This is a genomic window from Furfurilactobacillus siliginis, assembly GCF_001437435.1.
In the GTDB taxonomy this organism is placed as follows: Bacteria; Bacillota; Bacilli; order Lactobacillales; family Lactobacillaceae; genus Furfurilactobacillus; species Furfurilactobacillus siliginis.
Window position 1 is genome coordinate 8,254 of record NZ_JQCB01000007.1, and the last position, 57,671, is coordinate 65,924.

The following is a 57,671-nucleotide window of genomic DNA, read 5'->3' on the forward strand; positions in this document are numbered from 1 at the left end:
CTGGGGGACACCACACTCCTCTGTGGAAAAGTGCGCGCAAGGCTAGTTATCCTCAGGCAACTTGTCCACTTCTTCGACGAACTTTCGTGCATCTTCTTCAATCGCACGATCTTCACCAGTTAGTTGTTCATCTGGAATTGCATCTAAATCGGCATACATTTCAATATGCTGCTTGTGATCAATAAAGGTCATTGGTGCATCGCCACCATATTCACCATCAAGGTTAATCATCATCCGATCAGCGTTCAGTGGTTTGGCAATCACCTTACTTGTTTTCTTGTAAATAATATGTGGATCATTAATGTGCTTGCCACCGTTTAAGACCAACGTCATCAACCGCAGCAGTTGCGCCATGCTAGCCGTCTTCACAATCAACAAGCTAAACTTACCATCATCTAATGACGCATCAGGCACAATTTGTTCAAAACCACCGATGGAGTTTGTTAGTCCAAGCAAGAACATAGATGCCTCACCTTCAAACTTACCATCATCGTATTCAATCGACATTTGAATTGGCTTGATCTGAGGCAACAACTCGGCGCCTTTAACTAAGTAGGCCAAGTAACCGAAGATGGTCTTCATGTCGGAAGGCACGTCATAGGTCAATTCTGTCAGCAATCCACCACCAGCAATATTGATAAAGTAAGTATCGCCAGCTTGCCCGATATCCATCTTAACGGTCTGATGCTTTAATACGACCTTAGCTGCGGCCAACGGTTCGTCCCGCGGAATGCGTAATGCCCGCGCGTAATCATTGGTTGTCCCGGCCGGAATAATTGCCATCTTTGGCCGCTTCTCTAAGCCAGCGATCCCATTAACAACTTCATTAATGGTCCCGTCACCGCCTGCAGCAACGACAAGGTCAAAGCCTTCTTCAGCTGCACGACGCGCCTCATTTTTGGCAGAGTTTTCTTCTGGGGTCGTTGCATAGGCGCTCGTTTCATACCCAGCCTGTTCGAAAACGTTTAAAATGTCGATTAAATCTCGCTTAAGCGCTTCTCGACCCGATGTTGGGTTATAAATCACCCGTGCTCGTTGTCCCATTACATATCCTCCACTAGTTAACCTTTACTATGTAACACCTCGTTGGAATCCCAACGAGGCTTAATTTTACCTGCTAATTTTCTAAAGTACAACTAAACTAACGCGCATTTAACGAAGCCATTAACAATTTGTTGACGACCTTCGGGTTCGCTTGACCATGCGTTTGCTTCATGATTTGACCAACCAAGAAACCGACGGCACGATCCTTACCATTCTTAAAGTCTTCAATTGATTGTGCGTTGTTGTCCAAAATTTCATCAATGATGGGTTGCAGCTGTGCTGGATCAGATAATTGAACCAATCCGTGTTCCTTAACATAGCTAGCTGGGTCTTCACCGTCAGTAACGGCTTTAAAGACCTTCTTGGCCATCTTAGAAGAAATGGTGCCATCCATCTGTAACTTGATCATGCTGGCCAAGTTAGCGGGTGTCAACTTGGTGTCTTGTAAATCAATATGGTTATCGTTCAAATAGGCATTTACATCCCCTTGAAGATAGTTAGATGTCAATTTGGCATCGGCGCCTGCAGCGACGGCAGCTTCAAAGAAGTCGGACATTTCCTTCGTTTGCGTCAAGACCATGGCGTCATAGTCTGTTAAGCCAAGCTCGCCGACGTAACGTTCACGCCGTTGTTCTGGCATTTCTGGCATGTCGGCTTTAATCTGTTCAAGCCATTCGTCAGCAACCACAACATCTGGAATATCAGGTTCTGGGAAGTAACGATAATCATCGGCACCTTCCTTAACCCGCATCAGAATCGTCTCACCGGTTGTTTCATCAAAACGACGGGTTTCTTGTTGAATCTCGCCACCAGCTAAGAGAACTTTTTGTTGCCGTTGTTCTTCGTATTCAAGCCCTTTGCGAACATAGTTGAAGGAGTTCAAGTTCTTCAATTCTGTCTTGGTACCAAATTTATCAACACCAAATGGTCGAATGGAAATGTTGACGTCCACCCGCATGGAACCTTCTTCCATCTTGACGTCAGATACACCAGTAAACTGAATCCGTTGACGCAACGTATCCAGGTAAGCATAGGCCTCTTCAGGCGAAGCAATGTCTGGCTTTGACACAATTTCAATCAATGGTGTTCCTTGCCGGTTTAAATCGACGTAAGAATAGCCATTCGGATTATGCGTGTTCTTACCGGCATCTTCTTCGATATGCATTTCTTCGATCCCAATTTTTTTCTTGGTCCCGTTCACATCGATTTCGATCCAACCGTTTTGGGCTAATGGTGTGTCAGATTGTGACACTTGGTAAGCCTTGGGGTTATCAGGATAGAAATAGTTTTTACGGTCAAAATGCATGTGTTGGTTGATGTTTGCATGTAGCGCTAAGGCAGCACGCATCCCGTATTCCACCACACCTTTATTAGGCGTCGGTAACACACCAGGATATCCCCAGTCGATCACGTTGGTGTTGGCATTCGGATCATCCCCAAATTCAACTGGTGAGGGACTGAAAATCTTTGACTTTGTTTTTAGCTCAACGTGGACTTCGAGCCCAATTGTTGTTTGAAAATTCATTAGGCGCGACCTCCTTCATTCATGGTTGGCTTCAATGTGTGGAAGTTCGTGTGTTGTTCAAAAGCATAGGCCGTGTTCAGCACATGTTCTTCATCAAAGGCTTTCCCAATGACCTGTAATCCAACTGGCAACCCATCGACTAACCCAGCGGGTACTGAAATAGCAGGTAGACCAGCCAAGTTGGCAGGAACCGTAAGCATATCATTCATATACATGGTCATTGGATCCTTCGTTTCTTCACCAATCCCAAAAGCTGGGGTTGGGGCGGTTGGCCCTACGATAACATCGTAATCCTTGAAAACCCGGTTAAAGTCTTCGATAATCAGTGTCCGAATCTTTGCGGCTTTCATAAAGAAGGCATCGTAAGCACCGGCAGACAAGGCAAATGTACCAAGCATGATCCGACGTTTAACCTCGTCACCAAAGCCTTCTGAACGTGTCTTGATGTACAACTCGTCCAAATTTTTAGCGTTTTGTGTCCGGTAACCATAGCGAATCCCATCAAACCGTTGCAAGTTTGAGGATGCTTCCGAAGGTCCTAGAATATAGTAAGCCTGAATCCCGTGAGTACTGTGTGGCAAACTAACTTCATCGACCGTTGCACCTAAATCTTCTAACTGTTTGATAGCAGCTTTGATCTGGGCTTTCACACCGGCATCGATCCCATCACCCAAGAATTCACGAGGCACACCAATCTTCAAGCCTTTGATGTCGCCAGTTAAACCAGCAACATAATCAGGAACTGCCTTGGTCGAAGACGTTGCATCACGGTCATCACGACCAGCAATCACATTCATCATCGCTGCGGCATCCGTGACATTCGTCGTCATGGGTCCGATTTGATCCAATGATGAGGCGAATGCAATTAGACCCCAGCGACTAACACGACCGTATGTTGGCTTCAAACCAACAATTCCGTTAAAGGCTGCTGGTTGGCGAATCGAACCACCAGTATCTGAACCAAGGGAAGCTAATACATCCCTTGCTGCAACTGTGGCAGCAGAACCACCCGAAGAACCACCAGGCACTTTGGTAACATCCCAAGGGTTATGTGACGTTCCGTAATAGGAAGTTTCCGTTGAGGCACCCATGGCAAATTCATCCAGGTTGGTCTTACCAATTGTGATGGCACCGGCGTTTTGCAAACGAGTAACCACGTCTGCATCATAAATTGGCGTAAAGTTCTCCAGAATCTTGGAGGAAGCAGTCGTCAATAAGCCGTTGGTCGTCAAGTTGTCCTTGAACGCAACTGGTACCCCTGAAAATAGATTGCCAGCATCAACACCAGCTTCGTCGACTTTAGCAGCTTGTGCCAAAGCACCCTCATCATTGACCGTAACATAGGCGTTCAATGCGTCTTCATGGTCATGAATATCAGCTAACGTTGCCTTTGTGATTTCAGTGGCAGATACATCTTTGTTCACCAATGCGTGATGCAAGTCGGTAATGCTTTCGTATGACTGTGACATTAGGCATCCTCACTTTCATCAATGATGGCAGGCACTTTGATGAACCCGTCTTCTGTTTCTGGTGCTTCGTTTAACAAAGCATCCTTTTGATGTGCATTAACCGCAACATCTTCACGTAAAATAGCAGTTGCATCCGCCATATTGGTCGTTGGTTTAACGTTATCAGTATCGACTTCATCCAAACCTTCAATCATCGTAATAATTTCATCTAATTGGGTAGTAAATTTTTGTGCCTGTTCATCAGTCAAAGAAAGCTTGGCTAATGAGGCTACGTGTTCGACTTCAACACGTGAAATTGGTTCTACTGTCATGCTCATCCCTCTTTCTCAAAAAAACTTGTCACTATCCTGTTTATTATACGACAAAGCCGCCAACGTGTGGCGGCTTCTGCGAAATATCTACAACATAAAATGTCACTTTATGACGAAAAAAGTTTGTTTTCCATCACAGCTAAAAATGCCGTTAAACAAAATGTCATTTATGTCCAAATTTAATCGTTCTCGTTTACTTTTTGGGCGTCAAATCCTCATCGTCATCAACTTCCGGAATATCTTTTCGCTGACGAATACGACGCATGATTGGCCGCCGGCGCCGTCCTAAAATCAACGGCACATGTTCAACCACAACATCAGCGAAATCTAAGCCAAACCAAGAAGCCGGTGAACTTGTCCAGTTTTGCAATGTGATGCGTTGCTGAATGATAAACCAATCAAAGGGATGAATTCGCGTGTCCGGCGATAATTCTTCTTGAATCACAACGAAACTAAAATCGCCTACGTTACGACCAGTTGACATCGTGTATTTTTGTGGTTGTGCTGGCAATTCACCACTTTCAATCAACTCCTGCACAATGGCGCGTAAGTAGACGTTGACCCGCTGTTCTCGCCGAAAACCAAGGTACAGTTGCACGTTGATCACATTGTCGGTACCCAACATATCGACATCATACTTAGCCGTGTATGGATCGTCGGTGACATTGACCGTTACAAACCAATATGCCTGTGCCCGTTTTGGCCGTTTATCCAAAATCGAATAAATCATTTCACGTTTAATCAGATGCCCCGGACGCACTTTGGCCATGTAGACCAAATTGGTCGCAAAAGTTGGATAACTTTCATCACGACTCAATGCTTGCAGTTGATCTTTGTAATCATCCAAGTCCACATACACTGATCCGAATTCATCACGATCACGAATAATGTTTCCGTAATACCAAATGTACATAACTAACAAAATCAAACCGGCTAAAATCGCAGTCACGTACCCACCATGAACAAATTTGACCATCGATGAAACAAAGAACATCGTTTCCAAACTTCCGAAAAATAAGACCATTAACCAGGCCAACGCGCCGTTAACTTTGCGTAACCGTAAATATTGATACAGCAACAGCGTCGTCATCAGCATCGTGACCGTAATGGCTAGACCATAGGCTGCTTCCATATGCGCGGATGTCCGGAAATATAACACGATACCTAAACATGCAATCCATAAGATACCATTTACGACTGGCACATAAATCTGCCCATGCTTAAGTGTCGGATAATTAATCTTCAATCGTGGTAGTAATTTCAAACGTACAGCTTCGGCCACCAGCGTGTAAGAGCCGGTTATCAATGCTTGTGAGGCAATAATCGCGGCTAATGTTGCCAACACAATGCCGACAAAGCGCCAATCGCCCGGTAAAATCTCAAAGAACGGATTGAAGTCTTCTACCTTTGCCAACTGCGCATCGGTTGCATGCTGCATGACCCACACGCCTTGACCAAAGTAATTAAACATTAAACAGATAAAAACATATGGCCAACTACCATCAATATTAACTTTACCGACATGCCCAACATCGGAGTACAAGGCTTCTGCCCCAGTTGTCGCTAGGAAAACACTACCGAGAATAAAGATGCCGACCTTATTATCAGGACTCGTTAAAATACTGACAGCATAGTATGGATTTAACGCACGCAAAATACTCAGATCAGGTAACGTATTGATCAAGCCAACGACGCCAATAAACGTAAACCAGATGGTCATAATCGGTCCAAACGCACGACCAATTACCCGCGTTCCAAATCGTTGAATGACAAACAATGCCGATAAAATGACCAGCGTGATTACGATAACATCTGCCTGATTATGCACTGGTTGCCAGCCATGAAAGACGATCCCTTTTAACCCCTCAATCGATGTCGTCACCGTCACTGCCGGCGTCAACATACCATCTGCTAGCAACGCTGCACCACCGACTAACGCAGGGACAATCAGCCAACGGGCACGATGACGAACCAACGTATACAGCGCAAAAATACCGCCTTCGCCGTGGTTTGTGGCCCGTAACGCAATCAAGACATATTTCAACGTGGTCAATAGCATCACAGTCCAAAAGATCAGTGAGATACTCCCTGTGATCAACTCGCGACTCGCTGTCGTTAAGCCACCATTATCGGCTAAGATCGTTTTCATAACGTACAGTGGCGAAGTCCCAATGTCACCATACACAATTCCAAGTGTTACTAATAAACCAGCTGCACTTATTCTTGTACGTGCTTTTGGATTCATTTTTATTCTCCAACTTGTCATAGATTAATGAACAGTTCAATTTTAGCCATTCTCGTTAAGAATAACACCACTAATTTGAAAGTGAGCGTGGGACAAAAGTCAGGAAATCGTGAACAAGACCTAGAACTACCGTACGGGTTGGGTTTCAACCCGGTATCACTCGTAGTCTGCACAGCGACTTGACTTTTGTCCCACGTTTTCGTTATTTAAAGTTGTAAATTAAAAAGTGAGTTTGGGACAGATGACTTTTGTCCCAAACTCATGATTTTTGAATTAGAAGATTAAATGGTGAAACCGTGGGCCAATACAAAAATAGCACGTTTGGTTCAGTCCACTAAAACGTAAACTGAACCAACCGCGCTATTTTTTGCTTACTAAGCTCCGACGCTTTAATAAGAACCAAACACATGCGTCGTAAACTTATTTTCACCTGCATCCCGATTTAAGAATGACTGTACGCCATCCGTCGATTGCACGGTGATATCAATTGGCACACCAGATGGTAAATACTTCGGTGCCACTTGCGCCAGGTACTGTGTCAAACTGATAACTTCTGTCTGACTGTAGAACTGGGTTGTAATCGTGACATTCATGCCTGACAAACTATCATCTTGATACTGCGCCTGCGCAGTTACACCACTCAAGTTAGGGAAGAAATTTTGCACCTGTGTCTTAAAGTTTTCAAAGTTGCTTTCATCATTACTGGTACCAGAGCTAGCACTCCCACCAGCAGATGGGAACACTGCGTTGCGCTGATCGATGTTTTTCCAGGCATCAATAGACTTACCGTCATTAACACTATAGTTGAAGAATGTGCCCCCGACTAAACTGTCATCTGGCGCTTGTTTGTATAACGCAATGATAACTGGAACATCCTTACCAACACCCTTGGTACGCCGCAAACGTTGCAACACTTTAGCCGCAATTGCTTTGCCTTGTTCTTGTACCTGTTCATCAGAAATCTTGGTACTGTACTGCGCACCATACTGTTCCTTGGTGTAATAATCCACCGAGTTCAAACCTAACCCGATCGTGATACCACTTAGTTTCAAGTTATCACCATCTTGGGTCATGTAGTCTTGTTCTTCCATGGCTTGCAAGTACATCGGGTTACGCTTATCTGGATCCTTCTTACCATTATCAGCAGGATTCAGCCCATCAGGATTGTCCTTTGATTCCCGCCCAAGCCAATCTTGCACCGTTCCTGTTGAAAGATACTGGCCTTCTTGGAAGATGTACTTACTTGGCTTGAACTGTTTTTTGGAAACATTAAGCAATCCATTTTCAAAACTCTTTAAATTAAATTGATTGGCATCTTGGTCATTCGTGACGCCACGAGATTTACTGACCTGATAATGACCATTTTTAATAACACCTTGGTAATTATCACCACCGGCTTGCCCCGTCGTCTGAAGTTTCTTTTTATTAACCGTTGAAGGTGTGTTTTGGGTCGTGTTGATATTGCCACACGCTGCTAACATTAATGTCGTGAGGAACAGTGCCGCCACAATTCGAAATTTTTTCACCTGTCTGACTCCTTCTTATGTGACGGTTCCACCGTCGTCATGCCATTTATTGATCCTGTGCCATCGTATCGGCAAAGGTTGCTTCATCCCAGACTTCAATGTCCAATGATTGTGCTTTCGTTAGCTTACTACCTGCGTCAGTACCAGCAATTAGCAGATCTGTATTCTTAGAAACACTGCCTGACACCTTCGCACCATGTGCCGTTAGCCATTCCGTGGCAGTTCCACGGGTCATTTGCGTTAATTTCCCCGTCAAAACAACACGTTTGCCACCAAAGAACGGATCATCACTCCCTGCTGACAAATCAGGACCACTATACGTTAAATTAACGCCAGCAGCAGCTAGCTCATCTGCTAATTCTTGTGCAGTTGGCGTACTAAAGTACTGCGCCACTGCATCCCCAATCGTTTGGCCCAGCCCATCAATTTCAGCAATATCATCTGCTGAAGCAGCCATCACTGCTGTCAACGTGCCAAAATGTGCTGCAACCGACCGAGCTGCCTTCGCGCCTAAATGCCGAATGCCTAAACCAAACAATAACCGCTCCAAAGAATTATTGCGGCTATTGTCGATAGCTGTCAACAAGTTATCCGCTGATTTTTCACCGAATTTAGCTAAAGTTAATAATTCGTCTCGATCAAGATGGTAAAGCCCAGCAACGTCGGCAACCATGTGTTGATCATACAATTGCCCAACCAGCGCTGGCCCAATCCCATCAATATTCATCGCATTCCTAGACGCAAAGTGGGTTAGGCCTTCAGTAATTTGGGCCGGACATTGCGGATTGATACACCGCAATGCAACCTCTTCATCAACATGCACCAGTGGCTGTCCACATGATGGACAGGTCGTTGGAATCACATACGGTGCACTGTCAGCTGGACGTTTATCCAGCACAACGGCACCAACCTCTGGAATAATGTCACCTGCTTTATGCAAGGTGACGGTATCCCCAACCCGAACCCCTTTTTCATTCAGGTAATCAGGATTGTGTAATGACGCCCGTGCAACTGTTGTCCCTGCCAATAGAACAGGATCCATAACGGCTGTCGGTGTGACGATACCAGTCCGACCAACTGTCCACTCGATATCTTGAATCACCGTCTGTTGTTCATCCGGTGGAAACTTATACGCAATCTCCCAGCGAGGCACTTTCACCGTGTTGCCCAGTTCGTCTTGCTGGGCAATTGAATTGACCTTGACCACAATCCCATCGATTCCATAGCTCAATGTTTCTCGTTGATCTGTATACGTATCAATATAGGCCGCAATATCGTCCATGTTATGACAGACGCGATAATGCGGATTAATCGTGAATCCCAGTTCCTCATAACGCGCCAGCGCATCACTTTGCGACGCAACACCAAGGTCATCAAAATTCGCTGTGTAGTAAATAAATGTCGCTAACTCACGATCAGCAGTGACTTGCGGATCTAACTGTCTTAAGGAACCAGCCGCCGCATTTCGTGGATTTGCAAAGGGTGCTTTTCCATCCGCCTCTTGACGCTCATTTAACTTAGCGAATGCAGCCTTAGGCATATAACATTCACCACGTACTTCAATCGATAATGGTTCCGTCAACTGCTTGGGAATTGATTTAATTGTACGCAGGTTCGCGGTGATATCCTCACCAATATTACCATCCCCACGCGTTGACCCTTGAACAAAGATCCCGTTCTCGTAAACCAACGAGATTGCTAATCCATCAATCTTTAGCTCAACATTATAATCCAGCTCTGATTGGCCTAAATTCTGTTTGGTCCGTGCTTCAAAGGCGCTTAATTCTTCAATAGAAAAGACATCGCCCATGGATAACATCGGTACCGCATGGCTAACCTTACTGAACCCAGGCAACGTCACATCACCAACCTGTTGTGTTGGCGAATCCGATGTCACAATCGCTGGAAAGGCAGCTTCTAAATCCAGTAACCGCTGATACACCATGTCATATGTGTGATCTTCAACCGTTGGTGCATCATTTACATAGTATTCCTGGCGCCACTCATCAAGCTGTGCGCGCAACGAAGCAGCTTCACTACTTGCTGCTGATTTCGTTAGCTCCGTTACCGGTTTATCTGCCATGTTGACACTTCCTGTTCATTTTTTATGCTTTGGTGATTGGTGCAAAGGCCGCTAGTAGACGCTTAATGCCCTCATCTGGAAAGGCAATGTCTAACTCAGCATCCTCACCTGTACCATTGACTTTCACAACGGTACCCTCGCCCCACTTCTTATGTGTAACCTTATCGCCTGCTTGCCAGCTGAGCTGATCTGCACCGGTTCCTTGTGAGCGTTCCACCTTTGTTGATTTGGTTCCGATCGGCTTACGCTTATATGTGGTGGATAAAGCTGAGGCCGTTCGTTTGTCAAATGGTGTTTGTGGACCACCTGTAATACTACCGGCACTATGATTTTCACTCTGTAATAATTCAGGATTGATCTCTTCGACAAATCGTGAAGCAGGGTTATTTTGAACACGTCCATACAGCAATCTAGAAAAGGCATTTGTTAAATACAATTTCTCTTTAGCACGGGTAATCCCCACGTACGCCAGACGACGTTCTTCCTCTAACTCGTCTTCTTCCATAATTGAACGTGATAATGGGAAAATGCCTTCTTCCAAGCCCATCAAGAACACGATTGGAAATTCCAATCCTTTAGCTGCGTGTAACGTCATTAACGTCACTGCTTGACCATTTTCTTCATCAACGTTATCTAAATCTGAAACCAGCGCTAGATCAGCTAAGAAATCGACAAATTTGTCGCCGGATCCTTCAGGAATCACTTCATCAGCAGCCTCTGCATCAGTTGGTAAGGCTGTCGTTGGTTCATAGTTATCATCGAACTGCTTAGTGACAGACATGAATTCCTGTAAGTTTTCGATTCGGGTTTCGTCTTCTAATGAATGCGTTGACTGTAAAGCAACCATGTAACCTGTCTTCTTCAACAGTTGATCCGTCAAATCAGTAACCGTAATGAACTCACGCATTGCACTTAATTCAGCCATCATTTGACCAAACTCCTCAAAGGCGTTTCGAGCACGGCCACCAATGGTATTGGCCATCGCAACATTTTGAGTAGCCTCTAGCAAGCTCCAATTATTGTAGTTAGCAAAATCCCGTAATTTCTCAACTGAGCCACTTCCGAGACCGCGCTTTGGTTCGTTGATAATCCGTTCAAAGCTCATATCATCTTGCGGATTCACGATGAGTGTTAAGTAGGCTAACACATCACGAATTTCCTTACGGTCATAGAACTTGTGCCCACCAACCATATTATACGGAATATTACTTTTGACTAACGCATCTTCAATTGTACGTGATTGTGCATTTGTCCGATACAAGATCGCGAAATCACCGTAGTTACGTTTGTGCTCTTGCATCTGTGTTTCAATCTGTGCAATTACAAAATGAGCTTCGTCACGTTCACTTTGCGCACGGTAGTAAGAGATTTTTTCGCCACTACCATTGTCTGTCCACAGATCCTTTTTACGCCGTAACGTATTATTTTCAATCACGCCATTGGCGGCATTCAAAATCGTCTGCGTTGATCGGTAGTTTTGTTCCAGCATAACTGTTTGCGCGTTTGGATAATCCTTTTCAAAATCCAGGATATTATTCATGTTGGCACCTCGCCAACCGTAAATACTTTGATCGGCATCCCCAACGACACACAGGTTCTTGTATTTAGCAGCTAATAAACTGACCAGTTTATATTGCGCATCATTTGTATCTTGGTATTCATCCACATGAATGTATTCAAAACGCCGTTGATAAAATTCCAACACATCAGGCGCCTTCTCAAACAGTTCGATTGCCAGCATGATCAAATCGTCAAAATCCAAAGCTTGATTAGCCTTCAGTTCACGTTGGTACGCTTCGTAAACCGTTGCTGTGATCTGTTCAAATGGTGTATTTGCATTGGCAGAAAAATCTTTTGGCGTCTGCAATTCATTTTTAGCATTTGAAATCGCACTTAATAAAGACCGTGGATCATACTTTTTGGGATCTATATTTTGTTCACGAAGAATTCTTTTGACGAGTGTTCGTTGTTCACCTGTATCTGTGATGGTAAATGCTTTGTTATACCCAATACGGTCAATATCACGCCGTAATACACGCACACACAAGGAATGGAATGTAGAAACCCAGACATCTTGACCGCTTTCGTCTAACAGCCCGATAACTCGCTCACGCATTTCTCGAGCGGCCTTATTCGTAAACGTAATTGCCAAAATATGCCACGGCTTAACGTCTTTTTCCTCAATCAAATAAGCCACACGGTGCGTTAATACCCGAGTCTTCCCAGAACCGGCACCAGCCATAATCAATAATGGCCCCTCGGTAATCTCAACGGCCTCTTTTTGCTTATCATTTAATCCATCTAATAATGTGGTTGCACTCACGAATAAAGTCTTCCTCTCGTCAAAATTCAGTAGTTAAAGTATACCAAAATCAGCTGAGTGACACCATGTTTACGAACATATGTTTTTATGATTTTTTGACCGTGTCTGTCGTTAAAGAAAACGAGCGTGGGACAAAAGTCGGGAAGTCGTAGACAAGACTACGAATCACGGTTTCACTGTTTAAGTTCGTAAGTCAAAAAGAGAGTTTGGGACAAAATACTTATGTCCCAAACTCTTCGCTTTGAAATGTCGTTGCCCCTTATATTGCCGAAACGTGTAAAAAAGACCATGTCCCTGTGCATTGCCTGACCGCCGTCCGGTGTCGTTTCACGACGCCTACCGCCGTTCTTGCAATTGCTCGGGACATTAACGGTCTTTTTTACACTCTGTTATTTAGTCTACTAGGGGTTGGTGGCAATGGTCTTCTTGGGTCCCAGATGGTTGTCGCTGCTAGTTGGTTTAATCCATCTTGAATGGTGGGAGCCTGAATCAATACGTGCCCGGCCGTGGGTGAAATTTGACGACCACTACGGTGATAGAAAACAAACTCCCAGTTGGATTTCAAAATCCACTGTGTTCGAATCGCATCCAGCTGATCATCATCAAAGGAAGCCAACACCGCCGTCATGTACTGTTGTGGTTTCGCCAAGGGCAATCCTGCGATGGCATGTAGATGCGCTTCAAACATCGTGATATTTGTTGCCTTATCAAATACCAGTCCGGATCGATCCATCGCCGGCACTAAATCACGCAAGAAAAGCGTGCCTTCCGGTGTCAACAAGAAGGTCAGTTGAAACACACCATAGTAATCTAAATGCTGCGCAACCGTTTGAGAAATCCGATCAACTTCACCAGCCACATCGTTACTGATTCGTGCAGGGGCTAATGCGCGCATCAACCGTCCTTGTTGATAGTTTGTTTCAATAATTGGAAACAGCCGAATCTGATCAGCCAATTCATTTTCTTGTGGGTATCCCTTCACGACCAGCACAGATAATTCCTGTGCTTTGGGCACAGTTGCCTCCAGAATGTGCGGCCCCTTTTGCAACATGTCAGCTGCCAAGGGTACATCAGCCTGCGACCGAATCGTCAGTTGCTGCTCATGTTCAATCCCTTTTTGCATTGGCTTTAGAATTGCTGGGTAACCGATACCTGCTGCAGAACCGTATAAGTCGTCCAAACCGATGATTGTCGCATAAGGTGGAATATTAATTTTAAGTTCTTCAAAGAAGGCGCGCTCTAATGAACGATCCTGCATCATTGCCAAAGCATCACTAGTTTGTGGTACTTTCGTGAACCGACTAATAAATGCAATCACGTCGCTTGGCACATGCTCTGACTCATACGTCACAATGTCGCAATTCTCAGCGAACGCTTGTAAGCGCTGTTGATCATCAAATGCCCCGACAAACACGGCATCTGCCAAACTGGCAATTTCACTATCGCCTTCCGATGTATATGCGGCCACGTTTAAACCGACCCGTCTTGCTGCATTAACCAGCAAGGGACCATTTGAACTATTACCGATGATGCCCAGAGTATTTCCCGGATAAAGGATGGTTCCCGCCACGATAATGCCTCCTCATAAATCTTAAGTCGCAATAAGTGTAGGTGAAATTGTCAGTAATAACAAGGTTCCCGTTCGAATATCAGCCGTGATCATAACGATCCAGATGATATTTCTCGATAATCGCAATAATTTTATCTGTATACCCAGGGTCAGTTGCGTAGCCATCTTTCTGCAAGGCAGCCGCGCCTGCCCGATAATCCGTGGCCACTAATACATCGGCATACTTATTAGCGTCCCAGTCCACGCCATTAACAAATAGCTGCGCGTGTGCTGTAAATGATGCTTGCCAGTTCGGATATGTGCGAAAACGTGCATTGACCGTTTCATACCGATCGTTAACGTACTCCTGCGTACTTAACACAACGCCTGGTTCACCGGCACTAGCTTTAACACCAAAGTAGTTATGATACTTACTCGATAACGTCGATGTACCCCAATCAGATTCTAGAATTGCCTGTGCAATCTGTAAGCTAGCTAAGACATGTGTACGTTGCTGCAACTGTTGCGCATAAGGGGCCACCTCTTTGATGAAAGCTTTATGCTCTTTTACAACATTATTCACTGGTGCATCCTTAGGTGGCGTAATCACTTTATTGCCGACACCGCTAACCGCTAACCAAATAATTAAACTCGCTAGCAACACCAAACCAACATTAAACCATCGCAAGTGTCCACGAACGATGAAAAAGCCCTTAAACTGTCGGCGCCATTTTTTAAACGTACGTTGCCAATTAAATTTTCGTCGTCTCTTTGCCAAAATAACCGCCCTTTATTTTTATCTGGGTTCATTTAACCACACATTTTTCACCACCACACGATTAAGCGTTGGTCACTAACTAAAAATTAAGGAACGTAACGTGGCCATAAGTTTCACCAAAATTCACGACTAATTGCGTTGTTAGTAGCAATCAGTAAGCGAGATGAGTAAAATGAAGACAACTAGTTTCATCGAGGAGGGAATTGTCATTCAACTTGCATTGCGCCGGGCGGTTGCCGCTATCACCGCCATTATTTTTGGAGTTATTTTTTTCACAGCCTTGGCTCGTCCCACAAGTGACTTTAGTGACGCATTGTGGTTACAGCCCTCAAGCTTATTTTTCATGTCCCTAACCGTGGGTGTCTTTTTAGTTGTTATTAATATGTGGCTCGGTAAAGCCCCAGCCAAGTGGTCGAACTGGATCAGTGGCGTTGTCCTCGTCATTGCAATCATTGCACAGGCAATCATTGCATTCCGTTTCGTCGGAATTGGTAATGCCGATCCCGCATTGATGCGGCTACAGGCACTGAACTTAGCAAATGGCTCACACCACTGGTTTGATTATTTCGCCTGGTATCCGCATAACGTAAACCTGACGATTGTCTTAGCCTGGTTGCTAAAGTTATTTCATGTGCATTCTGCCATTACGACCGGTTATGTCTTAAATAGCTTAAACTTCATTCTCATCGACTTTACGCTAATTATGAGTTGGCGCCTCGTGCGTCGCTATGTCGCTGCCAACTCCGCGGCCATGTTTGCGATTTTAGCAGCCATGTTTGCCCCCTTCTACTGGTTAGCACTGAACTTTTATGTCGATTCAGTAGCCGTTATTTTTCCTTTGATGATGGTCGTCTTTTTAAATCGCTACTTCTCCCGACAGACGACCTCCGGAAAATTCACTTATGCTGGCTTACTAGCCCTGACCTTTACCTTTGGCTACTTGATCAAACCGAACCTGCTGATCGTCCCAATTGCCATTTTAATTTATTGGTTACTGGCAGCACGCATTAACAAAACATCCATTATTCGTGGTCTCGCCGGGTTAGCCGTTTTTCTTGTTATTTGGTTGGCAGGTGTCGGCATCAGTAACGCCGTACAGCATCATTATGGTTACGACGTCAATGAAACGAAGGCCTTGCCAACGAAAGCTTGGGCAGCAATGGGCCTGAACCGTGATACAGAAGGTCGTTTCAATGACCATGATGCTCAAATCATGAGTGGTCATGGCGTAAAGGAAAACAAACGCGCTACTGACAAGTTATTGCATCAACGACTAAAGGAAAATGGCGTTTGGGGAATCATCACGCAAAGTTATCAAAAGACCATCACTATGTGGTCAACTGGTAGTTTGGGGATGTTTGACTCACCAAACCAATTCTTTAAGCAACCGAGCTTCTATCAAGAACACAAAAATAAACTGCAATTTTTATTCATTAACTTAGCACAGATCGTCTACATCACTGTCCTCGGTGCCATGTTGATTGGTTCGTTGTTTGAAATGTTGTCGCCACGCCGTAATCAAGTTCTCTTTTACGAATTGATTGTGCTTGGAATCTATGGCATGCACACACTGCTTTGGACAGTTGACGCACACTATGCTTTCGTGACATTCCCATTCCTATTCATGATGGCTGCCACTGGCCTGCATGACATCAGCGATTTGTTAGAGCAATTCTTTGCCCACCCCTCGTATGGAGAACGTGGCCGAACGTGGACCGGTATCGTGACGTTACTTATCTTTGCGATTGGACTCGGTTATGCAGATCATCATAACCATCAACCCTTGGTGGAGACCGGTGTGACGCAGACCCAAGTCGTCAACGCACAGTTAGTTGCTAACTATGCCCAACGCGATAACGTTAAACTAGCACCACATCATTCACTGACTGAAAAAGTCACAGCCAAACGTCCATTTAGTCGTCTGGAACTGCCAGATGTGGCAAACCAAGCGGACAGTCTAGCAATTGGTCTACAAATGAATCGCCAAACGGTTTATCAATGGACTGGTGCTGACATTGCTGCTGGAAGTGCGGTCACACTGCAGGATCCTGGCGTTTATCGCTTACGAATCACCAACCGGACAAATCATGATGTGTACTTGCCAACAACAGCTAGTGCGTATTTACCGTTATCAACGCATGCAATTGCTGGGCATCCCCATCGCTACTTGCACTATCAAGTGTTGAACGTATTCAACACACCGATTATTTCAAATAAACAATATCAATTAATTTTCATCAGCTTCGCAATCCTGGCGATTATCAGTGCATTGGGCCTAGAATACTGGCCTGATCCAAACTGGGAAGAACCTGCATTGGATTAGTGAGCAAAACGAAAGAGTTTGGGACAAATGACTTATGTCCCAAACTCTTTCGTTTTGCTTTACGCACTTAAATAGTGAAAACGTGAAATTCAGCCCATGCCCCTGTGCATTGCACTCTTATTAAAACGGGGGACAAAAGGCAGACCGCTGTGCAGACCTACCGGATTGAAGATCAATTCGTACGGTCGTTCTAGGTCTTGCTCACGACTTCCCGACCTTTGTCCCACTCTTTTGTAGATAAGTAGCCGCTTCAGGTGTTAAATAGCGCGCATAGTTCCGTCGAAACTGTTGTCGTTGCGCATAGGTTGCCAGTGGAAATGAAATGTTTGTGACGACCTTTTGCTCAGCCAACCGTTGTGCAAAAGTAATGTCAGCCACACTGATCATACTGACAAATAATGGATTATCAATCAAAACTGACTGCCACTGGTCTTTCAGTAAACTAATTGCTCGAATGGACCGCGGTGTTTTATTCAAAAAATCCTGCCAATCTTGTTCTGTTAATGTCGCCATTTATTTTACCTACCTAATTTAAAATTGCTACTTGTCCAGGCGGCGTTTGAACACTCATTTTAGAACCGGTCACCACCCACAACACCCGTTGATAGCCATAGTCGAGCAACTCTTTTTCACCTGCACCATCAGTCAAAATAACAATGATCATGTCTCGACTGATACGATTATTTTCATGCAGCCAGTCAAAAATGACCTGGTAGCGTGTGCCACCGCCAATTTGTCGCTGCTTTAAGACTGGCTGACCTGGCGTCAACGTCACCGCTTCATGAATTGCAGCATCAAATGGATGGACCTCAACACGACTACTTTGTGCTCGCACTAACGCTTGCAGTTCAGCTATCAACCGCGCCATTGTGTCATCACTAATTGATGCCGATTCATCCATAAACACCTGAACAGTGCGCGTCAATCGCTCAACGCTACCTGCTAATGTCATCCGTTGCGGCTGCCGCCGATTAAATCGTGCGTGACTTTCACGGCGTCCATGAGACGTTTGTCCGATCATTTGTGCGAATACTCGTTGCCATAGAATCTGTGCAGGTTGTTGAATCACATCCATTAATTGTGCCTGTACAGCACTTGGCAACAAGCCCCGCTGCACCGAAGTTGTTTGCGCAACGCTCTGTTGTATCATTGTGTTTAACTGCGCCGTTGCCTGTAACTGTTCACTTACGTCGAGGCTGCCCCACAATCCGTGGTCATCCCCGCCGCTACCGGTCTGCGCTGTCGCAGTTACATCGTTGTTGTGTCTAATCAGGCCAAGTTCCGCCGGTTGCGTACGCTTTAGAATCGCTGACAGATACACACTTGAATCAGCCTTTTCTGGCAGTGACTGCTGGAGGGCAGCTGCCAAGCGAGCCCGGGTGAAACTACCGGCTGGTGGCTCAGACAGATATTCATTAACAGCAACATCACAGGCAATCTTGCTAGCAACCGGCGTTTTACTGCTGGCGTAACGCAATGGCTGTTGCCATAACACGTGTAAAGCCACATGCATAAGCAAATTCTGTAACTCGCTGGCATTTTTAACGGCCGCCCAGTACTGATCATTTACCTGTAGCATTAACTGCGAACCCTGCCAGCCTAACGCTAATAGCGCATGCGCGTCATTTCGATGGAAGCGTGGTAACTGTGTTAATAAAATCCCATAAACTGGTTGGGCAGCTAACACAGCCATAATCGCTGCGCCCACTGCTTTCTCACTTTCCTCAGCAGTGGAATGCTGCTGCAACTGATAAATTTGCTGATTCAGATTGGCCATTACACATCCTCTTTTATCAGATTGTCTGATTCAAAACACTTAAGACATAGTCACGAATCGTTGGCATCGTCGTTAACCCAGCTAGCCAGCCGGAATGATTCCCTAATGTGTGCACCACCGCATACTGACCATCAGATGGCAACAAGCGCATCAACGTCAACCATCGTTTAGCATTTTCCGGATTGGTTAGTAATTTATCCGAGTCTGTCCCTGCCTCAACTAATAAGGCTTGCTGAGCACCAATTGAAAGCTGCATAAACGTCGTCGTATCATCACTGCTTAACAGTTCAGCAACAGTTACTGCTGCACCTAAAAATTGATCGAATTGCATACCTACTGTTAACCCCAAATCACCAGTCAACAGATCAAATCGTAATGCGTTTTGTTGCGCGACAGGTAATGTCGCCAATTGCCGTAAAACATCGGAGACACGTTGCCAGGCGCGCGGTGTTGGATACACGTCATCATCATGTTTGACTGGCCGTAAGCTTGTTGGGTGAGCTGCCAAATAGTCACATATGGCTGGATCAATGTGTGTTTGCCCATGTGCATCTTGTGCACGCGCCCAGGTCAGCCAATCGGTGATATCAACACGCATAACCAATCGCGTGGTCCGATCCTTAATCGCATCATCCCCAGCTGTGACCCCATAAAACGTTTCGTTAAAACCGGCCATCTGTGCATCTGGATTTTCTGCGATAATTAATTGCACCTGCACTGGTAACGTTATGTCATTAATTTGTCGTTGCAGCACCAAATTCATCAATTCGCTTTGTACTGCTTGAGAACCTCGGTTAAATTCGTCTAAAAACCAGATAATCGGTTTATCAGGCTGTTTTTCAGCAAACTGAATGATTTCAATCAACGTATGTGCATAGCCAAATTGAACATCCGCTAATCGTCCGAATTTGGTTTGTACAAAGCTGTCGGTCGTCAGTGGCGGGACAGGAATGGCCAAATCACCTTTTTCGGATAAACTAACGACGGTGGTAAACAGTTGCGCACCCATTTGTGTCGCAATGTCTGCCACTAGCGCCGACTTACCAATCCCTGCTTCACCAACAATATTAGGCACGTGCCCCGCCTGTAAAACCACTGGAACAGCTGCACGTAATTCTTGATATGAAAGTGCCATGTCCTTGCCTCCTGCTCTTATCCTCGTAACTTTACCGCAAACACGCTGACTTGCTCAAGCAATCCAACGCAGAATCATTGCCCCGATTTAAAAATGGCGCAATAATGAAGGCAATTAAGCTCAGAAAGGTGGCACTTATATGAAACAACTACTCGCTTTGTTTCCGTTAACGACCGAACAACAACAGCAGGTGAAAGACCTTGGCGTAAACATTGTCACATCCGCAGACCTAGACGCACACCGCGTTGCCGCTTCTGACATCAACATCATCTATGGTTGGGATAAGACAGGTGTTGCCGTGGCCAATACGGCATCTAATCAACTGCAGTGGGTGCAAACCTATTCCGCCGGTGTTGACTACTTACCACTAGACTTATTTGCAACACAAGGCGTGCAGGTTACAAACGCTAGCGGTATTCATGCAGCGGCCATTGCCCAATCGATTCTTGGTTATATTTTCCACTTTACACGTGGCATTTGGGCAGCTGAACAACGTCGGCCACAGCAGCAATGGCAGCAGTCAGCGCCTGATCTTCTAGTAGCAGATGAAACGTCAGTCCTTATCTTTGGTACCGGCCATATTGCAGTTGAGGCTGCCCGTCTATTGAAAGCAATGGGTGTCCATGTAGCCGGCGTCAATCACAGCGGCCATTCAGCTGACTACTTTGATGAAACCTACGCCATCACCGATTATACGGCCGGACTTGCTAAGGCTGATATCATCGTCAACATTATGCCTGGAACACCAGAAACAACCGGCTACTTTAACAAGACCTTCTTTGATCAGCTAACCGACAAGCTTTTATTCATCAATGTCGGTCGTGGCACGGCAGTTGTTCCTGCTGACCTTGAAACAGCTATTGCTAACGGCAATTTGAAGTATGCCGCACTGGATGTTGTGAGCCCCGAACCGATGCAAAAAGGCAATCCACTATGGACTAACGACCACATTTTGTTAACCCCACACATTTCCGGTGTAATGGATCATTTAGATCAGCGTCTGTTCCCAATTTTATTTGAAAATCTAACTCAGTTCGTTAAAGATGACACGCTGGTGCGCAACCAGGTTAACGTAGCTCGAGGATATTAAAAAAGTACCTGCCGACAAAATTAATTTTGTCGACAGGTACTTTTAATTTACGAGCTCTAAATAGAGAAGACGTTTATACCGCTCTCACTTTTTTACAAATTTTGTTCTTTACGCGCTCGGCTATTACGGTACCCATACACCGCGTAAATCACCAGACCAATTCCCTGCCACACTAAAAATGAAATCCAGGTAAAGGCTTGGAGCATCAGCATTAAGCCTAAGCATAGGCAAAATGATAGAATTGGCAGCCACGGGAAAAACGGAACGTGAAAGGCAGCCTTGTTATTGGCAAACGTTGGGTTGCGTCTTAAGAAAACAACCCCTAGTGAGACCAAAGCAAAGGCAAATAACGTCCCAATATTAACCAGTTCAGAAACGAGGTTAATTGGGATAAAGGCCGCAAACAAAGCTGCCATCAGCCCGAAGATAATCGTATTGGAAACTGGCACATGCGTCTTTGGATGTAGCTTATGCAGGCGTTGTGGTAATAAGCCATCGCGAGAAATCGCAAACACTAACCGCGTACCACCGTAAGACATCACTAACAGCACCGTGGTCATCCCCACGATTGCGCCTAATGAGATAATTCCTGACAATTTCGTTAAATGCAAGTATTCCAATGCAAACGCCACTGGATCTGCGACACCTAGCTTCGTGTAATTAACCACCCCAACCAGCACAGCTGCTAATGAGATGTACAGAATCGACGCAATTACAAGCGACATACTGATCCCAATTGGCATGTCTCGTTGAGGACGTTTGACCTCTTCAGCTGCCGTGGATACCGCATCAAACCCAATATAGGCATAGAAGGCTAATGCGGCCCCCTTAAAGACACCCTTTGCCCCAAATGGCATAAATGGGTGGTAGTTCGCTGGCTTGATGTAAAACAGGCACACAACGATGAATACAAGGATCACGGTAATCTTTAAGATGACCATCGCCGTATTAACACGTGCTGATTCATGCACCCCACCAAGCAGTAGAACTGAAATAATCATGACAATCAAAAACGCAATTAAATCAAAGCGACCACCATGTACACCGGTACTGCCTGGCGCTGCTTGTAAAGCAACCGGTAGCTTGATTCCGAATCCAGCCAAAATATTTTGGAAGTACGCTGACCAACTAGTTGCTACCGACGACACAGAGAACATGTATTCTGACAGTAACGACCACCCCAAAATCCAGGCAATCAACTCTCCGAATACTGTGTACACGTAGGTATATGCACTGCCGGCCAATGGAATCGTCGAAGAAAATTCAGAATAACATAATGCCGCAAATGCGCAAACAATCGCTGCCAGCGCAAATGACACCATCCCCGCAGGTCCCGCGTGGAGTGCGGCAACGACCCCCGGCATAATGAAAATACCGGCACCAACAATCGCACCCACGCCCATTGTCGTCAGGTTAAACGCTGTCAGCGTCTTTTCTAGACCGGATTGTTTCAAAATGTCACTTTGTGTATCTTTTTTAACAAATAAACTTTTAAATGATGGCATGAAGAGCCCCTTTGACTTTGAAAATGTACATCTAGTATACCGAAATTAACGAAATAGCGTTACATTAATTTACACAATCATATTTATGAAAGAGGACCACCCTATGTCACCACTCGAATTTCGTGCACTTCGTTTAAATGCTCTGGGGATGTTAGCACCCCAAGCATCATTAGAGCATGCCCTCACGACGACTGTGGGCGTTCAGGCGCAACAACTTCGACAAGCTGAAATCGGCTTAGGTCTGCGCGTGCCCGCTAGTAACAATGATGATGTCAACGCCATGTATCAAGAAAACAAAATCGTTCGTAACTGGGGACAACGTTGGACTCAGCAACTGATGCTAGTCGACGATTGGAAATTGGTCATCGCTGCGCGGCAGAATGAGCACCTACCAAATAATTATTTTTTAGGTCATAAAGATTTGATCACACATTTGGCAGCTTTACTAGAAGATTATTTAGCCACAAACCCAATCCTTTCCCAAACAGAGGTCGAGGCATTTCTGAGTCGCGAAAGCCCAGTGTCTATCGCTGGTCAATTTAAGTATGCCGTTTTGCAACTTGTCATTGCTCACGGATCGGCCTACTTTGTCCCAACCGGAGCAAACAAGTTCACTTTGTATGCTACACCAAAGACCACATTATTAGCACCTGCGACTGCCATTAAGGAACTTGCCATACGATTCGTTCATGGCTTTGGCCCAGTTTCAATGGCCGATTTCGCTAAATGGTCCGGTATTCGCCCCAGTATCATCAGACCAATCTGGGAGAAATTAACGATCGACTGGCAACACCTAACTTACAATGGTATCGATTTAGTTAGTGACACACCGTGGTCTACCGCTCAGCTTCAGATGTTGACTGAGCAACTACAAACATCCCCAATTCTTGCGAGCGGATTTGACGCCAGCATGACAGGCTATGTCGACAAAGATTGGCTTACAACACCTGCGCACCAAAGTGATTTGTGGTCTAAAAATGGAATTCTACGCCCTTATGTCATGGTTGATGGTGAAGTCGCTGGAACTTGGACGATGAAGACTGCCGGGAAACAGGTTAGCTTTATAATAAATAGTTGGCAAGCATTGTCTGCTAAACAGCAAGCAACAGTGGCATCCCAGCTAGAAAAAATTGGCTTATTTTTAAATAAATCCGTAAAAACAATTGATTTTGTAATAACTAAGTAACGACAAATCAGTGACGCAAAAGGATCAGAATCCGGAATGGATGCTGATCCTTTTGATTACGTATAAAAATAAAAGCAAACAAAAAAGCATTCGCAAAAATGCGAATGCTTTCGACAAAACAGATAATATAAATATTAACGTTTTGAGAATTGTGAAGCTTTACGGGCTTTCTTAAGACCGGGCTTCTTCCGTTCCTTCATACGAGCATCACGGGTCAAAAGACCTGCGCTCTTCAATGCGGCACGGAAATCTGGATCAACTGTCAGTAATGCACGGGCGATACCGTGACGAGTGGCGCCGGCTTGACCGGAGAAGCCACCACCATTGACGTTAACCAAAACATCATAGTTACCAGTCGTTTCTGTTGCAGCGAATGGTTGTAAAACAACTTCACGCAAGTTAGCGAAAGGAATGTATTCAGTAATATCTTTACCATTCATGGTAATTTTACCAGTGCCGGGAACTAAACGAACCCGTGCAACTGAGTTTTTCCGACGACCTGTGCCGGAGTATTGAACAGTAGCCAATGTGATTTCCCCCTTAGATTAATTTCGTAATGTCCAAAACTTCTGGTTGTTGGGCAGCTTGATCATGTTGGTCACCTGCATAGACATGCAGTTTCAAAAGTTGCTTGTGGCCAAGAGTTCCTGCTGGCAACATACCCTTAACGGAAGTTTCGATCAACCGAACTGGGTTTTCATCACGTAAGTTACCTGCAGTGCGTGACTTCAAACCACCTGGATGGTTTGAGTGGTGGTAGTAGATCTTGTCTGAAGCTTTACGTCCAGTCAAGCCCACTTTGCCTGCATTAAGCACGATCACAAAATCACCCGTATCCACATTAGGGGTGAATGTTGGCTTGTTCTTGCCTCGAAGAATCGTTGCAACGGCAGAGCTTAAACGTCCCAAAGGAACGTCTGTGGCATCAACCACGTACCATTTACGGTCTACTTCACCTGGTTTTGCTAAATAAGTTGTACGCACGGTATTTTCCTCCAATTTCTTGTCTGTTTGACACTCGATAAAACTTTCCGGGGCCTATCGTGGGGCAAACAATACCAGGTACTAGTGTACTGTTGCGCCCTCTATAAGTCAATTGCAAATTTATGACAGTTCTGAATTTTCAACGTTATTTTCGTAATCAACGGTCTCTAAGTAAAGCCCGCTGGCTGGTGCTGTTTCCCGCGCGCGTTCACGGTCCTTTGCTGCTAAAACGTCTGGCAACGAATCTGGTAGGCGCCGACCATTACCAACCTCTAACAACGTGGCCACCATGATGCGTACCTGATTGTATAAAAAACCACTACCGTAGAATTCAAAGGTCACCTCATGGGCTGCCGGATTCTCCTGCACAGTAATGTCATAAATCGTCCGTACATTTGATTTTGCCTGGCTGCCCGATGCCACAAAACTCGTAAAATCATGCGTGCCGATTAAATCCGGTAATGCCTGTTGGATCAAATCAACATTCAGTGGATATTTGTAATGACCAGTGTAGTTGCGTTTAAACGGATCAACGAATTGCGTGTTCGACACCACATAGCGATATCGCTTACCATGCGTTGAAAAGCGCGCGTGAAAGTCGTCATCAACCTCGACCACTTCTTTAGCTAACATATCCAAAGGAAACATACTGTTCAGTGCCAATAATAAGTTAGGTGCGGGAATTCGTTTAGGTAAATCAAAATGAACGACTTGTCCATGCGCGTGAACGCCTGCATCTGTCCGACCTGACCCAAAGACCGCAATCGCTGGCACCGGATTCTTCGCAATTTGATTGACAACCTTAGTCAACACAGCTTCTACCGTTCGCTGACGCGGTTGTACCTGATAACCTGCAAAATTTGTCCCATCATAAGCTAATGTAACTTTATAGCGTTGTGACATGCATGAACCCCTAACTTAATTTAAATGTCTGAACACGACTAACACAATGTTAATGATCAACACACTAATGACTGCCATCGTATCTGCACTGCGCCAATGCAGTACACGATACTTTGTCCGACCATCACCGCCTTGGTAGCCTCGTGCCTCCATTGCGGTTGCTAATTCATCTGCCCGTGAAATCGCACCTACGAATAATGGAATCAATAGCGGTACGATTGCTCGCAGTCGTTTGATCAAACCACCATTATTAAATTCAACACCACGTGCGCGCTGCGCATTCATAATCGTCGTCGCCTCGTCTAATAACGTTGGTACAAAGCGCAACGCAACTGACAGCATCAAGGCCGTCTGTGCAACCGGAAAATGAACGATTCGAAGCGGCTTTAACATTGCCTCCACACCATCAGCAATCGCCAATGGTGCCGTGGTCAACGTTAAAATCGTTGCCATGGTGATAATCAGTAGAAATCGTAGAAATACGCTAACTGCGGTGGCAATCCCGGTTGATGTCAGCATCAAAACACCCCAATGCCAATAAACATGTCCACCAGGCGTGAATAATAATTGCAAGACTGCAGTGAAAACGATCAGCCAAATCAAAGGACCAATCCCGCGAATAAAATAGCCCACTTTAAGGCCTGTCATTGCAATCAAACCGCCAACTAGAATAAACATAAACACATAGGTCAGCCAATTTGACGTTAAAAAGACGATGACAATTAAATATAACGATAATAATAATTTTGCCCGCGAATCCAACCGATGCAAAATCGATTGCCCCGGTACATACCGACCGAGCGTTAACTGTTCTAACATTGCTAACGCCCCTTTCCGTCCATGGCTGGTAACTGATCAGCTAACTGGTCTGCTAACTGCTGTTCCGTTAATGGTAATTGATTGAATGAAAAGCCCTTTTGTTGTAGTTGAAAGGCAAATTTGGTCGCCGTTGGAAAATCCAACTGCTGATCGTATACCCACTGTGGATCATTAAAGATTGTCTGTGGTGCACCAGCCTTCAACACTTCACCATGGCCCATTACGACAGCCTGGTCAGCATAGTCAGCCACATCATCCATCTGATGCGTGACTAACACGACCGTCAACTGCTGCTCCTCATGCAACTGCTCAAACATTTGCATCATGTGCTCACGTCCAAGCGGATCTAACCCTGCTGTCGGCTCGTCTAACACTAAGACGCGCGGTTGACTGGCCAAGACACCAGCAATCGCTACTCGCCGCATTTGACCGCCTGACAGCTCAAAGGGAGAGCGTTCTAGTACATTGTCTGGTAACCCGACCGTTTTAGCAGCCTGAACTGCCATATCGTGAGCTGTATTCTCATCAAAGCCAAAGTTTAACGGACCAAATGCGATGTCTTTTACCACGGTTTGATCAAACAATTGATTCTCAGGAAACTGAAACACCATGCCGACATGCTGATGTAAGTCTTTCAAATGTCTATTGCTTGTTGTACTAGTCAACGTGAAATCATCTACCTGAACCTGGCCACTCGTTGGCTTCAATAACCCATTTAAATGCTGGACCAACGTACTTTTACCACTACCGGTATGGCCAATGATTGCCGTAAAAGAACCATCTGGCAAGGTCAAGTTGACATCCTTTAACCCAGTGGCAGCAAATGGTGAATTCGGCTGGTACGTAAAGTTTACATGGTCAAATGTGATTGCCATAACCAGTCCTCCATTTCTGTATCACTCAAATAGTGATCAGGATGCACACTACCCTGTTGTGCTAGTGATCGCGCCAACCGCGTAGAAAACGGCTGTGCTAACCCTGAGCTGGCCAGGAGGGCTTCATTCGCAAATATTTCCGCAGGCTTACCCGTAGCAAGTTGTTGCCCATCATTCACAACAATTAACCGTTGCGCACGAGCTGCCTCATCTAAATCATGTGTAATTGAAATAATTGTTGGTGCTTTTTCTGATTGCCGTAACTTGGTAATGACATCCATCACCGTTTGCCGTCCATGTGGATCAAGCATGCTCGTTGCCTCATCTAAAACAATAATGCTTGGATTCATGGCAATAATTCCAGCCAGTGCAACACGCTGCTTTTGGCCACCCGATAGACGACTTGGTTCACGATCGGAAAACGCAGCCATATCCACTTGCTTTAATGCAGCATCAACCTTTTGAATCATTTTATCGCGGGGAATACCAGCATTTTCCAGTCCAAAAGCCACATCATCAGCGACTGTGGCCCCAACAAACTGATTATCAGGATTTTGAAACACCATCCCAATTTGCTTGCGTACATCCCACACTGAATCGGGCGTCAATTTGATACCAGCAACAGTAACCTCACCCTCGCTAAAATCAACAAGGCCATCTATAGCCCGAACAAGTGTACTTTTACCGGACCCATTATGACCCACAATGGCAACCCATTCGCCTTGTTCCACAGTCAATGAAATGTGATCAAGCGCAGGCTGTGCCACTTCTGGATAATGATACGTTAAGTTTTTTACCTCAATCATTGCTGCCATAAGATTCCCTCAATGTTCACTAATCATTTTGTGACACCGTTACATGGTGTTCTTCACCTGTATGCGCTGCATGAAGCAATTGCCGCATATCACTTTGATATTGCTGATAAAAAGCCGTTGTCGCATTCCCTTTGCGTAACTTACTAGCATTAGGATCGGTTAGTAAATGTGTGTTCCAGTCAGTGACTAATTGTGCTGTTGCTGGATTGAACAATCCGTCTTCATCTAATTGATCAAATTCAATATGCTGTAAACGACCAGCAGAATCCACTGTCGCCACCGCCGTGATGTGATAGCCGACTTCGCCATGCGCATCTGCCAGTGTATAGTGCCCTGGTTTAAACGCCTCTTTAGGTAACACCTTAGCCGCCTTTTCACTCAAACGACGTAGCTTTGATTCATGCGCTTGATGCTCTCGTTCAGCATTAATCGTCGTGATTGCGGTAGCACCCAACGTAATCGCCGCTAGTAACAGCACCACAGCTCCGGTCAGCACCTTAACGTGGTGTGTTCGCATACTTGTCTTCACCTCATTATAAAACCTTTAATACCGCACTATTTTAGCGAAAATCCTGTCCTAGTGCAACTTAAGCCCGTTTTCATAAATCTATGTACAAAAAAATCACTTAGTACCACGGCGCGAGCAATTGCTCATTCAAGCTAGACTGGGCGAACGCGATCGCCATCATCATAACGCTTTATACCATTGGCACTAGTGATTATTTTGAATATTCAAATACTAAACCCATCCGTCGATTGATTTAGGGTAGCTATTCGTACTACCGAGAATGCTGATGATTAGTCAACGAATTCCAAGATTACCATCTGTGCGGCATCGCCACGACGAGGCATGGTCTTGTACATCCGAGTATAACCACCATTGCGTTCAGCAAAACGAGGTGCTAAGTCATCAAACAACTTTTGCAAAGCAGTTTGTGCAGTAACCTTGTCGCCATCTTCCTTAACGTCAGCAACGACGTCACGAACGAAAGCAGCAGCTTCACGCCGAGCATGCAAGTCGCCTTGCTTACCCCAGGTGATCATTTGGTCAGCAGTCTTACGTACTTCCTTGGCACGTGCTTCAGTCGTTTCAATCCGACCGTTAACGATCAAGTTGGTCGTTAAATCGCGTAACAAAGCTTTACGTTGAGAACTGGTCCGTTGTAATTTGCGGTAGCTCATGTTTAAACCTCCTTTGGTAGGTAAGTCTGACTAGTCTTCCTGTTTCAAGGACAAACCTAAGCCAGCTAATTTTGCCTTAACTTCTTCAAGTGACTTACGACCAAGGTTACGTACCTTCATCATGTCAGCTTCTGTACGATCAGTTAACTCTTGCACCGTGTTGATACCAGCACGTTTCAAACAGTTATATGAACGAACGGACAGATCTAACTCTTCGATGGTCATTTCGAGCATCTTTTCCTTGTGTGTTTCTTCTTTCTCGACCATGATTTCAGCATTCTTTGCTGTATCGGTCAAGTCAACAAACATTGCAAGGTGTTCAGTTAGAATCTTCGCAGCAAGACTAATTGCTTCACTAGGTGTGATTGAACCATCGGTCCAGACATCAAGTGTGAGCTTGTCATAGTCATCGCGTTGACCAACACGGGTATTTTCAACCTGGTAGTTTACACGTTCGATTGGGGTATAAATGGAATCGATAGGCAATACACCGATTGGCATATCGTCCTGACGAGCTTTATTTTCATCAGCTGAAACGTATCCACGGCCCTTATTTGCAGTTAAGTGCATGTGGAAGGTAGCCCCATCTGCAACTGTACAGATATAAAGATCTGGGTTCATGATTTCAACATCAGCGTCTGTTTGAATGTCACCAGCGGTAACAATCGCAGGACCCTTAACATCAATATCCATACCCTTTTCTTCATCAGTGGCCATCTTCAAAGAAACCTTTTTCATATTCAAGATGATTTGCGTAACATCTTCAACGACACCCTCAACAGTTGAGAATTCGTGAAGGACGCCATCGATTTGAATACTAGTGACTGCCGCACCAGGCAATGATGAAAGTAAAATCCGCCGCAGCGAGTTCCCTAAGGTCGTGCCGTAGCCACGTTCTAGTGGTTCAACGACGAACTTCCCATAGTTGTTGCTTTCATCGATTTTATGAATGTTTGGCTTTTCAAATTCGATCATTCTTCTGTTTACCCCTTTCAAAACTCGTCTAATTTAATTAATGAACGTTCATCACTCCAATTAGTGATGTCATCAATTAAACACGACGACGCTTTGGAGGACGAGATCCATTATGTGGTACTGGTGTAACGTCACGGATTGAAGTAACTTCCAGACCGGTAGATTGTAAAGCACGGATTGCGGCTTCACGACCTGAACCAGGTCCCTTAACGGCAACTTCAACAGTCTTCATGCCATGATCCATTGAACCCTTAGCAGCTGCTTCAGCAGCCATTTGGGCAGCAAATGGAGTTGACTTACGACTACCACGGAAACCAAGAGCACCGGCTGAAGACCAAGCAACAGCGTTACCTTGCACGTCCGTAATCATAACTAATGTGTTGTTAAATGTTGAGTGGATGTGTGCAACACCAGACTCAATGTTCTTTTTAACACGACGCTTACGCGATGTTTTTTTAACTGCCATGAGAAATGCTAACCTCCTTTATCTTAAATTACTTCTTCTTGCCAGCAATTGCTTTAGCTGGGCCTTTGCGAGTCCGAGCGTTGTTCTTCGTGTGTTGTCCACGAACTGGTAAACCACGACGGTGACGCATGCCTCGGTATGAACCAATTTCTTGTAAGTTCTTGATGTTCATTGATACTTCACGGCGAAGATCCCCTTCAACCTTGTAGTTATCAACAATTGCACGAATCTTGTCTTCGTCTTCAGGAGCTAAATCCCGAACACGAATGTCTTCGCTAACACCTGCTTCAGCCAAAATCTTTTGTGCTGAAGTATTACCGATTCCGAAAATGTAAGTTAACCCAATCACGATCCGTTTGTCACGTGGTAAGTCAATACCTGCAATACGAGCCATAACAATTACCTCCTTTTATTTAGAATTATTTACCTTGCCGTTGTTTGTGCTTAGGGTTAGCTGAACAAATCACCATAACCCGACCGTTACGTTTGATAACGCGACAGTGTTCACACATAGGCTTAACTGATGGTCTTACTTTCATGATTTTCCTCCAAAATTATGAGGCTGCGGTTACTTGAAACGGTACGTAATCCGACCCTTAGTTAAGTCATACGGTGACATTTCAACCGTGACTTTATCCCCAGGCAAAATTCGGATGTAGTGCATCCGGATCTTACCAGAGACATGGGCTAAGATTTCGTGACCATTTTCAAGTTCTACCTTAAACATTGCATTAGGCAATGTTTCTTTGACAGTACCTTCGATTTCGATTACATCGCTTGCCAAGCAGAGTTCCTCCCCTGAATTGAATTTGATTCTCTAAATACGGTGGCGTCAAATGACGGAAAAAACGGCGAAAACAGCCGTTTCCACCCTTTTTACACAATCTCTTGCGTAAACCATACCAAGAGAGCTTATCACAATCTTAAGGGTACCACAAGCACTTGACCTGTTAGTTGTTCACTGACTGCAGAACATTAGCGACATCTTTGAAGACATCATCAATGTTTCGCTCACCGTTAATGGTGTGTAAAACAGTTTGCTTCTCATAGTAATCAACAAGTGGCGTGTTCATCTTAATGTTCACAGCCAAACGATTCTTAACCGTTTCCGGTTTGTCGTCGTCCCGTTGGTAGAAATCGTGTGACCCACAAACATCACAAGTTCCTTCAACCTTAGTTGGGTTACTAATCCGGTTGTAGGTTGCCCCACAAACTCGGCAAATGAAGCGCGCTGACAAACGATCGACCAAAACGTCAGGGTTAACATCGATGTTAATCACTGCGTCAACATGGCGATTCGAATCTGCCAACATTTGATCCAAAGCAGCTGCTTGGTCAAGATTACGTGGATAACCATCCAACATGAATCCATTTTCCAAAACGTCTGCTTGACTCAAACGATCTTTAACAATACCGTTCGTTACTTCATCAGGCACAAGTTCACCTTTATCAATGTAGGCTTTGGCTGCAAGACCCATTTCAGTCTCGCTGGCCATTGCTTCCCGAAAAATATCACCTGTCGAAATATGTGGCACCTGATATTGTTCGTCGATCTTTTGTGCTTGCGTGCCTTTACCGGCACCAGGCAAGCCCATTAAGATTAAATTGAAAGCCATGATTAATCCTCCTGTTTTTCTGCTTCTTCATGTTCATTTAGCTGATCGTCAGCGATGAAACCAACATATTGTCGTTTCATCATTAATCCATCTAGTTGACGGATAATGTCGATAGCCACACCAACGATGATTAGTAGTGATGTCCCACCTAAACCGATGGATTCATCCAGTCCCCAGATATCACTGGCAAGCAGTGGAATCAAAGCGACCAAACCAAGGAACAATGATCCAACCGTACTGAGTCGCATCAACAGACGCGAAACAAACTCTTGGGTATCGTGGCCTGGCCAAACACTTGGAATGTAACTACCTTGTTTTTGTAGATTCTCCGACAGTTTCTCAGGATTAACCTGAACAAACGCATAGAAGAATGTGAACAAGACAATCAGAACTGTGTATAAAACAGCCCCTTCAGTTGTCTGCATGTTAAAGATCTTAGACATTACTTGATACCAACCATCATCACCATGCGTTTTTTGGAACGCCAACAAAATAGTTTGTGGCGTTGAAATTAACGAACTAGCGAAGATAACTGGAATCACACCTGCAACGTTGACCTTTAATGGTAGATAACTACCTGAGCCAGACGTTGTGGCACGACGGGTATATTGAATGGGAATGCGCCTTTCGGCTTGTTGAACCCATGTAACGAAGATGATGATGATGATAACTAAGATCAACACCGCCGCTACAAACAATACACCTTGCCAGATTTGACCTTTGGCAGCGTTAGAAACGTTCTCTTGCCATAATTGCTGAAGACCCACAGGGGTTCTCGCAACAATTCCGGCGAAGATTAACATTGAAACCCCATTTCCAAGACCACGTTGTGTGATCATGTCACCGAGCCATGTTGCAAACATGGTTCCGGCAGTTAACAGGACACCAATCATAATGAACGTTTGTGCATTCGGTGTTTTAACCAAGTGCATTTGTCCTAACGCATTGAACCCAGCAGTGATCCCGATAGACTGAACAAATGCTAAAACAATTGTTAAGTACCGAGTTGCTTGATTCAACTTCCGCCGACCTACATCACCTTGTTTACTCCACTCAACAAAACGTGGCACGATGTCCATTTGGAGCAATTGCACCACGATCTGTGCAGTAACAAAGGGTGAGACCCCCATTGCAAATAGGGAGTAGTTTGTTAAGCCACCACCAGAAAAGATGTTCAATACATTAACAAGCCCGGAGCTCGCCACTGCTTGTAAAGCACGTGCATTCACTCCGGGAACGGTAATGTAACATCCTAATCGGTAAACAACTAAAACAAACAGGGTGAAGAAGATCTTATTACGGATTTCACGGCTTTTAAACGCATTTGAAATCGTTGAGATCAACTAGATCACCTCAGTCTTACCGCCGGCTGCTTCAATTGCAGCAACTGCTGCGTTTGAGAATTTGTTTGCGTGAACTGTTAACTTCTTGGTAACGTCACCGTTTCCAAGAATCTTAACGCCACTCTTTTCATTCTTAACTAAACCTGCTTCAACTAAGGCTGTTGGCGTTACGTCAGCACCGTCATCAAACTTGTTTAGTGAAGCTAAGTTCACAATGGCGAATTCCTTGCGGTTAATGTTAGTAAAACCACGTTTAGGAATACGACGGTACAGAGGCATTTGGCCCCCTTCAAAACCGACACGTGTCTTACTACGGGCTTTTTGACCCTTTTGTCCACGACCGGAAGTCTTACCGTTACCGGCTGACACACCGCGTCCACGACGCATGCGTTCTTTACGAGAACCTTCGCTTGGTTGTAATTCGTTCAACTTCATTGGGTTGGCACCTCCTTACGCGAGAAATAATGTTACTTAACTTCTTCAACAGTTACTAAGTGCGCAATCTTCATGATTGCACCGCGAGTTGCTTCGTTGTTAGGACGGACAACAGAACTGTTGACACGACCTAAGCCTAAGCTATACGCAACGTTACGAACCTTTGGCTTCTGGTGAACGGCACTTTTCACTAAAGTAATCTTGACTTGTTCAGCCATGAGTTTCGTCCTCCTATTCAGCTAAGTGTTCGACAGATACGCCACGTAATGCAGCAACATCTTCGGCACGTTTCAAGTCCTTAAGTCCTTCAAAGGTGGCACGCACAACGTTAACCGGTGTGCTTTCACCAAGAGACTTACTTGTCACATCAGCAACACCGGCCAATTCCATAACGGCACGGACGGCACCACCTGCGGCAACCCCAGAACCTTCAACGGCTGGCTTCAACATAACCTTAGAACCTGAGTAAATCCCCAGAACTTCGTGAGGTAATGTTGATCCAACAGTTGGCACCTTGATCAAATTCTTGTGAGCTGCTTCCACAGCCTTACGAATTGCTTCAGGCACTTCCTGCGCTTTACCAGTACCAAAGCCGACGTGACCATTGTGGTCACCAACAACAACTAAGGCAGCAAACCGAAGACGACGACCACCCTTAACAACCTTGGTAATACGGTTGATTGAAACGACGTTATCTTCTAAATCTAACTTACTTGGGTCGATAAAAGCCATTTGGTTATTCCTCCTTCTCTAGAATTTAAGTCCGTTTTCACGAGCAGATTCAGCTAAAGCTTGAACCCGACCATGATATAAGTAACCGCCACGATCGAAGACAACATCAGCAATCTTCTTTTCGTTAGCGCGCTTAGCCACCAATTCACCAACAGAAGCAGCTTTTTCTGTCTTCGTGGTACCCTTGATGTCTTTGTCTAGTGTCGAGGCACTTGCCAGCGTCACACCCGCTACGTCATCAATTACTTGAGCGTAGATGTTTGAGTTAGAACGGTAAACGTTCAAGCGTGGGCGCTGCGCAGTACCAGAAATTTTGCCACGTACGCGTGCATGACGACGTTGACGTGTTTTGTTTTTATCTGGTTTCGAAATCACAACAATTCACCTCATATTTTATTCGCAGTGTTAACGTGCGCTGCGACACGATTCGGAAAACTAGTGATAGACGATTAAGCCTACTTACCAGTTTTACCTTCCTTACGACGGACGATTTCGCCTTCATAGCGAATCCCTTTACCTTTGTAAGGCTCTGGTGGACGGATACCACGGATTTCCGCAGCGTAGTCCCCAACTTGTTGCTTGGAGATTCCTGATAAAATCACTGTCGTGTTGTCAGGAACTTCAACAGTTACGCCTTCACGACCGTTAAATTCAACGGGGTTAGAGTAACCAACGCTCATGATGAGCTTCTTGCCTTGTACTTGGGCACGATACCCAACACCGACAAGCTTCAACGTCTTCTTGAAACCATCCGTAACACCTTCAACCATGTTGGCGAAGTTGGCACGTGTAGTCCCATGAATGGCTTTAACCTTATTGTTGTCATTAGGACGGTCAAAAGAAACTTCTGAACCGTCAACTTTCATGGTGATTAAGTTAGAGAACGTGCGAGTTAATTCACCCTTTGGTCCCTTAACCGTAACATCATTACCGTTTTGCTTAACTTCGACCCCTGCGGGTAAAGTTACAACTTTATAACCAATACGACTCACGATTTACACCTCCTGTCTTAATTTAATGATTACCAAACGTAAGCGAGCACTTCGCCGCCGACGTCTTTTTGACGTGCATCTTTATCGGTGATCACACCTTCAGACGTAGAGATGATCGCAATCCCTAAACCGTTCAGAACCTTAGGAACTGAGTCAGCCTTCACGTATGAACGTAAACCAGGCTTTGAGATCCGCTTTAAGCCGGAAATGACACGTTCGCCATCCTTACCGTACTTAAGGAAAACACGGATGATACCTTGTTTGTCGTCTTCAATGTATTCAACATCGCGAATGAAACCTTCATTTTTTAAGATTTCAGCAATGTCGCGTTTAATCTTTGATGCAGGTACTTCAACTGAATCATGGCGCACCATGTTGGCGTTCCGGATCCGTGTCAGAAAATCTGCAATAGGGTCAGTCATAGACATCGATATTTGCCTCCTTTTAGTATCGAGATAAAACAATTAAACGACTTGAAAGGAATCCAAATCGAATTTCAGTAAAGACCGAAGCCTACCAGCTAGCCTTTGTCATGCCAGGAATTTGACCCTTATGGGCTAAATCACGCATGCACAAACGACATAGATGGAACTTCCGGTAAACTGAGTGTGGACGTCCACAACGTTCACAACGCGTGTAAGCTTGCGTTGAAAACTTAGCTGGGCGTTGGCTTTTGATCACCATTGATTTCTTTGCCATGTTTGTGGAACCTCCTTTTACTTAGTAAACGGCATCCCGATTTGAGCTAATAGCTCACGGGATTCTTCATCAGTGTTGGCGGTGGTTACGATGACAACATCCAAACCACGAACCCGCTTAACATTATCGTAATTGATTTCAGGGAAGATCAGTTGTTCACGAATCCCTAAGGTGTAGTTACCACGTCCGTCAAAGGAGCGGTTAGAAACACCACGGAAATCACGAACACGTGGTAATGACACATTGATCAACTTGTCTAAAAAGTCATACATCCGTTCACCGCGCAAAGTTACCTTGGCACCAATGGACATTCCTTCACGAAGACGGAAGCCGGCGATTGATTTCTTGGCTTTTGTGATGACAGGTTTTTGACCTGAGATCAAGCCAAGTTCTTCAACGGCTTCATCTAAGTTCTTTGAGTTAGTGGTTGCATCACCAACCCCCATATTCAGCACAATCTTGTCGATGTGTGGGGCTTGCATGCTTGAACTGTAGTTGAATTTTTCAATCAAGGAAGGTTTAATTTCCTTTTCGTATCGTTCTTTCAAACGGTTAGTCATTCTAAGATATTCCTCCTTTCCCTAAAATTAAGCGATTGTCTTGCCAGATTTCTTAGCAACACGAATCTTCTTGCCGTCTTCAATCTTAAAGCCAACCCGAGTTGGTTCTTTAGTTGAAGGATCGATTAACATCACGTTTGAGACGTGGATAGGTGCTTCAACATCAACGACGCCACCTTGTGGGAATTCGTTGTTTGGCTTCTGGTGCTTCTTAACCATGTTGATACCTTCCACGACAACGCGGTCTGACTTAGCTAAGGTTTGCTTGATAGCGCCTTCCTTACCCTTGTCCTTACCTGCGATTACGCGAACTTGGTCTCCAGTTTTTAAGAACATTCTGCTGTGCACCTCCTGTTCAACTTATGCATTCAGCTTAATTAATTGATTACAGTACTTCAGGTGCCAGTGAAACGATTCGCATGTAGTTGCCTTCACGCAGTTCACGAGCAACTGGTCCAAAGATACGCGTGCCTTTAGGGCTCTTGTCATCTCCGATGATGACAGCAGCGTTATCGTCGAACTTGATGTATGAACCGTCAGTACGGTGCATACCGGAAACAGTCCGGACAATAACAGCCTTCACAACGTCACCCTTTTTTACAACGCCACCTGGTGTTGCTTGTTTAACAGTAGCAACGATGATGTCACCGATGTTGGCTGATTTACGAGTAGAACCGCCAAGAATCTTGATGGTCAAGATTTCACGGGCTCCTGAGTTATCAGCAACTTTTAAACGACTTTCTTGTTGAATCACGGTTATATCCTCCTTCCGCAGCTAATTAGAATACGTAGAAATAGTTATTACAGGATGACTGCCTTTTCAACGATATTCAGTAGGCGGAAGTGCTTAGTCTTAGATAAAGGCCGAGTTTCCATGATCCGTACGATATCGCCAGTCTTAGCTTCGTTGTTGTCATCTTGCGCAACGAACTTCTTGGTGTATTTAACCCGCTTACCATAAACAGGGTGCATCTTGTAAGTGTCAATTGCGACGATGATCGTCTTATCACTCTTATCTGAAACCACGTGTCCTTGGTAAACCTTGCGCGCGTTACGTTCACTCATAGGTTAAGTTCTCCTTTCGTATTCTAATTATTTGCTTTGGCTTAATTCTTGTTGACGGAGTGCCGTCTTCAACCGGGCGATGTTCTTACGAACTTGCTTCAACCGAGCGGTGTTTTCTAATTGACCAGTAGCCAATTGGAAGCGCAGGTTGAATAATTCGTCCTTGTAGCCCTTTTCTTTTTCAAGCATTTCAGCAGTGGTTAATTTGTTAACATCAGTCATTTTCATAATTATTCGCCACCTACTTCTTCACGTCCGATGATTTTCGTCTTAACGGGCAGTTTGTGGCTAGCTAAACGTAATGCTTCGTGCGCAACGGCTTCTGAAACACCGCCAACTTCGAACATTACCTTGCCGCGCTTAACTGGGGATACCCAACCTTCAGGTGCCCCTTTCCCGTTACCCATACGAACACCGACACCCTTTGAGGTGTAGGACTTATGAGGGAAAATCTTAATCCAAACCTTACCACCACGCTTCATGTAACGGTTCATAGCAATACGAGCCGCTTCAATCTGGCGGTTAGAAACCCATGATGAAGTTTGAGCCTGAAGACCATATTCGCCGAAAGCGACAGTCTTACCACCCTTGGCTTCACCACGCATGTGACCGCGGAATTCCCGACGGTGCTTTACACGTTTAGGTACCAGCATGATTATTTCCCTCCTCGTTGAGTATTTGTTGACTTCTTGGCAGGGAGCACTTCACCACGGTAGATCCAGGTCTTAACACCTAGCATACCGTAAGTGGTACGAGCTTCGTCCCATGAATAGTCAATATCTGCACGTAACGTGTGCAATGGAACAGTTCCTTCTGAGTAACGTTCCTTACGGGCGATATCAGCACCGTTCAAACGGCCAGATACCATTGCCTTAATTCCGTGAGCGCCTGAACGCATAGTGCGTTGGATAGCACCACGCATAGCACGACGGAATGCAACACGTTGTTCAAGTTGCTTAGCAATTGAATCCCCAACTAAATGAGCATCCAAGTCAGGCTTCTTGATTTCAATGATGTTGATGTGTACTTGCTTGCCAGTCAAGTTGTTAAGTTCCTTCCGGAGCTTTTCAACTTCTGACCCACCTTTACCGATAACCATCCCAGGCTTTGCGGTGTGAATGGATAATACCACCCGACCAGCAGCCCGTTCGATTTCAACGGTTGAAACAGATGCGTCAGCAAGTCTTTGATCGATAAACTTACGGATCTTCACGTCTTCGATTAACCAGGTAGCATAATCTTTATCTGCGTACCATTTGGCTTCCCAATCGCGGATTACTCCGACACGGAATCCGTTTGGATTTACTTTTTGACCCACGCTCGTTTCCTCCTACTTTTCAGATACGACTACTGTGATGTGGCTAGTCCGCTTGTTGATTGGTGATGCGGAACCTTTAGCCCGAGGACGGAACCGCTTAAGGGTTGGTCCTTCGTTTGCAAATGCTTCTGTAACAACCAAGTCTGTACGATCCAGATCAAAATTGTTTTCAGCGTTTGCGACAGCAGACTTCAATACTTTTTCAACGTCTTCGGATGCACCGCGAGGCGTGAATTTTAGAATAGCAAATGCTTCATTAACGCTCTTGCCGCGAATAAGGTCAACAACTAGGCGAACCTTACGAGCAGCGACACGAACAGTCTTTGCAGTTGCTTTTGCAGATGTAACTTGTTCAGCCATTGTTCAGTCCTCCTAATTATTTACCGGTTGCCTTATCGGAACCGTGTCCGCGGAAAGTCCGCGTTGGAACGAATTCGCCAAGCTTGTGACCAACCATGTCATCAGAGATGAACACTGGGACATGTTTCCGTCCGTCATAAACAGCGATTGTGTATCCGATGAAGCTAGGGAAGATGGTTGAGCGACGTGACCAAGTTTTGATCACGGTCTTCTTTTCAGAATCCGCTTGCGCAGCGATCTTCTTCAGCAGATGTTCATCGGCGAAAGGTCCTTTTTTAAGACTACGACCCATCGTGTGGCCTCCTCTCATGTTAGCAATATGCTAACGCGTTCATGTGTTTAACAACAAAATGTCGTATGTGATTGAATAAGAAAGATTACTTCTTGCGACGGTCACGCACAATAAGCTTGTTTGAACGAGCATTGTGGTTCCGCGTCTTCTTACCAGCAGTCTTCTTACCCCATGGTGACATTGGTGATGGACGACCAACTGGGGCCTTCCCTTCACCACCACCATGTGGGTGATCGTTAGGGTTCATTACAGAACCACGAACGTGAGGACGTTGGCCAGCATAACGCTTACGACCGGCTTTACCTAACTTGATCAATTCGTGTTGTTCGTTACCAACGGTACCAACAGTGGCACGGCCAGCAGCAAGCACCATCCGAACTTCACCAGAAGCCAAACGTACTAAAGCGTACTTGCCTTCCTTACCCAACAATTGAGCTGAAGCACCAGCAGAACGGGCAATTTGGCCACCCTTACCAGGCTTTAATTCGATGTTGTGAACAATCGTCCCAACTGGGATGTTTGTCAATGGTAATGCGTTACCAACTTTGATATCCGCATCTGGACCAGATTCAACAACGGTGCCAACTTCTAGACCCTTAGGTGCTAAGATGTATGACTTCGTACCATCCTCGTAGACCAGTAAGGCGATGTTAGCAGTCCGGTTTGGGTCATATTCAATGGCCTTTACGGTTGCTTTGTAATCGTCTTTAATCCGCTTAAAGTCGATGATCCGGTATGCACGCTTCGTACCACCGCCACGATGACGAACTGTCATGCGACCTTGGTTGTTACGACCTGCGCGGTGACTTTGTGATTCCAATAAGGACTTTTCTGGAGTCGTCTTAGTGATTTCACTAAAGTCGGAACCGGTCATGTTACGACGACCGTTAGTGGTTGGTTTATAACTCTTAATACCCACTATTCTTTCCTCCTAAATTGTCGTGCCGTGACTGGTTGTCCCTTGTGAGGAGCCTTAACATCAACGGCGCATAGACTCGAAGAATACTATTCTTCGTTAAATAACTTAATTTCCTTTGAGTCTGAGCTCAAAGTAATGATTGCCTTACGACGTTTCTTAGTGTAACCACTGTAACGTCCTTGGCGCTTCAAATGACCCTTAACGTTCATTACGTTAACCTTAACAACCTTAACATCGAAGATTTCTTCGATGGCGCTCTTGATCTGCGTCTTGGTTGCGCGGGTGTCAACATCAAACATGTAACGCTTGTCATCGATATCAGCCATTGAGGCTTCGGTAACAACTGGGCGTAAAATCACATCACGTGCTTCCATTATGCGAGCACCTCCTCTACCTGAGAAAGAGCAGATTGGGTAATCACCATCTTATCGTTGTTAACAATGTCCAAAACGTTTACGCCCTTAGCAGTCAGAACAGTGACATTAGCTAAGTTACGTGCAGACAATGCTGCGTTTTCGTTATCGTCTTCAACCACAACAAGGGTCTTTTCAGCAACTTTCAGGTTGTCTAGAACCGTGGCAAATTCAGAAGTCTTTGGTGCCTTGAATTCAAGAGCATCAACAACAACCAAGGCTTTGTCCAAAACCTTTTGTGACAATACAGACTTCATGGCAAGTTGACGCACTTTTTGTGGCAACTTGTAGGCATATGAACGTGGAGTTGGTCCGAAGACAATCCCACCGCCACGCCATTGTGGTGACCGGATTGACCCTTGACGAGCCCGACCAGTACCCTTTTGACGCCATGGTTTCTTACCACCACCACGGACAGCACTCCGGTTCTTAACGGCGTGTGTTCCTTGACGTAATGATGCACGTTGCATCAAAACGGCATCGGTGATGACGTTTTCGTTAGGTTCGATACCAAACACAGTGTCGTTTAATTCAACTGTGCCTGACTTCTTACCATCTTGCTTAAATAAATCAACGCTGGTAGTCATAGCTGTTTATCCTCCCTTCCCTTAAATTATTTTTCGCTCTGGCGGTTGTTCTTCTTCAGACCAGCCTTGACAGAGTTTTTGATTGTAACAAATGACTTGTTAGCACCTGGAACGTTACCTTTGATCAACAGAACGTTGTTTTCAACATCGGCACGTACAACCTTCAAGTTTTGCATGGTTACCTTATGGTTACCCATCCGACCTGGAAGTAACTTACCCTTGAAAACACGGTTGATAACGGCACCCAATGAACCTGGGCGACGGTGATAACGAGAACCATGCGCCATAGGACCGCGAGATTGGCCGTCCTTTTTAATGTTACCTTGATACCCATGTCCCTTTGTAATACCCGTGACGTCAACTGCTTCGCCTTCAGCGAAGATATCAGCTTTGAGCTCGTCACCGACTTTTACGTCTCCAAGCTCAACATCGCGAATTTCACGAATGAAGCGCTTAGGAGCCGTTTTTGCTGCTGCTACGTGGCCTTGTTCGGGCTTGTTAGACAGAACTTCACGTTTATCGTCAAAACCTAATTGAATTGAGTTGTAACTGTCGTTTTCAACAGTCTTAACCTGCAATACAACGTTAGGTGTGACATCGATAACAGTAACGGCAACTAATTCACCATTTTCCGTGAAGACCTGCGTCATCCCGACCTTTTTCCCTAAGATTCCTTTTGTGGTCATGAGTACACCTCCAATATGATTGTGATTTTAATTACGCTTAACGCGCATTGGATCTAGACGAAATCAATTGTTGAATTACAACTTGATTTCGATATCAACGCCACTTGGCAATTCAAGCTTAGTCAATGAATCAACTGTTTTAGCAGTTGGGTTAACAATGTCGATCAAACGCTTATGCGTCCGAATCTCGAATTGTTCACGAGACTTCTTGAACTTATGTGGTGAACGTAACACCGTGAAAAGTGTCCGTTCAGTTGGTAACGGAATTGGTCCTGAAATTTCAGCACCAGTCCGCTTAGCAGTTTCCACGATCTTGTCAGCTGACTGATCAAGGACACGATGCTCATAAGCCTTCAAGCGAATCCGAATTTTCTTACTTGCCATAGTTGTTCCCTCCTATCGTCTATTTTTTATAAATAGGCTAGCTCCGTGAAAATTACCGCCACACCACCGTGGCAAAGCGGCCGGGTGTGTCGCAACCTTCCACATCATTGCTCGCTTAGCGCTGCTTGAAACTGGGCACAGTTGTACCTTTTTTCGCACAAGCACTTGTCTACTATACCAGCTGTACCCATTACTGGCAAGGGCTTATTTGGTTTTGTAAATGTCGATTCGGTTACAATTTTATTTACTGTCCACTTTATATCTCAAGCACGACTTAACCAAATCTTTTACACTTTCCAGTACAATGAAAGCAACTATATAAAAGGAGGCACACGATGTCAACTATTACTCAACCACGTGCGTTACTTATCATCGATTATACAAATGACTTTGTTGCTGACAACGGTGCATTAACAACAGGACAACCTGGGCAGATCATTGAACCGTCAATTATCAAGCTTGCTGACGCATACATAGCTGCCGGAGACTATGTTATTTTCCCAACTGATCTTCATACGGCTAATGATGCATTTCACCCCGAAAGTAAGCTCTTCCCACCACATAATTTAGCAAACACCTGGGGTCGGCAACTATATGGACACTTAACTGACTGGTATACAAAGCATCAACAAGACGACCATGTTTACTCCTTTGATAAAAATCGTTACAGTGCATTTGCCAATTCGAATCTTGATAACTATTTGCGTAGTCGCCACATCACTGATTTAACACTAACTGGCGTATGCACAGACATTTGTGTCTTGCACACCGCGGTCGATGCATACAACAAGGATTACACACTGACAATTCCAGCATCGGCCGTTGCATCTTTTAACGCCAGCGGTCATGCTTGGGCGCTTAACCATTTTGAACAAACGCTCGGTGCCAATGTTATTCGTTAGTTCTTTATATAGAAGAAACAAAAAAAGCCACAACCAGTTAAACACCGGTTGTGGCTTTTTAAATGACTAACGACTAGTCATCGGCAGGATTATGGTTCCCACCATTTTTCTTGATGATTTCTTCTTGGACAGCCTTTGGAACAGCTGAGTAGTGGTCAAACGTCATGGTAAACGTCCCACGACCTTGCGTTGATGAACGCAGTGTCGTTGCGTAACCAAACATTTCAGCCAATGGTACAAATGAGTGAACTTCTTGCGCGTTCCCACGTGCTTCCATTCCATCAACAGTACCACGACGAGCAGTTACGTGACCCATAACATCCCCAAGGTTATCTTCAGGTGCGACAATGTCGACCTTCATGATTGGTTCAAGGATAACTGGAGCAGTCTTCTTAGCTGCTTCACGTAAAGCTAATGATGCAGCAATCTTAAATGCTGATTCAGATGAATCGACATCATGGTAACTACCATCGTATAACTTAGCTTTAACATCGACAACTGGATAACCAGCAACCATACCATTAGCCATGGATTCTTGTAACCCTTGGTCAACTGAAGGGATGTATTCACGAGGAACAACCCCACCAACAATGGCATCTTCGAATTCGTAACCCTTACCAGTTTCGTTAGGTGTGAATTCGATCCAAACATCACCATATTGACCTTTACCACCAGACTGACGGATGAAACGTCCTTCAACCTGAGCAGACTTCGTAATTGTTTCACGGTAAGCAACTTGAGGTGCACCAACAGTTGCATCAACCTTGAATTCACGACGCATACGGTCAACGATGATATCCAAGTGAAGTTCACCCATCCCAGAAATTAATGTTTCACCAGTTTCAGGGTTAGTTTCGGCACGGAAACTAGGATCTTCTTCAGAAAGTTTTTGCAAGGCGTTGTTCATCTTGTCTTGGTCAGCCTTTGTCTTAGGTTCCACGGCAACTTGGATAACTGGGTCTGGGAAGACCATTGATTCAAGATGCAATGGGTGGTCAACGGCTGTCAATGAATCACCAGTAGTGGTGTTCTTCAAACCGATGGCAGCAGCGATATCCCCAGAGAACACTTCAGGAATTTCGTTTTGTTGGTTAGAATGCATTTGTAGCAAACGACCAACACGTTCACGCTTGTCCTTCGTTGCGTTTAAGACGTATGAACCTGATTCCAAAGTACCAGTGTACACACGGATAAACGTCAAACGACCAACGTAAGGGTCAGTAGCAACCTTAAATGCCAAGGCAGCAAAGTCCTTGTCATCGCCGGCAACTAGGTCTTCTTCTTCGCCTGTTTCAGGATCAGTGGCTGTATAAGGCTTAACATCAACTGGTGATGGTAAGTAGTCAACAACGGCGTCCATCAACATTTGCACACCCTTGTTCTTGTAGGCAGAACCTGCAAGAACTGGGAAGAAGTCATTTGTCAAAGTAGCACGACGGATACCAGCCTTTAATTCATCCTTGCTGATTTCTTCACCGTTCAAGTACTTTTCCATCAAAGCGTCGTCTGATTCGGCAACTGCTTCAACTAAAGCGTCACGACGCTTTTGTGCTTCTGCAAGGTATTCTTCAGGAACATCAACTGTGTCCCATTCAGTCCCTAAAGCATCTTCATCATAAAGGTCAGCCTTCATTTCGATCAGGTCAATAACCCCTTCGAAATCATCTTCGGCACCAATTGGCATTTGGATGGCGTGTGCATTGGCTTGCAAACGGTCACCAATTGAGTCAACTGAGAAGTCGAAGTCGGCACCTAATTTGTCCATCTTGTTAACGAACACGATACGAGGAACGTCATAAGTAGATGCTTGACGCCAAACAGTTTCTGTTTGAGGTTCAACACCAGCTTGGGCATCCAGCACCGCAATCGCACCATCTAAAACCCGCAATGAACGTTCAACTTCAATAGTGAAGTCCACGTGTCCTGGGGTATCGATGATGTTGATTCGGTTGTTCTTCCATTCAGCAGTCGTGGCAGCTGAAGTGATGGTAATCCCACGTTCTTGTTCTTGGGCCATCCAGTCCATTTGTGAAGCACCATCATGGGTTTCACCAATTTTATGAATCTTACCAGTATAGTAAAGAATCCGTTCAGTTAACGTGGTTTTACCGGCATCAATATGGGCCATGATACCAATATTACGTGTTTTTTCGAGTGGAAATTCACGTGTGTTAGCCATTATTTTCTCCTTTTAAATAGCATGTTTACTGCTTAAATCCCAAAAATGACACCGCGCATAATGATCGGTGTCAAAAGGGTGCTACCGGTCAAAAGCCGGTTATTATTACCAACGGTAATGTGCGAAGGCACGGTTGGCTTCTGCCATCCGGTGAGTGTCTTCACGCTTCTTAACAGAAGCACCAGTGTTGTTGGCAGCATCCATGATTTCACGTGCAAGACGTTCTGTCATGGTGTGTTCCCCACGTAAGCGTGAGTATTGCACTAACCAACGTAAGCCTAATGTGCTACGACGTTCTGGACGAACTTCGATAGGAACCTGGTAATTAGAACCACCGACACGGCGAGCTTTAACTTCCATTACAGGCATAATGTTGTTCATTGCTTCTTCGAACACTTCAAGTGGTTCGTTACCAGTTGTTTCTTTAATTGAATCAAACGCATCGTATAAGATTGTTGAAGCAGTTCCCCGCTTACCATCTAACATCAAGCGGTTGATTAAACGCGTAACAAGCTTTGAGTTGTAAATTGGGTCAGGTAGCACTTCACGTGCTGGAATATGTCCTTTACGAGCCATCGTTTATCTTCCTTTCTTGATTAAGCCTTAGGCTTTTTAGTACCGTACTTAGAACGGCTTTGCTTCCGGTCAGTAACACCGGCTGTATCCAGGGCACCACGGATAACATGGTAACGAACCCCAGGCAAATCCTTCACACGGCCACCACGGATTAGCACAACACTATGTTCTTGCAAGTTGTGACCAATACCTGGAATGTAAGCCGTAACTTCAATCAAGTTAGACAAACGAACACGGGCATACTTCCGTAAAGCTGAGTTAGGCTTCTTTGGTGTCATAGTACCGACACGAGTTGCAACCCCACGTTTTTGAGGTGCAGCGTTGTTAGTCTGTTCCTTCTTGTAGCTGTTATACCCGAAGTTTAATGCTGGGGCATCTGATTTTGACGTTTTAGATTTACGACCACTACGAACGAGTTGGTTAATCGTTGGCATCTAAAAGTCCTCCTTTCAACTTTCCGTTGCTGTTTAAGTCCACACACCCAGGCGGTTCTTTTTTGATTAATAAAAAAAGAAAAACCCAAATCTGTTTTCCACAAATGATTGCTGCTTAAAGCTCCAGCCGCCATGGATGGCAGACACTTTCACAAAAAAGCACCTTTAATAGAATATCATCCTCCCCCAACACAGTCAAGTCACCACTGAGAAAAATCACCTGTTAGCGCAATTTTTACGCACAACTTTACGTATGTAAAAACTAACTGTGTTGGATTGGAAAGGATGCTATTCATTATGTCATTATTTTTGTCGCTTGTCAGCCCACTTTACGCCATTGTTTTTACTTCCACTGTCATGTGTCTGGCCGACCGTTTGACCACATCATCTATCATCGACACACCACGTTCTGTTTGCGACCACTGTCGCCGGCAACTCACTTGGTGGCAGTTGGTACCAATCTTTGGTTGGCTCTGTCAACGCGGTCGTTGCCATTTCTGTCATGTTGCCATTAGCGCTCGCTATGTGCTCTATGAAATTTCCATCGGCATCCTTACCACGTGTCTATCACTACGCACATCGTTTCACCTAACCTGGGCAACAATTTGTTTTCTCTTAGTACTTCTAGCACTTGCTGAAATCGATCGTATCATGACCTCCGTGCCGACGGTTTTAAACGTTATCTTATTACTAGCTGCGCTCACGCTTCGCCAACCGCCACTTCGTGAATGGGGTTGCCTGTTTGTCGTGTTTATCCTGGGACAACTTGTGCTCCATTATCACCCCGTGTTGGGTAACGGTGATCTAGATATCATGATCATTTTTGTAATTGCATGGGGTTGGCTGGCTATGACACAAATCGTATTGATCAGCTGTGTCTTAGCGCTGCTTCGCCAACGACACTCACAACCGTTGCAGCAACCATTCATTCCTGATTTGTGGCGTGGGTGCCTCACCTTTTGTTTCTTACACGTCTTTACGCTCATATAGTAAGCGCTTGCATAAATATGAATGCGGCTTTACTATATTCATGAAGTTAAATATATGAATGAGGTGATGTGTATGCAACAAGTTGCTGAGCTACCTAAACGTCAGCGACAAGCGCTTGATGAATTTGTAGCTAACCTCGATTTACTCAATACACTCGCAGACACTAATCGGCAACGGTTGATTATTTTATTAGGTGCTCACCTAGTCGACGGCTTAACGGTTTCAGAACTAACACGGCAAATGCAGCTATCGCAACCTGCCGTTTCTCATCATTTAAAACTACTGCGTGATGCAGGATTAGTCGCCACAACAACTGAGGGCTTACATCATCGCTACCGTCTGACCGTGGATGCTGCGTTGAATCAGGTAGAACACTTATTAACCACCATTCGTCATAGTTACCATTAACAGTTCTCATAAAGAAAGGAAGTTATTCACATGACACAACATGCTTATATGATTGGAACTGGTATCGGAAATCTTGCAGCAGGCATTTACCTGATTCGTGACGGGCACTGGAATGGTTCACAAATCACGATGTTTGGCCTAGAAAAACATGGTGCAAATGACGGGGCACCCGTTGCTGACTATACCGATGAATACCAAAATGCTGCCATCGAAAACACCAAAGGATTTTTAGCTAAAGGCGGCCGCATGCTAAACGAGGAGACTTACGAAAATTTGTGGGATCTGCTCCGCTCTGTACCCTCGCTAGATCATCCTGGTCAATCTGTCACTGACGAAGTACTTAGCTTTGACCACGCACATCCAACACATGACATTGCTCGGTTAATTGATAAAATGAACGGCATTCGTAACAAAGGCGACGAAAACGATTATCGCCACATGCAGTTTGATAATCGAGACCGTTTCTTACTGACCAAGTTAATGATGATGCCTGAAAGTAAAGAGCCACAGTTAAACGATATTGGTATCGACGACTGGTTTGCAAGCTCACCACATTTCTTCACCACTAATTTCTGGTACATGTGGCAAACAACCTTTGCATTCAAACGTCAAAGCTCGGCCATGGAATTACGGCGGTACATGAATCGGATGATTCTAGAATTCAGCCGTATCAATACACTGGAAGGTGTAACGAGAACACCATACAACCAATATGAAAGTCTCATCCTACCAATGCGGCATTTCCTTGAAGAACATGGTGTTACGTTCATTGATAACCGCAAGATCACTGCACTGACTTTTAAAGACACGCCATTACGTGATGACATCATCGTCACCGGCTTCGATTATGAAGTCGTCGACGAGGCCGGCAAGACTGGTCATGTCGACATCAATGAGGATGATTTCGTTTTCGATACCAATGGTTCCATCACTGACAGTTCGTCATTTGGAGACATGGATACCCCACTAAAAGAAAACCTCGATTACGCGCCAAGTGCTGCATTATGGAAACAAGCTGCTGAACACTTCTATGACCTGGGCCATCCTGATAAATTCTTCAACGACCGTGAACAAAGCGAATGGATGAGCTTCACCGTTACAAACAGCGATCACTATTTGTTGAATCAAATCACGCGTATCACGCAACAGCAACCTGGTAACGCATTGAATACGTGGATTGACAGTGCCGGTTTGATGTCACTTGTTGTTCACCACCAACCACACTTCCACGCTCAAAAGGAAAATGAAACAGTCTTTTGGGGCTACATCATGTATCCACGCCGCAATGGTGAATTTGTCGACAAACCATTCATCGAAATGACCGGTCGTGAAATTTTGACCGAATTCTTAGGGCATTTAGCTCAAACCGATGATAGTCGAGACAACATCAGTAATCATACGGATCAAATCATGGCTTCCACGGTTAATGTCATTCCCGTATACATGCCATATGCCAGTGCGTTATTTAACCGTCGTGCAGTTGGCGACCGACCACTTGTTGTTCCTAAGCATAGCCACAATCTAGCTTTCATCAGCCAATTTGCTGAAATGCCGTTTGACATGGTCTTCACGGAACAATATTCATTCCGTTGCGCCCAAACGGCTGTGTACCATTTCTTGAACATTCCTGATAGCAAGCTGACGCCAATGCACCATTACGAAAAGGATCCGCGCGTCCTGGCACGTGCCACCAAGACGATGTTCCGCTAATGTAGCTTTCGTCTAATAACGGCGCAATGTAAAAAAGCATCCCGATGATCGTTCAGCCTACTTAGTCGTGGCGAATCGATCATCGAGATGTTTTTATTTTGTAGCCTGCTTGGTGCCGCCTTGTTAACCTTTTAAACCACGGGCTTGGCGATCCATATCTTCTACCACGATATCGAAAATATCTCCCAACGACGCACAGTACTTTAAAATATCCCAGGGTTCGTTTGTATGAAAATGAATCTTAATCAGGTTTTCATCACCTACAGCAATCAAACTATCCCCTGCAAATTTTGCTTTAATAGCGGCGTCAATCGCATCTTCATCTAGTTTTGTTCCCTCGATCAAACACTGCGTATCGTATTTGAATTCAATCATGTCAGCCAGTCCTTTCATTGTTAAATCACGCTAATCATAAGGAACTTCCGTGCGAAACACCACTAAACTGACTTTTTTAAATCGAAATCGTCCAACTGTAAGCAAGCGTCTCTAAAATACGTTTGCAAACACAAAAAGGCCTGTCGGCATAATTTTGCTTATGTCGACAGGCCTTTTAATTGTCAGATGCTAATTAGTTAGTGCTCTTGGCGTCTTCTTCACGCATTTTTTGTTCTAAGTCGCTGATGGAGTAGACCCCTTCAGTACCAGTCACTTCAGTCTCTTTAGGCTGAATCTTCCGGTAATCTGGCATCCCAGTACCAGCAGGAATGATCTTCCCGATGATAACATTTTCCTTCAACCCAACAAGTGGGTCGTTCTTTCCACGAATAGCGGCATCGGTAAGGACACGCGTTGTTTCTTGGAATGAAGCAGCAGACAAGAAACTGTTGGTTTCCAGAGCGGCTTTAGTAATCCCTAAGATCACTGGACGACTTGTTGCAGGAATTCCACCGTCAACCAGCGTCTTCGTGTTGGCATTTCTAAAGTCAGCAATGTCCATCAAGGTACCTGGCAACATATCAGTGTCACCTGGATCCATGACACGAACTTTCCGCATCATTTGACGAACCATGATTTCGATATGCTTGTCGGCAATCCCAACACCTTGCATCCGGTAAACACGTTGAACTTCACGGAGCAAGTAGTTTTCAGTCGATAGAACGTCACGAACCTTCAAGAGTTCCTTAGGATCAATTGAACCTTCATTTAGTGAAGAGCCACGGTGGATAAAGTCGCCTTCAGCAACACGCATCCGTGCCCGTAATGGCAACGTGTACGTCCGCGTTTCAGCTTCACCCTTAACCGTTACTTCCTTCGTTCGTTCAGCTGGGTTTTCTTCGATAGAGACAATCGTCCCCGTCACTTCAGTAATCTCAGCTTTACCTTTAGGATTCCGTGCTTCAACGATTTCTTGAACACGAGGAAGCCCTTGGGTAATATCGTCCCCGGCAACACCACCGGTATGGAAGTTACGCATCGTCAATTGTGTACCAGGCTCACCGATTGATTGGGCGGCAACAGTACCAACTGCTTCACCAACTTCAACCCGATCACCAGTAGCCATGTTACGGCCATAACAGCGTTCACAAACACCATGTTGCGTGTTGCAAGTGAAGGCTGAACGAATGACAACTTCTGTAACCCCTGCATCAACAACTGCTTGGGCAACATCTTCATCAATCATTTCATTGGCGTTAACCAATACTTCACCTGTTTCAGGATGCTTGATTGACTTCATCGCATAACGACCTAGGATACGTTCGTATAGTGATTCAATCATTTCGTTTCCGTTCGTGATGGCGTGAATGGTCAAACCACGGTCTGTCCCACAATCCTTTTCACGAATGATAACATCCTGTGCCACGTCAACCAGACGCCGAGTCAAGTAACCTGAGTTGGCAGTCTTCAAGGCAGTATCGGTCATCCCTTTACGAGCCCCATGGGTTGAAATGAACATTTCCAAGACAGATAGTCCTTCACGGAAGTTAGAAACGATAGGTAATTCCATCGTTTGACCATTAGGCGCAGCCATCAAACCACGCATCCCGGCTAATTGCGTAAAGTTAGAGATGTTACCACGGGCACCGGAATCACTCATCATAAAGATTGGGTTATCCCATTCCATGGAGTCAACTAACTGTTCTTGAATATCATCTTTAGCAGTGTTCCAAACGTCAATAACACGTTGGTAACGTTCGTCATCGGTGATCAACCCGCGACGGAATTGCTTGGAAATCGTTGATACTTGCTTACGCGCTTCAGAAACAATGTCGTTCTTTGTCTTCAGCGTTGAAATATCGGCAATCCCAACCGTTAAACCAGAGTTCGTGGATTCGTAGTAACCCAAATCCTTCATCCGGTCCAACAGCAATGATGTAGCAGTAACTTTGTAAATCTTGTAAACTTCGGCAATGATATCAGCCAAGAAGCCCTTCTTGAACGGATCATTCAGTGGTTGATTGCTCAACACAGCCTTCAAATCTGTTCCTGGTTCAAGGAAGAACCGATCGTCTACACCATCAGTTAAGTTAGCTGACGTAGGTTCATTCAAGTAAGGGAACTTGTCAGGCAAGATGGCGTTAAAGATCATCTTCCCAACAGTCGTAACCAAGATGCGACTCCGCTGTTCATCAGTGAATGGCTTTGTCGTCATTGATGAAGCTTGAACCCCAACCCGACTGTGCAAATGCACGTAACCGTTTTGGTAGGCAACGCGGGCTTCGTTCAGATCTTTAAAGATCATCCCTTCACCTTCGCGACCAGCTTCTTCAGTGGTTAGGTAGTAGTTACCGATAACCATATCTTGTGATGGTGTAACCACTGGACGACCATTGGCAGGTGCCAAGATGTGTCCGGCAGCTAACATCAATAAACGTGCTTCTGCTTGTGCTTCGTCTGACAACGGAACGTGGATGGCCATTTGGTCTCCATCGAAATCGGCATTGTAAGCTTCACACACAAGTGGGTGAACACGCATCGCTTTACCAGAAACTAAGACTGGTTCGAAAGCTTGAATTCCCAAGCGGTGTAATGTAGGTGCCCGGTTAAGTAACACTGGGTGTTCCTTAATAACATCTTCCAAAACATCGTAAACATCATTATCCTGACGGTCGATCTTGCGACGTGCATTCTTGATGTTTGAGGCTAATTCACGTTTAACCAATTCTTTCATGATGAATGGCTTGAAGAGTTCCATGGCCATTGGCACAGGTAATCCCATTTGGTTCATCTTCAGAGTTGGTCCAACATCGATAACAGAACGGCCAGAGTAGTCAACACGTTTACCAAGTAAGTTCTGACGGAACCGACCTTGTTTCCCTTTCAACATGTGTGAAAGAGACTTCAATGGACGGTTACCAGGACCGGCAACGGGACGGCCACGACGACCATTATCGATCAATGCATCAACGGCTTCTTGTAACATCCGCTTTTCATTTTGAACGATGATTCCAGGTGCGTTCAAATCTAACAAACGCTTCAACCGGTTGTTACGGTTGATAACCCGACGGTACAAATCATTCAAATCGGAAGTGGCGAAACGGCCACCTTCCAATTGAACCATTGGCCGTAAATCAGGTGGAATAACTGGCACAACATCCATAACCATCCAGTCAGGACGGTTACCGGATTGTAAGAAGGCTTCCAAGATGTCCAAACGACGAACGGCACGCGTCCGCTTTTGGCCTGAAGCTTCTTTCAGTTGTTCCTTTAATTCAGCAGCTTCCTTATCTAAGTCTACTGCTGACAGTAACTTACGAATGGCTTCCGCACCCATTTCGGCTTGGAATTCATTCCCATATTCTTGCTTCTTTTCACGATATTCACGTTCTGAAAGCAATTGCTTGCGTTCCAAAGGTGTGTCACCAGATTCCAACACAACGTATGAAGCGAAGTAAATGATTTCTTCTAGAGAACGTGGGCTCATGTCCAAAACCAAACCCATCCGGCTTGGGATTCCCTTGAAGTACCAAATATGTGTAACTGGTGCGGCTAATTCAATATGGCCCATCCGTTCACGACGAACCTTTGACCGTGTGACTTCAACACCACAACGGTCACAAACGACACCCTTATACCGGATCCGCTTGTACTTACCACACGCACATTCCCAGTCTTTGGTGGGTCCAAAAATCCGTTCATCGAACAGCCCATCACGTTCAGGCTTTAATGTCCGATAATTGATGGTCTCTGGCTTCTTAACTTCACCGTATGACCAGCTGCGGATTTTATCAGGCGAAGCAAGCCCAATCTGCATGCTTTCAAATTTGTTGACATCAATCAAAGGATTGACCTCCTTCTAATTTCAATGGCGACGGTTCACAACCTAACTATTCGTTAGTGGTGTGTTCAGATTCTGCTGCCGGTGCAGTTGTTGGTTGCGCTGCAGGCGCTTGTTCGTCAGGCTTTTCATCCACAGGATGTTCAGCGGCGTACTTGCTTAATGCATCAACGTTAACAACGTCATCTTCATCATCATCCATGTCACGCAGTTCAATTTCTTGCTTGTTGTTGTCTAAGACCTTCATGTCCAGACCAAGTGCTTGAAGTTCCTTAACCAGAACACGGAATGATTCAGGCACACCAGGCTTCGGAATTGGTTCACCCTTAACAATTGCTTCATAGGTCTTAACACGACCAACGACGTCATCTGACTTGTAAGTCAAGATTTCTTGCAATGTGTAAGCAGCACCATAGGCTTCCAAAGCCCAAACTTCCATTTCACCGAAACGTTGACCCCCAAATTGCGCTTTCCCACCAAGTGGTTGTTGCGTAACAAGTGAGTAAGGTCCGATTGAACGAGCATGGATCTTGTCGTCGACCATGTGGGCCAACTTCAAGTAGTGCATGACACCAACGGCGATCCGGTTATCAAACGCTTCACCGGTCCGACCATCGTACAAGACGTACTTGGCATCAGTAGGCATTCCTGCTTCTTGAACAGCGTCCCAGATATCCTTATCTTGCGCACCATCAAAGACAGGCGTTGCAACATGGATACCAAGTTTACGAGCAGCCATTCCTAAATGCAGTTCCAGCACTTGCCCAATGTTCATACGAGAAGGCACACCCATTGGTGAAAGCATGATGTCAATTGGTGTTCCATCTGGCATGTAAGGCATGTCTTCTTCAGGAATAACAATTGATACAGTACCCTTGTTCCCATGACGACCTGACATCTTGTCACCGACCTGAATCTTACGCTTCTGAGCGATGTAGACACGGACCATCATGTTCACACCAGGTGATAATTCATCCCCGTTTTCACGAGTAAAGATCTTAACATCCTGGATGATACCGCCACCACCATGAGGAACACGCAGTGAAGTATCACGAACTTCACGTGCCTTTTCACCAAAGATAGCGTGCAGCAAACGTTCTTCAGCTGATAATTCTGTCACACCCTTAGGCGTAACCTTACCAACTAAGATGTCGCCGTCTTGCACTTCAGCACCAACACGGATAATTCCTTCTTCGTCAAGATCCTTCAATGAATCTTCACCAACGTTAGGAATTTCGCGAGTCATTTCTTCAGGTCCAAGTTTGGTGTCTCGTGCTTCTGATTCATATTCTTCGATATGAATTGAAGTGTAGACATCATCCTTAACCAACCGTTCGGAAATGGCAATGGCATCTTCGAAGTTATAACCGTTCCAAGTCATGAAGGCAATCAATGGGTTTTGCCCAAGGGCTAATTCCCCACCTTCCATTGAAGGACCGTCAGCCAAAATTTCATCGGCATCAACACTGTCGCCAACCTTAACGATTGGACGTTGGTTGTAGTTCTTACCACCGTTTGAGCGACGGAACTTCATCAACTTGTAGGTATCCAAAGTACTGTCTTCACGGCGAACACGAATTTGCGTTGCATCAACGTATTCAACAATTCCAGAAGCCTTACTGATCAAGGCAACCCCAGAATCATGCGCTGCCTTATATTCAATCCCAGTCCCAACAAGTGGGGCATGTGGATTCAATAAAGGAACAGCTTGCCGTTGCATGTTGGCACCCATCAAAGCACGGTTAGAATCATCGTTTTCCAAGAAAGGAATACATGCAGTGGCAACAGCAACTACTTGCTTAGGTGAAACATCCATGTAATCGATGTTATCGATTGATGTTTCAATATTTTCATCCTTTGAACGTGCCAAAACAGTGTCATCAACGAATGAACCATCGTCACTCAATGGTGAGTTGGCTTGAGCAATGACAAAGTTATCTTCTTCATCGGCAGTTAAGTAGTCGATTCGGTCAGTAACTTTGTGGTTATCCCAAGAAACACGACGGTAAGGCGTTTCAATGAATCCGTAACGGTTAACCTTCGCGTAACTAGACAATGAGTTAATCAACCCAATGTTAGGACCTTCAGGTGTTTCGATAGGACACATCCGACCATAGTGGGTGTAGTGAACATCCCGGACTTCATATCCGGCACGGTCACGTGTCAAACCACCAGGTCCAAGTGCAGATAGACGCCGTTTATGAGTTAATTCACCCAATGGGTTAGTCTGATCCATGAATTGTGACAGTTGTGAACTACCAAAGAATTCTTTGATTGAAGCAACAACTGGACGAATATTGATTAATTGTTGTGGTGTTACAGTTGCGGAATCCTGAATGGACATCCGTTCCCGAACAACCCGTTCCATCCGTGATAAACCAATCCGGAATTGGTTCTGGAGTAATTCACCCACAGAACGAATCCGACGGTTACCCAAGTGATCAATATCATCAGTTGAACCAAGACCTTCTTGCAAACTGAAGAAGTAGTTGATTGAAGCAATGATATCAGCAGGCTGAATGGTGTGGTTCTTTAAGTCGATATGACCATTACCAATGATGTTTAAGACTTGTTCAGGATCCTTCTTGGAGTAAACCTTGATGATCTGGACTGTCATCGGTTCAGTTACGACAGCTTCATCTGAAGGTGTAAAGGTAACTGACTTAAAGTCTTCTTGATCCAGGTATGGTGCCAACTTGGCCATAACGGTCTTGTCGATCACAGCACCCTTTTCGGCAATGATCTCACCTGAGTCAGGATCAGCAAGCGTTTCAGCAAGCGTCAAGCCTAGTAAACGGGTGTGTAGATCAAGCTTCTTGTTTAACTTGTAACGACCAACAGGAGCAGTGTCGTAACGCTTAGGATCGAAGAACCGTGCAGTCAACAGACTCCGTGAAGAGTCAGCTGTCTTAGGTTCGCCGGGACGTAAACGTTCGTAAACATCCTTCAAGGATTCTTCAACACGTG

63 protein-coding genes (1 of these 63 running past the window's edge) are annotated in these 57,671 nt (G+C 45.0%); 7 read left to right on the forward strand and 56 right to left on the reverse strand.

Features of this window, described 5'->3' with window-relative positions; all coding sequences use genetic code 11:
• Window positions 1–42 precede the first annotated feature (42 nt).
• From IV55_RS05965 to IV55_RS06010, 10 genes are all read right to left on the reverse strand, one after another.
• Window positions 43–1,044: a diacylglycerol kinase gene (locus tag IV55_RS05965; RefSeq protein WP_057810338.1), complete on the reverse strand. Its 1,002-nt coding sequence runs from the start codon at window positions 1,042–1,044 to the stop codon at window positions 43–45.
• Between the two features lie 97 nt (window positions 1,045–1,141).
• Window positions 1,142–2,569, reverse strand: coding sequence for an Asp-tRNA(Asn)/Glu-tRNA(Gln) amidotransferase subunit GatB (gatB, locus tag IV55_RS05970; protein WP_057810340.1), 1,428 nt, complete (start codon window positions 2,567–2,569; stop codon window positions 1,142–1,144).
• Window positions 2,569–4,038 (reverse strand): Asp-tRNA(Asn)/Glu-tRNA(Gln) amidotransferase subunit GatA, encoded by a 1,470-nt coding sequence (gatA, locus tag IV55_RS05975; protein WP_057810342.1) that lies wholly within the window; start codon window positions 4,036–4,038, stop codon window positions 2,569–2,571. Before gatA ends, gatB begins: the two co-directional genes overlap by 1 nt.
• On the reverse strand, window positions 4,038–4,349 hold the full coding sequence (gene gatC, locus IV55_RS05980) for an Asp-tRNA(Asn)/Glu-tRNA(Gln) amidotransferase subunit GatC (RefSeq protein WP_057810343.1): 312 nt from the start codon (window positions 4,347–4,349) through the stop codon (window positions 4,038–4,040). The genes gatA and gatC overlap by 1 nt, the downstream gene beginning before the upstream one ends.
• A gap of 193 nt (window positions 4,350–4,542) precedes the next feature.
• The gene (locus tag IV55_RS05985) at window positions 4,543–6,594 is read right to left on the reverse strand and encodes a KUP/HAK/KT family potassium transporter (protein WP_057810345.1); all 2,052 of its coding nucleotides are present in this window, start codon (window positions 6,592–6,594) and stop codon (window positions 4,543–4,545) included.
• 389 nt (window positions 6,595–6,983) lie between these two features.
• Window positions 6,984–8,120, reverse strand: coding sequence for a CamS family sex pheromone protein (locus IV55_RS05990; protein WP_225425822.1), 1,137 nt, complete (start codon window positions 8,118–8,120; stop codon window positions 6,984–6,986).
• Window positions 8,121–8,166: 46 nt separating this feature from the next.
• Window positions 8,167–10,203 (reverse strand): NAD-dependent DNA ligase LigA, encoded by a 2,037-nt coding sequence (gene ligA, locus IV55_RS05995; RefSeq protein WP_057810347.1) that lies wholly within the window; start codon window positions 10,201–10,203, stop codon window positions 8,167–8,169.
• 22 nt (window positions 10,204–10,225) lie between these two features.
• The gene (pcrA, locus tag IV55_RS06000; RefSeq protein WP_057810349.1) at window positions 10,226–12,526 is read right to left on the reverse strand and encodes a DNA helicase PcrA; all 2,301 of its coding nucleotides are present in this window, start codon (window positions 12,524–12,526) and stop codon (window positions 10,226–10,228) included.
• Between the two features lie 379 nt (window positions 12,527–12,905).
• Window positions 12,906–14,096 carry an ATP-grasp domain-containing protein gene (locus tag IV55_RS06005; protein ID WP_057810351.1) on the reverse strand — a complete coding sequence of 397 codons (1,191 nt, stop codon included), beginning with the start codon at window positions 14,094–14,096 and terminating at the stop codon, window positions 12,906–12,908.
• 79 nt (window positions 14,097–14,175) lie between these two features.
• Window positions 14,176–14,853 (reverse strand): glycoside hydrolase family 73 protein, encoded by a 678-nt coding sequence (locus IV55_RS06010; protein ID WP_225425821.1) that lies wholly within the window; start codon window positions 14,851–14,853, stop codon window positions 14,176–14,178.
• Window positions 14,854–15,025: 172 nt separating this feature from the next.
• On the opposite strand from IV55_RS06010, the gene IV55_RS06015 reads away from it, so the two are divergent.
• Complete coding sequence (locus tag IV55_RS06015; RefSeq protein WP_057810353.1) at window positions 15,026–17,176, forward strand: glycosyltransferase family 39 protein; 2,151 nt, start codon at window positions 15,026–15,028, stop codon at window positions 17,174–17,176.
• A gap of 201 nt (window positions 17,177–17,377) precedes the next feature.
• Here IV55_RS06015 and IV55_RS06020 read toward each other — a convergent pair whose 3' ends face one another.
• Genes IV55_RS06020 through IV55_RS06030 form a run of 3 tightly spaced genes read right to left on the reverse strand, consistent with a single transcriptional unit; the run spans window position 17,378 to window position 20,088 of the window.
• On the reverse strand, window positions 17,378–17,689 hold the full coding sequence (locus tag IV55_RS06020) for a hypothetical protein (RefSeq protein WP_057810355.1): 312 nt from the start codon (window positions 17,687–17,689) through the stop codon (window positions 17,378–17,380).
• 13 nt (window positions 17,690–17,702) lie between these two features.
• Window positions 17,703–18,953, reverse strand: a complete 1,251-nt coding sequence (locus IV55_RS06025; protein ID WP_057810357.1) for a vWA domain-containing protein — start codon at window positions 18,951–18,953, stop codon at window positions 17,703–17,705.
• 16 nt (window positions 18,954–18,969) lie between these two features.
• Entirely contained in the window at window positions 18,970–20,088 is a 1,119-nt protein-coding gene (locus IV55_RS06030; RefSeq protein ID WP_057810359.1) for a P-loop NTPase family protein, read from the reverse strand.
• Window positions 20,089–20,227: 139 nt separating this feature from the next.
• Between IV55_RS06030 and IV55_RS06035 the strand changes: the two genes are divergently transcribed.
• Window positions 20,228–21,178: an NAD(P)-dependent oxidoreductase gene (locus IV55_RS06035; RefSeq protein WP_057810361.1), complete on the forward strand. Its 951-nt coding sequence runs from the start codon at window positions 20,228–20,230 to the stop codon at window positions 21,176–21,178.
• Between the two features lie 92 nt (window positions 21,179–21,270).
• On the opposite strand, the gene IV55_RS06040 is transcribed toward IV55_RS06035, so the two are convergent.
• Entirely contained in the window at window positions 21,271–22,683 is a 1,413-nt protein-coding gene (locus IV55_RS06040; RefSeq protein WP_057810362.1) for an amino acid permease, read from the reverse strand.
• Between the two features lie 103 nt (window positions 22,684–22,786).
• Between IV55_RS06040 and IV55_RS06045 the strand changes: the two genes are divergently transcribed.
• Window positions 22,787–23,869 carry a winged helix DNA-binding domain-containing protein gene (locus IV55_RS06045; RefSeq protein ID WP_057810364.1) on the forward strand — a complete coding sequence of 361 codons (1,083 nt, stop codon included), beginning with the start codon at window positions 22,787–22,789 and terminating at the stop codon, window positions 23,867–23,869.
• Between the two features lie 134 nt (window positions 23,870–24,003).
• Here IV55_RS06045 and rpsI read toward each other — a convergent pair whose 3' ends face one another.
• The 36 genes from rpsI to rpsJ all read right to left on the reverse strand — a co-directional run bounded on the left by rpsI (window position 24,004) and on the right by rpsJ (window position 43,289).
• Window positions 24,004–24,396, reverse strand: coding sequence for a 30S ribosomal protein S9 (gene rpsI / locus IV55_RS06050; RefSeq protein ID WP_057810367.1), 393 nt, complete (start codon window positions 24,394–24,396; stop codon window positions 24,004–24,006).
• A gap of 13 nt (window positions 24,397–24,409) precedes the next feature.
• On the reverse strand, window positions 24,410–24,853 hold the full coding sequence (gene rplM, locus IV55_RS06055) for a 50S ribosomal protein L13 (protein ID WP_057810369.1): 444 nt from the start codon (window positions 24,851–24,853) through the stop codon (window positions 24,410–24,412).
• Window positions 24,854–24,973: 120 nt separating this feature from the next.
• Window positions 24,974–25,756, reverse strand: coding sequence for a tRNA pseudouridine(38-40) synthase TruA (truA, locus tag IV55_RS06060; protein ID WP_057810371.1), 783 nt, complete (start codon window positions 25,754–25,756; stop codon window positions 24,974–24,976).
• A gap of 15 nt (window positions 25,757–25,771) precedes the next feature.
• The gene (locus tag IV55_RS06065) at window positions 25,772–26,575 is read right to left on the reverse strand and encodes an energy-coupling factor transporter transmembrane component T family protein (protein WP_057810373.1); all 804 of its coding nucleotides are present in this window, start codon (window positions 26,573–26,575) and stop codon (window positions 25,772–25,774) included.
• A 2-nt stretch (window positions 26,576–26,577) separates the two neighbouring features.
• Window positions 26,578–27,450: an energy-coupling factor ABC transporter ATP-binding protein gene (locus tag IV55_RS06070; RefSeq protein ID WP_057810375.1), complete on the reverse strand. Its 873-nt coding sequence runs from the start codon at window positions 27,448–27,450 to the stop codon at window positions 26,578–26,580.
• The gene (locus IV55_RS06075) at window positions 27,426–28,265 is read right to left on the reverse strand and encodes an energy-coupling factor ABC transporter ATP-binding protein (RefSeq protein WP_057810377.1); all 840 of its coding nucleotides are present in this window, start codon (window positions 28,263–28,265) and stop codon (window positions 27,426–27,428) included. The genes IV55_RS06070 and IV55_RS06075 overlap by 25 nt, the downstream gene beginning before the upstream one ends.
• A gap of 19 nt (window positions 28,266–28,284) precedes the next feature.
• Complete coding sequence (locus IV55_RS06080) at window positions 28,285–28,782, reverse strand: hypothetical protein (RefSeq protein WP_057810380.1); 498 nt, start codon at window positions 28,780–28,782, stop codon at window positions 28,285–28,287.
• Window positions 28,783–29,063: 281 nt separating this feature from the next.
• Window positions 29,064–29,447: a 50S ribosomal protein L17 gene (rplQ, locus tag IV55_RS06085; protein ID WP_057810382.1), complete on the reverse strand. Its 384-nt coding sequence runs from the start codon at window positions 29,445–29,447 to the stop codon at window positions 29,064–29,066.
• A gap of 30 nt (window positions 29,448–29,477) precedes the next feature.
• Window positions 29,478–30,422 carry a DNA-directed RNA polymerase subunit alpha gene (locus IV55_RS06090; RefSeq protein ID WP_057810384.1) on the reverse strand — a complete coding sequence of 315 codons (945 nt, stop codon included), beginning with the start codon at window positions 30,420–30,422 and terminating at the stop codon, window positions 29,478–29,480.
• A 76-nt stretch (window positions 30,423–30,498) separates the two neighbouring features.
• Complete coding sequence (gene rpsK / locus IV55_RS06095; RefSeq protein ID WP_057810385.1) at window positions 30,499–30,888, reverse strand: 30S ribosomal protein S11; 390 nt, start codon at window positions 30,886–30,888, stop codon at window positions 30,499–30,501.
• A 28-nt stretch (window positions 30,889–30,916) separates the two neighbouring features.
• A complete protein-coding gene (gene rpsM / locus IV55_RS06100) occupies window positions 30,917–31,282 on the reverse strand; it encodes a 30S ribosomal protein S13 (protein ID WP_057810387.1) in 366 nt (121 codons plus the stop codon).
• Window positions 31,283–31,307: 25 nt separating this feature from the next.
• Window positions 31,308–31,427, reverse strand: coding sequence for a 50S ribosomal protein L36 (gene rpmJ, locus IV55_RS10155; RefSeq protein ID WP_081495882.1), 120 nt, complete (start codon window positions 31,425–31,427; stop codon window positions 31,308–31,310).
• A 29-nt stretch (window positions 31,428–31,456) separates the two neighbouring features.
• Window positions 31,457–31,672: a translation initiation factor IF-1 gene (gene infA / locus IV55_RS06105; protein ID WP_017262672.1), complete on the reverse strand. Its 216-nt coding sequence runs from the start codon at window positions 31,670–31,672 to the stop codon at window positions 31,457–31,459.
• A gap of 166 nt (window positions 31,673–31,838) precedes the next feature.
• On the reverse strand, window positions 31,839–32,504 hold the full coding sequence (locus IV55_RS06110; protein WP_057810389.1) for an adenylate kinase: 666 nt from the start codon (window positions 32,502–32,504) through the stop codon (window positions 31,839–31,841).
• Window positions 32,505–32,506: 2 nt separating this feature from the next.
• On the reverse strand, window positions 32,507–33,847 hold the full coding sequence (secY, locus tag IV55_RS06115) for a preprotein translocase subunit SecY (protein ID WP_057810391.1): 1,341 nt from the start codon (window positions 33,845–33,847) through the stop codon (window positions 32,507–32,509).
• Window positions 33,848–34,282: a 50S ribosomal protein L15 gene (gene rplO / locus IV55_RS06120; RefSeq protein ID WP_057810393.1), complete on the reverse strand. Its 435-nt coding sequence runs from the start codon at window positions 34,280–34,282 to the stop codon at window positions 33,848–33,850.
• Window positions 34,283–34,314: 32 nt separating this feature from the next.
• Window positions 34,315–34,500: a 50S ribosomal protein L30 gene (gene rpmD / locus IV55_RS06125; protein WP_057810395.1), complete on the reverse strand. Its 186-nt coding sequence runs from the start codon at window positions 34,498–34,500 to the stop codon at window positions 34,315–34,317.
• A 13-nt stretch (window positions 34,501–34,513) separates the two neighbouring features.
• A complete protein-coding gene (rpsE, locus tag IV55_RS06130) occupies window positions 34,514–35,014 on the reverse strand; it encodes a 30S ribosomal protein S5 (protein ID WP_057810397.1) in 501 nt (166 codons plus the stop codon).
• A gap of 18 nt (window positions 35,015–35,032) precedes the next feature.
• Window positions 35,033–35,389: a 50S ribosomal protein L18 gene (gene rplR, locus IV55_RS06135; RefSeq protein ID WP_057810399.1), complete on the reverse strand. Its 357-nt coding sequence runs from the start codon at window positions 35,387–35,389 to the stop codon at window positions 35,033–35,035.
• 80 nt (window positions 35,390–35,469) lie between these two features.
• Window positions 35,470–36,006: a 50S ribosomal protein L6 gene (gene rplF / locus IV55_RS06140; protein ID WP_057810401.1), complete on the reverse strand. Its 537-nt coding sequence runs from the start codon at window positions 36,004–36,006 to the stop codon at window positions 35,470–35,472.
• Window positions 36,007–36,035: 29 nt separating this feature from the next.
• Window positions 36,036–36,434 carry a 30S ribosomal protein S8 gene (gene rpsH, locus IV55_RS06145; RefSeq protein ID WP_057810402.1) on the reverse strand — a complete coding sequence of 133 codons (399 nt, stop codon included), beginning with the start codon at window positions 36,432–36,434 and terminating at the stop codon, window positions 36,036–36,038.
• Window positions 36,435–36,519: 85 nt separating this feature from the next.
• A complete protein-coding gene (locus tag IV55_RS06150) occupies window positions 36,520–36,705 on the reverse strand; it encodes a type Z 30S ribosomal protein S14 (RefSeq protein ID WP_057810404.1) in 186 nt (61 codons plus the stop codon).
• A 17-nt stretch (window positions 36,706–36,722) separates the two neighbouring features.
• Entirely contained in the window at window positions 36,723–37,265 is a 543-nt protein-coding gene (rplE, locus tag IV55_RS06155; protein ID WP_057810406.1) for a 50S ribosomal protein L5, read from the reverse strand.
• A gap of 27 nt (window positions 37,266–37,292) precedes the next feature.
• Window positions 37,293–37,601, reverse strand: a complete 309-nt coding sequence (gene rplX / locus IV55_RS06160) for a 50S ribosomal protein L24 (protein ID WP_057810408.1) — start codon at window positions 37,599–37,601, stop codon at window positions 37,293–37,295.
• A 49-nt stretch (window positions 37,602–37,650) separates the two neighbouring features.
• Window positions 37,651–38,019 (reverse strand): 50S ribosomal protein L14, encoded by a 369-nt coding sequence (rplN, locus tag IV55_RS06165; protein ID WP_057810410.1) that lies wholly within the window; start codon window positions 38,017–38,019, stop codon window positions 37,651–37,653.
• Between the two features lie 47 nt (window positions 38,020–38,066).
• Entirely contained in the window at window positions 38,067–38,330 is a 264-nt protein-coding gene (gene rpsQ, locus IV55_RS06170) for a 30S ribosomal protein S17 (RefSeq protein WP_057810412.1), read from the reverse strand.
• A gap of 27 nt (window positions 38,331–38,357) precedes the next feature.
• Complete coding sequence (gene rpmC, locus IV55_RS06175) at window positions 38,358–38,558, reverse strand: 50S ribosomal protein L29 (protein ID WP_057810414.1); 201 nt, start codon at window positions 38,556–38,558, stop codon at window positions 38,358–38,360.
• Window positions 38,559–38,560: 2 nt separating this feature from the next.
• On the reverse strand, window positions 38,561–38,983 hold the full coding sequence (gene rplP / locus IV55_RS06180) for a 50S ribosomal protein L16 (protein WP_057810415.1): 423 nt from the start codon (window positions 38,981–38,983) through the stop codon (window positions 38,561–38,563).
• A 2-nt stretch (window positions 38,984–38,985) separates the two neighbouring features.
• On the reverse strand, window positions 38,986–39,648 hold the full coding sequence (gene rpsC / locus IV55_RS06185; protein WP_057810417.1) for a 30S ribosomal protein S3: 663 nt from the start codon (window positions 39,646–39,648) through the stop codon (window positions 38,986–38,988).
• A gap of 12 nt (window positions 39,649–39,660) precedes the next feature.
• Window positions 39,661–40,008 carry a 50S ribosomal protein L22 gene (gene rplV / locus IV55_RS06190; protein WP_057810419.1) on the reverse strand — a complete coding sequence of 116 codons (348 nt, stop codon included), beginning with the start codon at window positions 40,006–40,008 and terminating at the stop codon, window positions 39,661–39,663.
• 16 nt (window positions 40,009–40,024) lie between these two features.
• On the reverse strand, window positions 40,025–40,300 hold the full coding sequence (rpsS, locus tag IV55_RS06195) for a 30S ribosomal protein S19 (RefSeq protein ID WP_057810421.1): 276 nt from the start codon (window positions 40,298–40,300) through the stop codon (window positions 40,025–40,027).
• 85 nt (window positions 40,301–40,385) lie between these two features.
• Window positions 40,386–41,219 carry a 50S ribosomal protein L2 gene (gene rplB / locus IV55_RS06200; RefSeq protein ID WP_057810423.1) on the reverse strand — a complete coding sequence of 278 codons (834 nt, stop codon included), beginning with the start codon at window positions 41,217–41,219 and terminating at the stop codon, window positions 40,386–40,388.
• A gap of 86 nt (window positions 41,220–41,305) precedes the next feature.
• On the reverse strand, window positions 41,306–41,593 hold the full coding sequence (gene rplW / locus IV55_RS06205; protein WP_057810425.1) for a 50S ribosomal protein L23: 288 nt from the start codon (window positions 41,591–41,593) through the stop codon (window positions 41,306–41,308).
• A complete protein-coding gene (gene rplD / locus IV55_RS06210; RefSeq protein WP_057810427.1) occupies window positions 41,593–42,219 on the reverse strand; it encodes a 50S ribosomal protein L4 in 627 nt (208 codons plus the stop codon). Before rplD ends, rplW begins: the two co-directional genes overlap by 1 nt.
• A 26-nt stretch (window positions 42,220–42,245) precedes the next feature.
• On the reverse strand, window positions 42,246–42,905 hold the full coding sequence (gene rplC, locus IV55_RS06215) for a 50S ribosomal protein L3 (RefSeq protein WP_057810429.1): 660 nt from the start codon (window positions 42,903–42,905) through the stop codon (window positions 42,246–42,248).
• 75 nt (window positions 42,906–42,980) lie between these two features.
• A complete protein-coding gene (gene rpsJ / locus IV55_RS06220; RefSeq protein WP_057810431.1) occupies window positions 42,981–43,289 on the reverse strand; it encodes a 30S ribosomal protein S10 in 309 nt (102 codons plus the stop codon).
• A gap of 335 nt (window positions 43,290–43,624) precedes the next feature.
• On the opposite strand from rpsJ, the gene IV55_RS06225 reads away from it, so the two are divergent.
• Window positions 43,625–44,191: a cysteine hydrolase family protein gene (locus IV55_RS06225; protein WP_057810432.1), complete on the forward strand. Its 567-nt coding sequence runs from the start codon at window positions 43,625–43,627 to the stop codon at window positions 44,189–44,191.
• A gap of 73 nt (window positions 44,192–44,264) precedes the next feature.
• Here the strand turns inward: IV55_RS06225 and fusA are convergent, their stop codons facing one another.
• The 3 genes from fusA to rpsL all read right to left on the reverse strand — a co-directional run bounded on the left by fusA (window position 44,265) and on the right by rpsL (window position 47,380).
• Window positions 44,265–46,370: an elongation factor G gene (gene fusA, locus IV55_RS06230; RefSeq protein WP_057810434.1), complete on the reverse strand. Its 2,106-nt coding sequence runs from the start codon at window positions 46,368–46,370 to the stop codon at window positions 44,265–44,267.
• A 105-nt stretch (window positions 46,371–46,475) separates the two neighbouring features.
• Window positions 46,476–46,946 (reverse strand): 30S ribosomal protein S7, encoded by a 471-nt coding sequence (gene rpsG / locus IV55_RS06235; RefSeq protein WP_057810437.1) that lies wholly within the window; start codon window positions 46,944–46,946, stop codon window positions 46,476–46,478.
• 20 nt (window positions 46,947–46,966) lie between these two features.
• Window positions 46,967–47,380, reverse strand: a complete 414-nt coding sequence (gene rpsL, locus IV55_RS06240; RefSeq protein WP_057810439.1) for a 30S ribosomal protein S12 — start codon at window positions 47,378–47,380, stop codon at window positions 46,967–46,969.
• Between the two features lie 297 nt (window positions 47,381–47,677).
• Here rpsL and IV55_RS10335 point away from each other — a divergent pair, with 297 nt between their 5' ends.
• The 3 genes from IV55_RS10335 to IV55_RS06250 all read left to right on the forward strand — a co-directional run bounded on the left by IV55_RS10335 (window position 47,678) and on the right by IV55_RS06250 (window position 50,488).
• The gene (locus tag IV55_RS10335) at window positions 47,678–48,370 is read left to right on the forward strand and encodes a prepilin peptidase (protein ID WP_162260736.1); all 693 of its coding nucleotides are present in this window, start codon (window positions 47,678–47,680) and stop codon (window positions 48,368–48,370) included.
• 72 nt (window positions 48,371–48,442) lie between these two features.
• A complete protein-coding gene (locus IV55_RS06245; protein ID WP_057810441.1) occupies window positions 48,443–48,778 on the forward strand; it encodes an ArsR/SmtB family transcription factor in 336 nt (111 codons plus the stop codon).
• A 30-nt stretch (window positions 48,779–48,808) separates the two neighbouring features.
• A complete protein-coding gene (locus IV55_RS06250) occupies window positions 48,809–50,488 on the forward strand; it encodes an oleate hydratase (protein ID WP_057810443.1) in 1,680 nt (559 codons plus the stop codon).
• Between the two features lie 123 nt (window positions 50,489–50,611).
• Here the strand turns inward: IV55_RS06250 and IV55_RS06255 are convergent, their stop codons facing one another.
• The 3 genes from IV55_RS06255 to rpoB form a co-directional block, all read right to left on the reverse strand.
• Window positions 50,612–50,863: a kinase to dihydroxyacetone kinase gene (locus tag IV55_RS06255; RefSeq protein WP_057810554.1), complete on the reverse strand. Its 252-nt coding sequence runs from the start codon at window positions 50,861–50,863 to the stop codon at window positions 50,612–50,614.
• Window positions 50,864–51,056: 193 nt separating this feature from the next.
• A complete protein-coding gene (gene rpoC, locus IV55_RS06260) occupies window positions 51,057–54,707 on the reverse strand; it encodes a DNA-directed RNA polymerase subunit beta' (protein ID WP_057810444.1) in 3,651 nt (1,216 codons plus the stop codon).
• A gap of 46 nt (window positions 54,708–54,753) precedes the next feature.
• Window positions 54,754–57,671, reverse strand: the 3' portion of a protein-coding gene (gene rpoB, locus IV55_RS06265; protein ID WP_057810446.1) for a DNA-directed RNA polymerase subunit beta. It continues 703 nt past the right edge of the window; the window shows 2,918 of its 3,621 coding nt (coding positions 704–3,621); the start codon falls outside the window, past its right edge; it ends in the stop codon at window positions 54,754–54,756.

Excerpts from the sequence above, each read along its gene's own strand:
- IV55_RS06250 (WP_057810443.1), top strand. The coding sequence starts at position 48,809 with ATGACACAACATGCTTATATGATTGGAACTGGTATCGGAAATCTTGCA.
- rplW (WP_057810425.1), bottom strand. The coding sequence starts at position 41,593 with ATGGAAGCACGTGATGTGATTTTACGCCCAGTTGTTACCGAAGCCTCA.
- rpsK (WP_057810385.1), bottom strand. The coding sequence starts at position 30,888 with ATGGCAGTTAAAAAAACATCGCGTAAGCGTCGTGTTAAAAAGAACATT.
- rpsH (WP_057810402.1), bottom strand. The coding sequence starts at position 36,434 with ATGTCTATGACTGACCCTATTGCAGATTTTCTGACACGGATCCGGAAC.
- rplP (WP_057810415.1), bottom strand. The coding sequence starts at position 38,983 with ATGCTGGTACCTAAACGTGTAAAGCACCGTCGGGAATTCCGCGGTCAC.
- rpsE (WP_057810397.1), bottom strand. The coding sequence starts at position 35,014 with ATGGCTTTTATCGACCCAAGTAAGTTAGATTTAGAAGATAACGTCGTT.
- IV55_RS06035 (WP_057810361.1), top strand. The coding sequence starts at position 20,228 with ATGAAACAACTACTCGCTTTGTTTCCGTTAACGACCGAACAACAACAG.
- rpsS (WP_057810421.1), bottom strand. The coding sequence starts at position 40,300 with ATGGGTCGTAGTCTTAAAAAAGGACCTTTCGCCGATGAACATCTGCTG.
- rpsL (WP_057810439.1), bottom strand. The coding sequence starts at position 47,380 with ATGCCAACGATTAACCAACTCGTTCGTAGTGGTCGTAAATCTAAAACG.
- rpsJ (WP_057810431.1), bottom strand. The coding sequence starts at position 43,289 with ATGGCAAGTAAGAAAATTCGGATTCGCTTGAAGGCTTATGAGCATCGT.
- IV55_RS06075 (WP_057810377.1), bottom strand. The coding sequence starts at position 28,265 with ATGGCAGCAATGATTGAGGTAAAAAACTTAACGTATCATTATCCAGAA.
- rplQ (WP_057810382.1), bottom strand. The coding sequence starts at position 29,447 with ATGAGCTACCGCAAATTACAACGGACCAGTTCTCAACGTAAAGCTTTG.
- IV55_RS06030 (WP_057810359.1), bottom strand. The coding sequence starts at position 20,088 with ATGGCACTTTCATATCAAGAATTACGTGCAGCTGTTCCAGTGGTTTTA.
- IV55_RS06045 (WP_057810364.1), top strand. The coding sequence starts at position 22,787 with ATGTCACCACTCGAATTTCGTGCACTTCGTTTAAATGCTCTGGGGATG.
- rpmC (WP_057810414.1), bottom strand. The coding sequence starts at position 38,558 with ATGAAAATGACTGATGTTAACAAATTAACCACTGCTGAAATGCTTGAA.
- IV55_RS06070 (WP_057810375.1), bottom strand. The coding sequence starts at position 27,450 with ATGGCAATCACATTTGACCATGTAAACTTTACGTACCAGCCGAATTCA.
- rplC (WP_057810429.1), bottom strand. The coding sequence starts at position 42,905 with ATGACCACAAAAGGAATCTTAGGGAAAAAGGTCGGGATGACGCAGGTC.
- IV55_RS10335 (WP_162260736.1), top strand. The coding sequence starts at position 47,678 with ATGTCATTATTTTTGTCGCTTGTCAGCCCACTTTACGCCATTGTTTTT.
- IV55_RS06245 (WP_057810441.1), top strand. The coding sequence starts at position 48,443 with ATGCAACAAGTTGCTGAGCTACCTAAACGTCAGCGACAAGCGCTTGAT.
- ligA (WP_057810347.1), bottom strand. The coding sequence starts at position 10,203 with ATGGCAGATAAACCGGTAACGGAGCTAACGAAATCAGCAGCAAGTAGT.
- IV55_RS06150 (WP_057810404.1), bottom strand. The coding sequence starts at position 36,705 with ATGGCAAAGAAATCAATGGTGATCAAAAGCCAACGCCCAGCTAAGTTT.
- IV55_RS06255 (WP_057810554.1), bottom strand. The coding sequence starts at position 50,863 with ATGATTGAATTCAAATACGATACGCAGTGTTTGATCGAGGGAACAAAA.
- rplD (WP_057810427.1), bottom strand. The coding sequence starts at position 42,219 with ATGACTACCAGCGTTGATTTATTTAAGCAAGATGGTAAGAAGTCAGGC.
- IV55_RS05985 (WP_057810345.1), bottom strand. The coding sequence starts at position 6,594 with ATGAATCCAAAAGCACGTACAAGAATAAGTGCAGCTGGTTTATTAGTA.
- rpmJ (WP_081495882.1), bottom strand. The coding sequence starts at position 31,427 with ATGAAAGTAAGACCATCAGTTAAGCCTATGTGTGAACACTGTCGCGTT.
- fusA (WP_057810434.1), bottom strand. The coding sequence starts at position 46,370 with ATGGCTAACACACGTGAATTTCCACTCGAAAAAACACGTAATATTGGT.
- rplE (WP_057810406.1), bottom strand. The coding sequence starts at position 37,265 with ATGACTAACCGTTTGAAAGAACGATACGAAAAGGAAATTAAACCTTCC.
- gatA (WP_057810342.1), bottom strand. The coding sequence starts at position 4,038 with ATGTCACAGTCATACGAAAGCATTACCGACTTGCATCACGCATTGGTG.
- IV55_RS06040 (WP_057810362.1), bottom strand. The coding sequence starts at position 22,683 with ATGCCATCATTTAAAAGTTTATTTGTTAAAAAAGATACACAAAGTGAC.
- rplO (WP_057810393.1), bottom strand. The coding sequence starts at position 34,282 with ATGAAGTTGAACGAATTACAACCAAGCGAAGGTTCTCGTAAAGAACGC.
- IV55_RS06015 (WP_057810353.1), top strand. The coding sequence starts at position 15,026 with ATGAAGACAACTAGTTTCATCGAGGAGGGAATTGTCATTCAACTTGCA.
- IV55_RS06090 (WP_057810384.1), bottom strand. The coding sequence starts at position 30,422 with ATGATCGAATTTGAAAAGCCAAACATTCATAAAATCGATGAAAGCAAC.
- IV55_RS06020 (WP_057810355.1), bottom strand. The coding sequence starts at position 17,689 with ATGGCGACATTAACAGAACAAGATTGGCAGGATTTTTTGAATAAAACA.
- rpsQ (WP_057810412.1), bottom strand. The coding sequence starts at position 38,330 with ATGAGTGAACGTAACGCGCGCAAGGTTTACCAAGGACACGTGGTTTCA.
- gatB (WP_057810340.1), bottom strand. The coding sequence starts at position 2,569 with ATGAATTTTCAAACAACAATTGGGCTCGAAGTCCACGTTGAGCTAAAA.
- IV55_RS06080 (WP_057810380.1), bottom strand. The coding sequence starts at position 28,782 with ATGCGAACACACCACGTTAAGGTGCTGACCGGAGCTGTGGTGCTGTTA.
- IV55_RS06025 (WP_057810357.1), bottom strand. The coding sequence starts at position 18,953 with ATGGCCAATCTGAATCAGCAAATTTATCAGTTGCAGCAGCATTCCACT.
- IV55_RS05965 (WP_057810338.1), bottom strand. The coding sequence starts at position 1,044 with ATGGGACAACGAGCACGGGTGATTTATAACCCAACATCGGGTCGAGAA.
- rpmD (WP_057810395.1), bottom strand. The coding sequence starts at position 34,500 with ATGGCTGAACAAGTCAAGATTACTTTAGTGAAAAGTGCCGTTCACCAG.
- rpsG (WP_057810437.1), bottom strand. The coding sequence starts at position 46,946 with ATGGCTCGTAAAGGACATATTCCAGCACGTGAAGTGCTACCTGACCCA.
- IV55_RS06065 (WP_057810373.1), bottom strand. The coding sequence starts at position 26,575 with ATGTTAGAACAGTTAACGCTCGGTCGGTATGTACCGGGGCAATCGATT.
- truA (WP_057810371.1), bottom strand. The coding sequence starts at position 25,756 with ATGTCACAACGCTATAAAGTTACATTAGCTTATGATGGGACAAATTTT.
- rplX (WP_057810408.1), bottom strand. The coding sequence starts at position 37,601 with ATGTTCTTAAAAACTGGAGACCAAGTTCGCGTAATCGCAGGTAAGGAC.
- rplV (WP_057810419.1), bottom strand. The coding sequence starts at position 40,008 with ATGGCTGAACAAGTTACATCTGCAAAAGCAACTGCAAAGACTGTTCGT.
- IV55_RS06110 (WP_057810389.1), bottom strand. The coding sequence starts at position 32,504 with ATGGCTTTCAATTTAATCTTAATGGGCTTGCCTGGTGCCGGTAAAGGC.
- IV55_RS06225 (WP_057810432.1), top strand. The coding sequence starts at position 43,625 with ATGTCAACTATTACTCAACCACGTGCGTTACTTATCATCGATTATACA.
- rpsM (WP_057810387.1), bottom strand. The coding sequence starts at position 31,282 with ATGGCTCGTATTGCAGGTATTGACTTACCACGTGACAAACGGATCGTG.
- gatC (WP_057810343.1), bottom strand. The coding sequence starts at position 4,349 with ATGACAGTAGAACCAATTTCACGTGTTGAAGTCGAACACGTAGCCTCA.